Raw genomic sequence first — 57,671 nt, 5'->3', positions numbered from 1 at the left:
CCGCTGGGGCCGAGTTCGGCGGCGGCGGTGCGGAGCAGTTGGACCAGGCCGGCTTTGGTTGCGGCGTACACCGACTGGCCCGGTTCGACCGTGGTCGCGCGGATGGAGCTGAAGCCCATGATGCTGCCGCGGCCGCGCGCCGCCATCGGGCCGCCGAAGGCGCGGATCAGGTCGAAGGATGCGCGCAGGTTGAGCGCGACGACCCGGTCGAACTCCTCGCCGGTGTAGTCGAGGATGCGCTTGCGGACGTTGGTGGCGGCGGTGAAGACGAGGATGTCTACTTCGCCGAGGTCCTGGGCGGCTTTCATGACTGCTTGCTCGTCGAGAACATCCAGCCGGTACGCCGTAAGCCCGCTGCCGAGTGCTGTTGTCTCCGAGGCGGCGGTCAGGTCGCGGTCGGCGGCTGTTACGCGTGCTCCTTGGGCGGCGAGGGCGATGGCGGATTCGCGGCCGATGCCGCTGCCGGCGCCCACGACGACCGCGTGCTTGCCGTCCAGCCGGAACAAGTTCGCGTAGTCGGTCATCGGGGAACCTCCTCAGAGTTTCGCGCTCAGGGCTTACGGCTTTGGGGGTGAGGGTTTGGGGCGGATGATCGCCATCCGGGTGGTGGTGAGTTCCTCGATGGCGAAGCGGGGGCCTTCGCGGCCGGTACCGGAGTCCTTGACTCCGCCGTACGGCATCACGTCGGAGCGGAAGCCGGGGACCTCGTTGACCACCACTCCCCCGACGTCGAGCTGATCGATCGCGGCGAAGGCGGTCTCGAGCGAGCTGGTGAAAACGCTGGCGTGCAGGCCGTAGCGCGACGCGTTGACGGTGTCGAAGGCGGTGGCGATGTCAGGCACGGAGCGGATGGCGATGACCGGACCGAAGATCTCCTCGTCCCAGACCAGCTGTCCGTGCGGAAGATCAAGCAGAACGGTCGGCTGGATGATCGCGCCGCCAGAGGCGGCGGCCGGTGCCACGGGGGCGGGCGCGGCGGAGGTGGGCGTGGGGGGCGCCTCGAGTTGGGGGTGGACGAGGGTGGCGCCAGCCGTGATGGCGTCGGCTATCCAGGTGCGGACTCGGGTGGTGGAGGGGGTGTCGATTAGGGCTGAGACTCGGGTGGCTGAGTCGCGGGGGTCGCCTACTACGACCTGATCCAGGCGCGAGGTGAGTTCGGCGAGGAAGGCGGCTCGGACGGACTCGACGACGATGACTCGCTGGACGCTGATGCAGGCTTGGCCGGAGGCGTAGTAGCCGCCTCGTACTACCGCATCGGCGGCCGCGCCCAAGTCCGCGTCTGCTGCCACGACGAGGGCTGAATTGGAGCCCAGTTCGAGCAGTACCTTGGTCGGCGCGGCGTCTCGGGCAATCTGATGGCCCACCGAAGCTGAGCCGGTGAAGGAGACTGCGCCGATTCGCCGATCGGTGGTGAGGGTCGCGCCTACCTCCACACCGCCGGTCACTAGCTGCACAGCCGAAGCGGGCGCGCCGGCGGCGACCAGCACCTCTCGTACCAGGTGAACCAGCCACAAAGTGGCGAGCGGGGTTTGAGGTGCGGGCTTGATGATGACCGGGCAGCCGGCGGCAAGCGCGGGAGCGAGCTTGTGGGAGGCGAGCAAGAGTGGGTAGTTGAAGCCGGTGATGCCGACGACGACGCCGATCGGTTTGCGGACCCAGAAGCCTTGCAGGCCGTCGCCGCTCGGGAGCAGGTCGAGCGGGACGGTTTCGCCGTGGAGGCGGGCTACCTCTTCGGCTGACGTCTCCAGGGTGAGCAGGGTTCGCTCGACCTCGACCCGGCAGTCGACAACCGGTTTGCCTGTCTCCAGTACGAGGAGGTCGACGAAGGCGTCGCGCTGAGAGGCAAGGGCGGAGAGCGCTCCCTGCAACACCTTGCGCCTGACGTGGGAGGGCAGACGGCCTACTTCAGCGCGGACAGAGAGCGCGTTCTCGAGGGCTTGACGGGCCAGGTCCACGGTACCGACCGGGGCCCGAGCCACCAGCGTTCCGTCGTACGGGAAATGCACGGGGGCGGTGGACGGCGCGGGGATCCAGCCGGAGCCGATCGGCAGACCTTCGGGAAAGTTCATTCCGCGGCTCCTTTCAGGAGGTCTGAAGTGGTGGCGCCGGCCAGGGCTCGCGGGAGGGTCGGGATCGCGGAGACGAGGCGGCGGGTGTACGGGTGCGTGGGCGTTGCGTAGACCTGGCCGGTGGGGCCGGTCTCGACGATCTCGCCGGCGTGCATGACCGCTACCCGATCGCAGACGTGTTTCACCACCGACAGGTCATGGGAGACGAAGACGAGGGTGAGGTTGAGTTCGTCGACGAGGTCCGAGATGAGATTCAGTACCTGGGCGCGGACCGACACGTCCAGGGCGCTGACGGGTTCGTCGGCGACGAGGATGCGTGGGCGGGGGGCCAGGGCGCGGGCGATCGAGATGCGTTGGCGTTGTCCGCCGGAGAACTGGTGCGGGTAGCGGTCGCCGGCGTCCGCTGACAGGCCGACTGCTTCCAGCAACGAGCGAACGCGCTCTCCCGATGCTGGATGGCCTTGTACTACGAGGGGTTCGGCGATGATGTCGCGGACTCGCATGCGCGGGTCGAGGGAGCTCATCGGGTCTTGGAAGACCAGCTGGAGGCTCGACCGGAGAAACTTGAGCCGACGCTCCGGGAGCCTGGTGATATCGGTGCCCTCGACAACCACTTGGCCGGACGTGGCGCGGTCGAGGGCGGCGATGATGCGGAGCAATGTGGACTTGCCGCAGCCGGACTCGCCCACTATGCCGAACCGTTCGCCGGGTTGTACTTCGAGGCTGACGCCACGAAGCGCGTGGACGGTCGGGGTTGCCTTGAGCAACGAGGTGCGGGCACGAGGGTAGTCACGCACGACATCGACCACACGGATAGCAGGTTCAGGCATGGGCACGCTCCAAGGACGGAGCGGGGTGATGGCAGGCGAAGCCGTGTGCGTCGGTACCGGTCCACGGCGGAACCTCGGCGCAGGTGTCGGTGGCAAAGGCGCAGCGGGTTCGGAAGACGCAGCCGGACGGGAACTGGCCGGCCGCCGGGACGTTGCCGGGGATGGTCGGCAAGCGGGCTTCGGCGGATTCCAGGTCGGACGCCGCCAGCAAGCCTTGGGTGTAGCGGTGGCGTGGGTTGGTGAAGACTTCGGCCACTGGGCCGGACTCGACGACTCGGCCGCCGTACATGACCAGGACTCGTTGGCAGACGGTGGCGACGACGGCCAGGTCGTGGGTGATGAACAGCAGAGCAGAGGAGCGGGCGGCGACGCCCTTCATGATCAGGTCCAGGATCATCGCTTGGACCGTGACGTCGAGAGCGGTGGTGGGCTCGTCGCAGATCAGCAGCGCGGGGTCGTTGGCCAGGGCAAGCGCTACGACTACTCGTTGCCGTTGGCCACCGGACAGCTGATGAGGGTACGAGCGGAAGGTACCGGGCAGGCCGACGCGGTCCAGGAGTTCGGTGGCAGCCAGGCGGCCGGCTCGACGACCGGAGACGGTGTGATGGATGAGCATCGCCTCGGCGACCTGATCGCCCACCCGCATGGTCGGGTTGAGCGCGGTCATCGGTTCCTGGAAGACCATTGCCAATGAGCTGCCCCGTACGCGCGACATCTGCCGCTCGTCGGCACCCAGCAGGTCGTGCGAGACGCCTGCCAACCGTACCGATCCAGCAGCGTGCACGTCCTCCGGCAGCAATCCGATGATGCTCAAGGCCGTCAGTGACTTGCCCGACCCCGACTCGCCGATCAGCCCGACCCGCTCCCCCGGCCCGACCGTCAGATCCACCTCGGCGACCAGCGTCGTGTCCCGTACCGTCACGGTCAGTCCCCGCACCGAAAGCACGTCGGCCCGAGCCTCATCGCGCAGTACATCCCCGGAAGTCATCGCCGGTCCTCCAGCTTCGGATCGAACCGGTCTCGCAGCCCGTCCCCGAGCAGGTTGAACCCCAGTACGGCCAGAGCGATCGCCACCCCCGGGAACACCGCCAGCCGCGGCGCGCTGAACAAGAACTCCTGGCTCTCCTGCAACATCCGCCCCCACGAAGGAGTCGGCGGCGGCGTCCCATACCCAAGGAACGACAGCGCAGCCTCAGCGAGTACTGCGATCGCAAACGACACCGAAGCCTGCACGGTGATCAGGCTCGTCACGTTAGGCAACACGTGCCGCAGAGCCACCGGAAACGGCCGCCGCCCAGCAGCCCGAGCCGCCAGCACGTACTCCGTCCGCATCACCTGCAACGCCCCACTCCGGATGACGCGGGCGAACGAAGGCACCGTAGCGATGCCGATGGCAATCATCGCTGTCAACGTACTGGCCCCGAAGACCGCCCCGAACATGATCGCCAGCAACAACGCCGGAAACGCCAGCAACAAGTCGTTCCCCCGCATCACCACTTCCGACACCCACCGCGGACTCATCGCAGCAAACACACCGACCGGTACGCCGATGACGGCCGCGACCCCAACCGCGACCAACCCGACAAACAGCGTCGTCCGCGACCCGACCATCAGCTGGCTCAGCACATCCCGCCCGAACTTGTCCGTCCCGAACCAATGCGCCCAAGACGGCGAGGCCAGCCGCCCCGACGGGTCGACCAGCGTCGCGTCGTACGGAGTCCACGCAAAGGACAGCAAGGCGATGACCGCGATCAGTCCGACGATCACCAGGCCGACCACGAGACTCGGGTTCCACCGTCTCATCGCGCCACCCGCAACCGGGGATCCAACGCGACGTACAGGAGATCGACGAGGAAGTTGACCACCAGGACGGCGACGACGAGCACCATCACCACGTCCTGGACGAGCAGCAGGTCGCGATTGGACACCCCGTCGAGCAGCAGGCTGCCGACCCCCGGAATGACGAAGACCCGTTCCACCACGACCGCCCCGATCAGCAACGTCGCCAACTGCAACCCGAGCACCGTCACCACCGGCACAGCCGCATTGCGCAACCCATGCCGCCACAAAGCAGGAAACGGCCGCAAGCCCTTCGCCCGCGCCGTCCTCAGATAGTCCTCACGCAAGACATCGAGCACAGCGCTGCGCACATACCGAGTCAGCACAGCACCCTGTACCAGCCCGAGCGACAGCGCCGGCAGGATCAGCTGCTTGAGAAACATCCCCGGATCGGAAGCCGGCGGCGTCCACCCGTTGGCGGGCAGCCAGCCGAGCTTCACCGCGAACACCATGATCAGCAGGATCCCCGCGAGAAACGCCGGGATCGCGACTCCCAGTTGAGAGAGAGCAGAGAGCGCCAACCCAGAGAGCCGGCGGTGGCGGGCAGCCATCACCGTTCCCGCCGGAGCGGCGAGCACCAGCGCGATCACCATGCTGACCACGACCAGCCAGAGCGTCACCTGGAAGCGGTCGGCGATTTGTGGGCCGATGGCAACCTTCGACACGTACGACGTGCCGAAGTCGCCATGCAGGAGCCCACCGAGCCAGTCGAAGTACTGAGTCGCCAAAGAACGGTCCAGCCCGAACTGCTGACGCAATGCAGCGACGGCCTCGTCCGAAGCGTTGACGCCCAGAGCGACCCGGGCCGGGTCGCCCGGGAGTACCGCCATGAAGCCGAAGACGAGCACCGAGGCGACCGCGAGGCTGAGCACCAGCACCGCGGCGCGCTCGGCCAGGCGGAGGATCATCGGGGCATCAGGATCGGGCGAGCCGGGTCAGGTCGAAGGACTCGGTGATCGCGTTGGTGGGCAGGCCAATCAGGTTCTTGTCGGCGACCATCAGGTTCGGCAGCAGGAACAGCCAGTCGGCCGCCGCCTGCTCGGAGATCCGTCGCGCTGCCTTCTTCATGTTGTCGACCTGCGCGGCGTCGTCGCCGGAGTCCGCCGCGGCCAGCAGCGAGACCAGCGTCGGGTCGTCGTACCGGGTGTAGTACTTCGCGTTGAAGACGGCACCCAGGTCGCGCGGCTCGACGTGCGCGATGATCGACATGTCGTAGTCGGCGTTCTTGAACACCGTGGTCAGCCAGGCCGCCGGGAACTCGAGCTGGTCGATCGTCACCTTCAGCCCGACCTGCTCCAGCTGACTCTTCACCACCTGGCCGCAAGACGTTGCATAAGGCAACGTGGGCAGCCGGAGGCGAAGCGTGGTGCCTGCGACTGGCTTCAGAGCGGCGGTCGCCTTCGCCTTGTCGTACGGCGCGACGCCGGTCAGGTCCTCGTACCACGGGTCGGTCGGCGGGACCATGCTGCCGATCAGCTTGCCGCGACCCGCGAAACACGTGTCCAGCAAGGCCTTGTGGTCGATCGCCTGCCGGATCGCCTGCCGGACCCGGACGTCCTTGAAGACCGGCCGCGAGTTGTTGAACGACAACACGACCTCGCCGTTGGTCGTCCCCTCGATCACCTGGTACTTGCTGTTGCTGGTGAACTGGGTGAGGGCCTCGGGCGCCTGCACCGTGCTGATCAGGTTGATCGTCCCGGTGAGCAGCGCGTTGTTGAGCGCCGTCGGGTCCTTGAAGTACTTCAGCGTGACCTGGTTGAAGAACGGCTTGGCACCCCAGTACGCGTCGTTGCGCTGCAGCACGATCGAGTCGCCGCGCTTCCAGCTGCCGAACTTGTACGGTCCGGTGCCGATCGGTTCGCTGGCCAGCTTCGCGACGCCGGTCTGGGAGAACATCGCGCCGACCCTGGTCGTCATCCGGAACAGCCAGCCGTTGCTCGGGGCGGACAGCGTCACCTGCAACTGCGTCGGCGACACCGCCTTGACCGAGGACACAACATCCATCACCGACTTCAGCGACGTGGTCCACGCCGTCTTCACCCGGTTGATGCTGAACACCGCGTCGGCCGCGGTGAAGGCAGCGCCGTTGGTGAACTTGGCGTTGTCGACGAGCTCGAAGGTGTAGGTCTTGCGGTCCGGTGAGACGGTCCACGACTTGGCCAGGTCCGGCACGATCTTGCCGGCTTCGTCCTGCTTGACGAGTCCGTTGTAGACGTTGCCGAGCAGCGCCTGCGGAATCGCCGCGCCGTCCGTGGTGGTGAAGTCGAGGCTGGCCGGCTCGGCGACCAGGCCGACCGTGAGCGACTGGTCCCCGCCAGGCGACGAGCCTGCGGAAGTACCGGAGCCCGCGGAGCAGGCCGCGGCTGAGGCGGCCAGCAGGGCGGCGCCGAGCAGCGCGATCGCCCGGGTGGAATACGACTTCACGCGAACTCCTCTGACCGTCATGCGCGCATTTTGCCTGGCCACGGGGTGACGGGCGTCGGCGGATCGCCGGTGAGCAGCGGACCCGTAACTGGTCAGACCAGTGGACTAGGTATGAATAGGCCACTAGGTTTGTCGCTACCGAACCGACTGTCAAGCGATCGAGGTGACCGATGCCGAATTTCCAGCCGGTGCAGACGGTCCGCGCGTACCAGCGCATCGTCGAGCAGATCGAGGACGCGCTGGCCGACGGCTCACTCGCGCCCGGTCAGCGGCTGCCCAGCGAGCGCGAGCTCGTCAGCCAGTTCGCCGTCAGCCGGTCGACCGTGCGCGAGGCGCTCCGGGTGCTGGAGAGCAACGGCGTCGTCCGCTCCCGGCCGGGCGACCCGAACGGCCCGGAGATCCTGCCGTTCTCGCAGGGCCCGCTGCGCAAGCAGATGACCCGGCTGGCCCGGGTCGACGAGTTGACGCTGAGCGAGCTGATCGCCTTCCGGATGATCATGGACGGCGCGGCGATCCAGCTCGCCTCCCGGCTGCGCACCGACGAGCAACTCGTCGAGATGGAGCAGACCCTGGTCGCGATGCGGGCAGCGATCGACGTCGACTTCGCCGCGTTCAGCGAGGCCGACGTCGCCTTCCACGAGGCAGTCGCGCGGGTCAGCCGCAACTCCCTGCTCCAGACCTGCAACGAGGTCGTACGCGGCGTAGTACTGAGCCTGATCTCGGACAAGATCGCCCATGCCACCAACAGCCGCGCCCTGATGCTCGAATCCCTCCGCCACCACACCGAGGTAGTCGAAGCCATCCGCCACGGCAACGGCCATGCCGCCGCCCGCCTGACCCGCCAAAACCTCTACGCCTACTACGCCACCTACGTCCCAGTCCCCGACCGAGACCCCCTCCGAGCTCTGATCGACGACTGACTAGCGCCTTGTTCGGCGGCTGACGCCCTGCAGGTTGCCAGCGGCCGAAGAAACACTGTTCGACCGCCTTCGGGACCGGTCGCGCGCCTGCGCCACGCGGACCGTGAAGGCGGCGGGGGCGGAGAGGTCCGACCAGGTGGCTCGGACGACCTCGTAGCCGAGATCGCGGAGGGCATCTTCGCGAGCCTTCTCCAGTACCAACGGCGCCGAACCCTTGCCGGCGTACTTCAGCGCACCGTCGAACTCCACGATCACTGCCCACTCCTCGAACAGAAAGTCGACTCGTCCCACCAGGCGACCTGACAGGTCTCGGATTTCGGCCTGCAGGCGGGGCTTCGGCAGTCCCAGGTCTGCCATCAACACCCGAAGGCGAGACTCACCCGCGGATTCGGAGCGTCCGTCACCGAACGGCACCGCTCGGGTCGCGGTGCCGATGCCCGTCCGACCGCCGAAGAGGCGGAGCGCCTCCGACAATTGAGCAGAGGTCGCGAGTTTTCGTCGCAGAGCTTCGTCGACGACCGAGACAGCCACCGGGTACGACGTACCGCGGATCGCCTCGACGACCGACCGCGGAGCCGGTGTCAGCCAGACCCCCTCGACCTCGACCGGATCCAGGACCGGCGGCCGCGGCGCGTGCTGGCCCATCCATTTGGTCGAGCGGCCGAGCCTCGCGAGATTGGTGAGGTGTACGCGGCTCAGGTCGAGATCCCCGATCTGGACACCATGCACCAAGAGAGCTGACTGATGACTCAGAACTGCCCTGCCGTCAGCCTGATGGTAAGCAGCTTTCGCAGTACGAACATGCCGCCAGATCCTTTGATCCCAGGGCGCCAGCAAGTCGTAGTCACCACCGGCCTCCGCGTACACCCCGCGGAACAGCCTGACCCAGCGGCCGTCCTTGATCCGCAGGTGGATGTCGTCGTCCGAGTACCCGGCCGCCAGCACATCCGCGCGATCGAACCAGCCACCACGCCTCGCCGCAACCGTCGCAAGTTTCAAGTTCATGCCCCAAAACATGCACCCAAACCCCGCGCCGCCACCCCCAAACCTCCACCCCTGTGGACAACCTGGCCTGCTGACGCCCACCCCACGCTGGGCGAACGCTGTTTCTTCGGTGGCTGGCGGCCTGTAGAACGTCAGCCGCCGAAGAACCCGTCAGCGGCTTCAGTCGGCGTGTTCCAGGACGCGGATTCGGGGGACTTTCAGTTCTTTGCGGGCGTTGGTGGGCCAGTCGGAGCAGAGGAAGCGGGCGACTGTTTCGGGCCAGGCGACTACTACCACCTCTTGGCTGTTGGTGGACTTGACGAGGGTTTTCAGGGCCAGCAGGATCTCGCCGTGGGTGATGGAGACGTTGACCCGGCAGTTGTTGTGAGCCCGGAGTCTTCGAGAGCTGTGTTCGATCACCGAGGCCAGGTCGAACTGGGGATCGGCCAGGGCGGTTGCGGTCGTGGTGCGGCCTGGACTGGTACCAGCGGACAGGCCAGCGACGTCCGCGAAGCTGGAGCCCAGCAACGCCATCGGACCGCCGAGGCCCTCAGTGGGGTGACTGGAGACGAGGACGTGATAGTCCACCGTCTCCTCGAGCCTTGCATGCAGGGCGGCGACCCTTCGTGCGTCGCCCTCGCTCATCTCACGTTCGATGAGCACCACCACGTCGTACGTCATTCGTGGCTCCCTTCGCCACTTCCTTTGTAACCCCGTACGCCAGGATCCGCAGGCACGATCGCCGGATTGGCGACAGAAAAGTCACACAACTCTCATACGGACCAGTCCTGGCCGAGCCGCCGACGGGTGTCCTGGACGAGCCTCATGAAGTCCGGATCGAGCGCGGTCAGTGCCGGCCCGAAACCGTCCAGCTCCAGCATCCGGACGATGTTGCGGTCGATCGTCTCCCAGCGCCAGTCCCCGTCCGCCTCACGCACCAGTCGCGCCAGCACTCCCAGACAGCGCCGGACGACCTCCGACGACCCGGAAGCCCCAGACATCGACGGCCGCAGCAGCTCCAGGTAGAGCGCATCGGCGACCTCGGCGTACCCGGGCGGCGTCAGCTCCCGGCCGTACCGGATGGCGTCCTCCACTTCCTTCGCCAGCAAGCCGGCGAGGAGCGGACGCGCCTCCGGTACAGCCAGCCAGAGCGGGTCGGCCAAGGGGCCGAGGCTCAGTGGCATCCGGGCGTCGGTCAAGCCACCCCTCCGACCTGCGGATTCAGGTACTGGTCGCAGATACCGGCCATGTCGAACACACAGAACCCTTCCATCATCTGCTGCTTCGGGCTCGCCCCGGGCGTCGGGCCCCTGAAGATGTCGATGGCTATCGGTACCACGGACAGGAAGCCCATTCCCCGCAGGAACCCTCTGGTCGTCGCGCCCTTGTTCTTGTAGACCGGATTCCGGCCGACCGGATTCTCCGGCTTGTAGTACTGAGCGTCGGTGACCTTGGTGTAGGCCATCTTCTCGGAGGCCTTCTTCAACGGCTGCTCGAACTGGTCCTTGCGCCCCGGCTGCGAGTTCGTCGTCCTGGTCACGACGCCGCGGCTGTCGGGCTGGTTCAGCGCGCCCCACAGCTCCTTGGCCTCGTCGATCGCGATCTTGCGTTCTTCCCCGCTCAGCACCGAGCCGCCCTTGCCACGGGCGATGTCGTCCTCGTCGATCAGGTCGACCAGGCCGGCGAAGTCCTGCGCGACCGACACGTCGTGGTAGATGCCGTGCGTCGCCCGGCCGGTGAGCAGCTCGTTGCGCAACGCGTCCGCGCTCTTGCCGCTGCCGATCCAGTTCTTGTCGGTCACCTCGGCGTAGATGTGGTTGAGGTGGTTCTGCAGCTTCTGGTTGGTGACACTGGGCTTCTGCGCCTTCGGCTTCTGCTGGATGTCGGGGACCTGGATGACAGTGGCCGGCGTCGGCGGAGGCGGCGGCGGTCCCGCGTGACCGCAGATGCAGAAGCTGCGACCACTCGGATCCGAGTAGGTGACCGGGTTGTTGTTGGCGTACGCGTACCCCTGCATCTGCTGGGGATCGGCCAGATCCATCACCGGGTCGACCGTGATGAACCGCCCGGTCGACGCCTCGTACTCCCGAGCGCCCAGATGGGTCAGGTCGGCATCTTCCGTACCACCGACGAAACCCTTGCTCCCCGGGAAGTCGACCTCGCTCCCCCGCGTCTCACCGAACGGCGTCTGCCAGCGCCGGACGACTGCCTGCGAGTCGGCGCCGATCGCGATCGTCCCGGTGCCCTGGTGGTCGGAAGCCGTCCAGGTCAGGCCGGTCCCCGTGCGGACGGCGATCGATTCGCCGGCGTGGCCGTAGTACCTGGTTGCGCGCAGTTGTCCGGTCGACTCGTCGAGCCGCAACTCCTCGCCGTTCAGGTAGAGCGTGCGTGCTCCGGGGTCGCGGCGGATCAGCCGGTTGCCGTCCGGGTCGTACAGGAAGGTGCTGCTCTTGCCTGCCTGGGTTGCCTTGGCCAGGTGGCCCTCGACGTCCCACTCGAGCGTCTGGCTGCTACCAGCGACCTTCCGCGCGACAGTGTTGCCGGCGACGTCGTACCCGTAGTCATCAACCCGATTGACGCCCGGGCCAGTGGTGGTGACGGCGTCCAGTCCATGCGGCCGATCACCACCGGCGGCCGGGTAGGCGTACGTCTGGGTGGTGTCACCCGTTGCAGCGTGGGAGGTCTTGGTCTTGCGGTTGCCGATCGCGTCGTAGCTGAACGACTGCCAGTACGGCGCCGGCCCGGCGAGCGCAGCCGTCCCAGGGTCGCTGCTGCAGCCACTTCCAGGGGTCCAAGCCTCAGTGAGTCGCCGGAGGTAGTCGTACCGGAAGCACTGCACGTCGGCCGGCTTGTCCATCGCGGTGTCCGAGATGGAGGTGATGTTGCCCGCCGGGTCACGCTCGTAGTTCACATCGGCCTGCATCGGCTGAGTGACCTCGGCGTCGACGATGGTGCGGTTGAGCCGGCGGCTGCTGTCGTCGTAGTAGTTCGACAGCCAGGCCCGCTTGGTCCCTTCTCCCAGCTGCATCCGCTGCAGTTCGCCGTACCGGGTGTACTCGGTGTTCTGCGCGTACTCGACCGTCGAGCCGCCCATCCCGCCGTACGTGCGCAGCGGATGACCGAGGTCGTCGTACGTGTGGTTCAGCGTCTCCGCGGGCAGATCACCAGCAGCCGGGTACGTCGAACTCGCCAGCGACCCATCAGCGTTGTACTTGCTCGTACTGGCATAGGACCCGGCCAGCAACCCCTCGGCCTCCGGGATCGTTATCGTGGTCGTCGAGGGCTGATCCAGCGCGGTGTAGGCATCGACGGAGACGGAGTACGCCTGCCCGTTGTCGTACCGCGTCGCCGTCGCGAGCTGCCCCTTGCCATACAGCGCCGTGTCATAGGTCCACCGAGACAGCACCGTGCCGTCCGCGCTCCCCGACCGGACCGCCAGCCGGCGACCGAGCAGGTCGTAGCTGGTGAACAACTTGTTGCCCTTGGCATCAGTCAGCTGGGTGAGCTGACCGGCCGCGTCGTAGACCATCGTCGACGCGCCCTTGTCCGGGTCGTCCGTCCAGACCTGGTTGCCCTGCAGGTCGTACTTGTACCGCCACGTGTTGCCGGCCGAGTCCTGGACCGTGCTGAGCTTGCCCGTCCGCGTGTAGCCGTACTTCGTCGTGTCGTAGGTGTCGGCCGTCTTGTGCTGCCGGAACTCGACCGTCTGCCCACGGGCGTCGAAGATCGAGGTGGTCGGGGTGTCCCCCTGCGGCGGCGTCACGCTGACGCCATCGCCCTCGTACTTCGTCGTGGTCCGCCACTTCTCCTGCACACCAGCCTGGTAGATCCGGGCCACCGTGCGACCGGCTCCGTCGTACTCCGTGACCGAGAGCCCGGGCACATCCGCGTCACTCGACGTCCACAGGTCCGCGTCGACCGCACCGTCGTTGTAGTAAGGCTGGGTCTGCTTCCAGATCCGCCCCTGCGAGTCGTACCGGGTGTCCGTGATCAGGCGACCACCACCCACCGCCGGAGCCTGGGTCTGCCGCAGGCGCAGCAGCCCGTCGTAGAGCTGGTTGGTGCTGACGAAGCGGCCGTTCGGGCCGAGCGTCGTCTCGGTGACGACGGTGGGCGCGTCGTTGCGGTACTGGTAGCTGTAGGTCTGGCTGGCCGGGAGGTTCGAGCGCGGCCGGTTCGCCGGCCAAATCGCGGTCACCCGGCCGAGCGCGTCCACACTCGTCTCCGTCTTGCGCTGGTTCGCGTTCACCGTGGCCACGCCCAGGCCCCAGGCGGGGTCCAGCGTGGTCGTCGTCGCGAATCCGGCCGGGTCGGTGGTCACCGTCTTGGTCGTCGGGCCGCCGGTCGCCGGGGTGTAGACGGTCGTGGTCACCCGATCGAGGGCGTCGGACTTCGCCGTCTGCCGGCCGTACACGTCGTACTTGGTTGTCGTAGTCGTGTACGACGCCGGTCCGGTGGCCGGCCGGTCCACGAGCCGCTCGACCTTGGTCGCATTTCCAACCGTCGGTACTGCGCCACGCGCGTGGTCGTCATAGCTGGTGTAGACGTCGGAGACGGCGTTGTCCGGGAACACCGGCGTCTTGTCGCAGGCGACCGAGACCGTCTCGGCCCGCGACGGCAGGTCCATCAGCCAGAGGTCGCGGTTGCGGACGTACGTCGTACGGACGCACTTGTCGTCGTCGGCCTTGGTGACGTCGCCCAGGTCGTTGACCTCGATCGGGACCCCGAGCTCGTCGTACTTCGTCTCCGTCCTGGTCGTCAGCCAGCCGCGGTCGTGGTCGAGCGCCGTCATCGTGCGGGACGACGCCGAGTCGACGATGTACGCCTTGAAGTCGCCCCGGATGGCCGTCGGACCCTGCCAGGCCGGCTCGTTGATCGTCTTGCTGACCACTTGGCCGGTGTCGCCGAGGTAGCTGATCGTCTCGAGCAGGAAGCCCTGCAGCCAGTCCTCGTCGTGGTGCGCGCCGTTCTCGGAGTCCTTGACGTCCACAGCGCGAGTGCCGCCGGCAAGGTGGTCGCCGTTCATGCCGCGGTAGAACCGCTGCTCGGTGACGACCTGCGGTCCGGACGGGTCGTCGGCCGTGCCCTTGCGGATCTTGACCCGACCGAAGCCGCGGAACTCGTTCCAGGTCTTCTTGTCGGCCGGTACGAACTCCGAGTCGTCGTAATGCCAGGCAGCGCCGTCGAGGTACTCGTAGCTGGTGATCTGCATCGGGTTGGAGCTGATCCGGTCCGACTCGGTCACCGACGCCACGACGTACTTGTTGAAGTAGTCGGTCCGCTCGGCGTGGTTCTTCTTCGTCCACCGGACCGGGAAGCACCGCAGGGTGTTCGTCTCCGCGTTGGTGGGCGGCGCCAGGCAGTCCGGTGCCGCGTAGTTGATCGAGGTGACGCCGCCGGTCTCGGAGACGATGCCGGTGATCCGGTAGCGGATGATCGGAGCGAGGTCGTCGGCCTGGTAGACGCGGTTGGCCAGCTTCGCGCCCTCGAAGGTGACGGGCGGCAGCTCGACCGGGGTCGCGCCGGCGAGTCCGGTGTGCTTGATGGACTTCAGCCAGAGCGCCGCCTTGCCGCCGTCACCGGGGTCGGGGAACTGTTGGTCGAGGGTCCAGCGATCCACCTCACCCCACGACGATCCACGCCAGACAGACGTGGTGATCGTCGACAGCCGCTGGGTGGTCCAGAAGGTCGGCCAGTAGTGGTCCTTGCAGGTGGCAGTGTCGCAACGGTCCTCGAGCGCGACGTCCGGGAAGTTCTCCGGCTTGTCCAGCGTGCAGGTACTCCCCGGAACACACCGGTACGCCGTTGCGAAGTCGACCCGCCCGGTCGGCTGCGACGAGGCGGTGGCGTGCAGGCCGTACTCGATGTTCTTCAGCCAGCCGCCACGGATGTACTCGACGCCCGGGTCCTTGAGGTTCTGGCCGTACTTGTTGGTCTCAGTCTCGTAGTTGTAGAGCAGCACGTTGCCGTGCGGGTCGACGACCTTGTCGAGGTTCCAGCGCCAGGCCTGCTTGCAGGACGATGTGTCGAAGGTCGCCTGGTGGCAGGGCTCGTCGGTGTCGTCGCCGTAGACGGGGACCGTCCAGGTCGCCTTGGAGTCGGACCGGGAGCCGAAGTAGTACTGCGTCCCGTCGGTTCCGGTGATCCGCCAGTACTCGCCGTCGGCATCGTTGTTCGAAGCGCCGTTCAGCCGCTCGATCCGGGCGCCGTCGTCGCGCTTGTTGCGCCAGCCGTCCTTGCCCAGGATCAGGGTGCCGCCACCGCCGCCGTACGACGCGGTCGCGTTGTCCGAGCGCCAGCACAGGTCGGGGGTGTTCTGCCCCTTGGTACTGCCTTCCTTGTCGTCGGCGCAACCACCGTACGAACGCTCGACGAAGCCGGGGTCGAGCGACCAGCCGTCGCCGACCCAGGAGGCCTGGTTGTTGGTCGCGCTCGTCCGTCCGTCGACCGCCGACGAGGCGTAGCTCAGCGCGAGGTTCGGCTCCAGGCCGCCCGGCGCGGGCGGTACCCGCAACGGGTAGTTCCAGCTGAAGTCACCGGTCTGCGCAGCGACGTCCCAGGTTGCCGACGGAGCCAGCGGCGTCGCGCCCGACGTGCTGCCACCCTCCTTGGCGCTCCCCGCCGCGGGCTGATCGCCGTGCAACTGACGGCTGGTCGCTTCGTCCACCGGCCGCGGCGCCATCGACTGCTTGCCGGCCGGTACGGACGGGACATTGGTCAGCGGCACGGTCGGGCCGGTGGCTGCCGCGGCGATCGACGGACCGGCTGCCTGGGTCACCCCGACCGCCACCAGGATCGAGGCCATCGTCAGCGCGACCGATTTCTGGGCGCGCGACAGTCTGATACGGCGCATGTTTTTTCCTTCCGGCGGGACGCTGGTCAGGCGAAGATCGGGGCGGTGGCGGGCAGCGTGCTGAGGACGAAACCGAGTGGGCGTTCGAGGGTGAAGCCCTCACAGTTCTGCTGCAGCGAGACGAACTTCTCGCCGTTGATCGCGCACCGGTAGATCGGCTGGCTGGTCAGCCCGGCCGGTGCGGCCGGCCAGATGTTGCCGGTGGCACCCAACACGGTCTTGCCCTCGCAGTCGGCCTGGTCGGACAGGAAGTTGTCGACCCCGTCGCGGCAGGCCATCAGCGGTTGCGTTCCGGCAGTGGTTGCCTTGGCCAACCAACCCTGTGGACCCTCGTTGCGATAGCCCGGGTTGGCGTCGAACGTGGTGCTCAAGTGGTCGGAGGACGTCGGGCTGTTGTACCTGGCCAGCCGTCCGTAGGCGAGCGTGTAGCCAAGTACCTCGGTCTGCGTCCCGAGCCCCTCGCAATCCGACTGGAGCGAGTCGATGCCCGAGCTGCAGTGGTACAGAGGCAGCGTGGACAGGTTGGTCGGCTTGACCGTGTACACCCGGCCGAAGTCCAGCACCTTGGTGTTCTCCCCCGCCGCCACCGGCGCTCCGAGCGACCGCTCGAAGTGGTAGCCGGCCCGGACGGGAGCATCCGTGCTGCCGGTGTAGCGATCCCCGGCCGCGTTCAGGAACCGGGCGATCTGACCGCCCGGCGGCTGCGGATACACCGCCCGCAAGGCGATCTCGTCATCGGCGACGATTCCCTGCTCGGTCCGTACTTCGTCGATCAGGCCGGTGAAGTAGTCGCCCGGCGCTCCGTTGACCTTGGCCCGTCCGATCGTCAGACCACCCCAGGCGTTCTGCACGGTGACATCGTTCTTCGTACCGGCCAGCTCCCCGTTGACGTACAGCCTCAGCTGGTGTGCCGCGAAGTCATGCACGGCGACGAGGTGGGTCCATTGGTTCAGCACCGCCGGCTTCGCAGCCACCGCGTACTTCGATGCCGCCCCGTCCGCATCCTGATCCGGCGTACCGAAGACCCAGCGCGCCTGCCCCGGCCGGTACTGCAGGACGAACCCACTCATCCGGTCGCCGTCCTGAGCCACGACCGTGGCGACCTTGTCGGCCCGCGTCAGCTTGGCCCAGGCGGAGACGGTGTAGCTCTCCCGAGGCGGAGCGTTCCAGTACTGCGCGGTCGCAGCGCTCGCGCCGTCGAGTTGCAGCGCCTGCCCACCGACCTGGCCGACCGGGTAGGTAGCTATACCGCTGACCGTCGTGGGGTTGGCACGGAACGACCAGTCCCGGGCGGTGCCGTCGTCGAACCGCCAGAAGCCCATCATCGCGGCCTCCGGCGCATCGTGCACCTTGCGCATCTCCCCGTCCGACAAGGCCCGGTTGTACAGCTGGACCTCGTCGATGCCACGCGGGAAGTAGTCGACCGGTCCGCCGTTCCACTTGCCGCGCCCGATGGTCGTCGCCCCCGTCGAAGCAAGCGGCGTGACCCCGACCTGAGCCGCGGACAGCACTCCGTTGACGTACAGCTTGAGCTGCTTGAGCCCCGCGTCGTAGACGAGCCCCACCTGGGTCCACAGCCCGTTCGAGGTTTCCTGTGCCGACGTCAGCAGCAGGTTGGCGGGGTTGTCCTGGTCTGCCGACGGGACGATCACCGCCCACCGGTTGAACTGGCTGTTGTACTGCAGCAGGAAGCTGCTGACCCGGTTCCCGTCCTGGGCGACGATCGTCCGATTGCCCTGTCCAGGCAGGGTCAGGTAGACCCAGGCGGAGACGGAGAAGCTCTGCGCGGTGTTGAGCACCGGCGCCGCGGTCTCGGCGTACCCGCTGGTCCCGTCGAGCCAGCCGCTCGCGCCGGTACGACCGCCGGTCCAGCCGGTGCCGCCCTTCATGGTCGCCGTCTTTCCGTTGCCCGAGGCATCAGCGATGCTCGTACCAGTGCCTTCGTCGAACTTCCAGTACGCCGCCGGGTCCTTCGGCATGGCCGGCGTACCGCCGCCGACCAGCGGGTACGACGCGTACAACGTCTCGATCCGCGACTTGTCCAGCCCACCGGTGTAGACCCGGACGTCGTCGATCTGCCCCGGCCAGTACTCCGCGGCTGCGCCGTCCACCCGGCCGCGACCGAGTTGCAGTCCCCCGGTCGCCTTCCATGCCGTGTTGATGGTGCCGTCGCCCTGCCGGGTCGCGTTGACGTACAGCCAGATCTGCTGAGCCTTCGCGTCGTAGACGCCGACCAGATGCACCCAGCTGTTGAGATCGGACTGCACCGCCGAGACGGCCGCCTTCGTCACCGTACCGTCGGCCTCCGGCATCTCGAACGTCCAGGCGCCGAACAGGTTGTTGTCGACGTCCGTGACATGGCCGAGCCGGAACTTGTTGGTCGCGCCACCGTCGAGACTGACCGCGGTGAGCCGGCACTGGAACTCGGCGCCGGGATCGCAGATCTTGCGCAGCTTGACGAACGCCGAGACGGTGAAGCTCTTGGAGGTGTCGACGTCCACACCGGTCGTGGTGGCCGTGTCGTCCACTCCGTCGAAGTCGAGCGCGTTGCCCAGGTGCCCGACGACGTGGGTCGCTCCGGCCAGTGTTCCGCCGCGGGCGCCGACCGAGTCGGCCGCCGCAGTGCCGCTCGGCTCGTCCAGACGCCAGTTGTGCGCCAAGGTCAGGTCGCGACCGGCCATCGCGCGGATCTCGTCGGCGAACAGCACCCGGCTGTAGACGTTGACGTCGTCGATGGCACCCGGGAAGAAGTCGACCTTGTCCCCGTTGCCCCAGGTGGCGCGGCCGATCTGGATCGGTCCGGCCGCGTAGTCCCAGGTGTGCTTGTAGGCCTGCGTGCCGGTGAGCACGCCGTTGACGTAGATCGAGATCAGCCCGGCCGACGCGTCGTAGACGCCGGCCAGATGGGTCCACGCCCCCAACTGCGGGGCGGGTCCGGTAGCTCTGGTCTCGGTGCAGTTCCAGCTGGCGTCGCAACTGCGCATCGCGACCACCCACTTCTTGTCCCAGGCCAGGTGCAGGTTGAAGGCGCTGATCCGGCCTGCGTCCTGCGAGACCACCGCGGCACCGTGGGCGTCGGAGTCGAGCCGCACCCAGGCGGTGGCCGAGAAGCTCTGCTTCAGGTCGAGAGCCGCCGGCGCGGAGACGTGCGCGGTGGTGCCGTTCAGCTTCAGCGACAGATCGCTCGGCGCGGGGTTGGCCGTCTGGCCACCCGTCCAGGCGACGCCGTCGCCGAGGGTGCCGTTCAGCGCCGGGGTCCGGCCGGAGGTGTCGTTCGCGTTGCCGTCCAGCTTCCAGCTGCCGGCCGTGACGTTGCTCCGGGCAACGATGCCCTGGAGCTCGGACTCGGACAGCTCGCGGTTGTAGGCGCGCAGGTCGTCGATCGAACCCACCCAGGGACCGGCCTGCACGCCACCCCATTTACCGCGGCCGACGACGAGTGGTCCGGTCGCGTTGAAGCCGGCGTTCTGGGCGACGGAACCGGCCAGCTTGCCGTCGACGTACAGCTTGATCTGATGGGCCTGCGCGTCGTAGACACCGGCCACGTGGGTCCAGGCGTTCAGCTTCGCCGGCACGTTGGACAGGACCTGGGCATCGGCTGCGCGCGGAGTACCGGTGTCGGCCGAGGGGACGAGGAACTCCCACTTCCCGACGCCGTTCACGGTGCGATAGCTGAGGAAGAACGCGCTGTTCACGCTGCCCTCGGCCGATACGACCGACAGCGCCTGGCCCTCCGGCGGCGCCTGGGTCGCCCTCACCCAGGTACCGACCGTGTAGCTCTGATCGGTCCGCATGACCGGTCCGTTGGTCGCGGCGAAGCTGTTGATATCGCCGTCCAGCTGTACCGCGCCGCCCACGGCACCGCCACTCGTCGGGCCGGTCAGCGTCGCGTGACCGTTGAGCACCAGGTCGGAGCCGCCGTCCACATCGTTGCGGGCGGTGGTACCGGGCACGTCGTCGAACTTCCACTGGCCGGTACGGACGTTGTCCCGGCCGACCGAGGCGCGGACGTCGGCGTCGGTCAGCGCGCGGTCGAAGACCTGCACCTCGTCGATCGAGCCCTTGAACCAGTCGCCGAAGTTGCCGTTCCACTTGTCCCGGCCGATCGTCAGCGGACCGCTCGCGTGCCAGGCGTAGTTGGCCGGCACCGGCGCCTCACTGACCTTGGCGCCGTTCAGGTACAGCTTCACCTTGTTGTTCGGCTTGTCGTACACACCGGTGACCTGGGTCCAGACGCCGAGCTGGAGCGGCGGTCCCTGGGTCCACACCGCGTTCGGGTTGTCCTTGTCCTCGCTGGTCAGCTGGAAGGTCGTCTTCTCACCCTCCGCGCGGTAGTTCAGGTAGAACGAGCTGACCCGATCGCCTTCCTGGGTGGCGATCGCCGCCACCCCGTCGGTGACCGGCAGCGACTCCGGCTTGACCCAGGCGGACACCGAGAAGCCCTGGTCGGTCCGGATCGCGCTCGGCGCGGAGACCGAGTCGTCGAGCCCGTCCAGCCGGATCGCGTTGCCGAGCGCGCCGGTACCGTACGTCGGTCCGCCGGACAGCGTCCCGTCGTGGTCCCCGAGGAATGCCGTGTCGTCCGCGTTGCCGTCGAACGGGTACTGCGAGTACGCGCCGTTGCCCGCCCGGACGTAGATGTGGTGGGTCGTGACCGGGCTCTTGTTGCCGGCCCGGTCGACGCTCTGCACGAAGATGTCCTGCGGGCCATCGACGTCCGGGGTGAACGTCGCGGTCGCCGGTCCACCGAGGGCGCCGGTCGCATCGACCGGGTTGTTCGGCGGGTTGACCGTGCCCCACATGTAGTGGTCGACGTCTGCCGTGCCCGCGTCGGGCAGCGGCTGCGACGTGCGCTCGAAGGTCAGCGTGTCCGGTACGCCGACGCCGCCGTGCCAGCGGTTGTCCTGGCGATAGAGTCCGGCGCTCACCTTCGGACCCGAGGTCGGTGCTGTCTTGTCGACGATGAACGGGCCCGGACCGTGCACGAAAGCGCTGGATGCCAGGCGCTGCCCGTTGTCCTCGTTGGTGTCCCAGCCGCGGACGTACCACTCCATCGTCTTGCCGTCGGTCAGGTTGACCGTGGTGTCATGCGTCGCACCGTTGGCCTGCAGGCTCCCGTACCGCGTCTCGAGCGCGCCGTTCGTGTAGATGTCCCACTGCGGCAGCACGCTGTTGCCGTCCGGGTCGGACAGTCCGGCGATCAGCCGGATCGTGTTGCCGGCGAAGTACTGCTTGCCCGCGCACCACTTGCAGGGGCTCGGCAGCGCGGGGTCGGTACGGACCGAACCGGGCGTGTTCGGGGACGCGTTGAACCGGATCCGCAGCTTCGTGGAGGCCGGGTCGTACTTGCGCCAGAACGACGCGTCGCCCTCGTTGCCGGCCTGGATGTAGTACGTCGACAGACCACCGGGGTTGATCTGGTTCGTCGGCACCCCGAAGGAGAACGGCTTCCAGCCACCACAGCCGCCGTTGTCGTTCGCCCGCGGCGCGCTCGCCCCTGCGATCTCGGGACCCTGCGGCATGTTGTTCCAGGTCGTACCGCCGCCGACCGCGCCGCTGACGTGCAGCGTGTGCCAACTGTCGGTGCAGTTGCCGCTGTGCACCACGGCCGTGTCGAGCCAGACGCCCATGATCGCCTTGCCCTGCAGGATTCCGCCCGCACCGGTGTCGAACTGGAAGTACGAGCGGGCCGTGCCGATGCCGTTGCAGCCGGTGAAGTTGCACAGGCCGACCTGGGCCACCGTGTTGCCGCCCGGGCTGGTGTTCGGGAACGCGCTGCCCGCCTTGCCGGAGACCACCGAGGTCCAGAAGTTCTTGTCGTAGGTGGCCCAGTTGGGGTCGACCGTGATCGGGAACTTCGCCGTCGGGTCGCTCATCAGCAACTGGTCGGGGGTGAGGGTGAGCTTCTTGGTCGTGACCTCGACGGTGGCCAGCGACCGTTTCGTGCCCGCGTCCCACATCGCCGACGGCGGTGCGGTGAACGCGATCTGGCCTTTGGTGTCCTTGGCCTCCAACCCACCGGTCTTGGTGGTCCGCACGGTCAGACCGGTCGTTTTCAGGCCGAGCTCGACGCGGGTCAGCTTCTTGGCGGCTGTCGCGTTCTTGACGACGAGGTGCTGGGTGTAGCCGGAGGCTTCCGCGGTCATCACCAGGTCGACGCCCGGGAGGACCTCCTTGTACGTCGCGGTCGCGCCCGCGAGGTCTGGCGTCGGCAGGGTGGTCGGCCAGGTCAGGGCGAGTCGCTTGCCGTCCTTGCCGAACTCCACCAGCGGGGCCGTCTTGCCGCCACCGGAGAAGCTGACGTCCACGGTCGCGGCCTTGGGACCGACCGAGCCGTCGGTACGGCGTACCAGGTCGGTCTCGACGCCGACCCAGGAGTCGCCGCGCTTGACCCGCACGGGGACTGGGGAGAGCTCGAGGTTCATCGCGCCGGTCGGGTCCGCGAAGACGGTCTGCTTCTCGGTCCGGAGGTTGGTGACCTCGACCTTGGACCCCTGCCTGCGAGCGGCCGACCGGGCACCCTGCACGTCGGGTGCACCGGCGACCGCCTTCGCATGCTGTCCGCCGGGTCCGCCGGCGACCGTCTTTGGCCGCGGCGCCGTGGCGGCGTCGGCGGCCTGGACGGTTGGTGCCATCGGCAACAGCGCTGCCAGCATCGCCACGGTGATCGCTCCGGCGACGCGCTTGCCCAGATATCCCTGCAACGGACCCACGGCCCACCCCTCCAGTCACGGCGGGCTGTCACCCCGACAGCCATCGCCGGAGAGGACGTTAGATGGGCAATCACCGCGGCGCATCACATTCGACCGACGCTGAAAGGGGGACCGTTGGCAATCGATATCCAAGACCTCATCGCATCAAGTCGGGTCCTCCGCCCGACGTCATTGCATCAGGTCGGGCACCTCCTCGGCCCGGATCCGGCCGCGGTCCTGGCCGACCGTCATCGCCGTTCTCGCCCGTACGCCGCCCTGCGGGTCCGCCGGCCGCCGGTGATGCCAGTCGGTCAGCGCCTGGTACGCGGCCGCGACGGCCAGCAACCGCTCCTCGCCGAACGGCTTGCCACCCAGAATCGTGCCGATCGGGACGCCGGCCGTGCTGAACCCGATCGGCAGCGCCAGCTCCGGGAGGCCGATCGAGTCGAACGGGTTGGGACTGGTCTGCACCACGACATCGCACTGCTCGAACAGATCGTCGAGCACCCGCCGCAGCAGAAGCACCTTCGCGCGCTGGCCGACCAGGTACTCGTCGGCGCCGAGCAACGCGCCCTGCAGCCAGCCCGTCACGGAGACGCCGAAGCCACGCAAATCGGCCCGCAGCATGGGGAGGAACGGCTCGCTGCGTTCGGGGAGCCGGACGTTGTTGAAGGCCGCGTTGGTGAGGACGTCCCACTCGTCGGGCAGGGTGACATCGACGACTTGGAGGTCCTGGACGTCGGCCAAGGTGTCGAGGGCGGCTCGACGGGCTGCTGCCACCTCGGTGGTGCCGGTGCTGAAGCCGGGGATGACGCCGACTCTGGTCTTCCAACGGACGCGGACTTTGCGGTTTCGGAGTACGGGGGTGGCCGCGGTGATCAGGTCGGGGACCGGCGGAAGGCCTTGGGTGCGGGGGTCGTTCGGGTCCTCGCCGGCCATCGCGGTCAGCATGATCGCGGCGTCCTTGGCGTCGCGGGCGAGCGGGCCGGGGTGGTCGCGGGTGTAGCTGAGCGGGACGATGCCGTGCAGGGAGACGCGGCCCATCGTGGGTTTGAGGCCGGTCAGGTTCTGCGCGTTCGACGGCGCGATGATCGAACCGCCGGTCTGCGTGCCGACGCTCGAGGTCGCCATCCGCGAGGCGACGGCGGTGGCTGATCCGGAGGACGATCCGCCAGGGTCGGTACTGGGATTCTGCGGCGTCCACGCGTTGACCGTGGTGATCCTGCCGTCTGGTGTGGTCGCGCGGGTGGTGGCGAGCGGGCCCATCTGGGTCTTGCCGATGACGATGCCACCGGCTGCTTGGAGCTTGCGGACGGCGGTGGCGTCGAAGGGCGGGACGAACTTCTCGAAGAGGTACGAATTGGCCGTGGTCGGGATGCCGCGGGTGTAGTAGTTGTCCTTGATCGCTAGTGGGATGCCGTGGAGTGCGCCTTTGCCGCGACCAAGCTTCTTGGCGCGGGCGAGCGCTTCGTCGGCGAGAACGAGGTTGAACGCTTGGTAGATCCCGTCGTACGAGCCGATCCGGGCGAGGTAGGCCTCGAGCAGCTTCTCGGGCTTGAGCCGGCCGGTGCGGATGAGGGTGGCGGCCTCGGCGATCGTCAGCTCGGTGACGTCCAGCTGTGCCTCGGGGCGGACGTTGTCGGTGGTGTCGGCCGGTGGTGGCGTGGTGGTCGGACCGGCGTACGCGATCTCTGGGAGCGCGACGGTGCCGACGGTCGCGACGGCGGCCAGTGCGCTGGCTCGGTGGAGGAAGGACCGGCGGTCGACGCGGGTGTCCTGCGGGGCGTCTTCCATCACGACTGCCGCTTGATGTCGATGGACGGGTAGAGCGAGGGCGGTGAGAGTTGCTGGGCCAGTGCGGCCCGGTCCTCGTCACCATCCAGGCCCGGTACGGCGAATTGGTACGCGGCGAGCGGGACGACAGTCGTCCGGACGAAGCTGCGGAGGCCGGCCAGCGCCGTGTCGCGGCCGGGACTGCCCGTCTCGGGATCCGGCTGAGTGCCGGGTGGGAGCTGATCGAGATCGATACCGAGGGAGGCAAGACGCGCGCGGATCATCACGTCCAGCTCCGCATCGGTGGGTTGGCTCAACGTCACCGGAGTACTCCTCAAGTCTGCGGCGGAAACCTGCAAACTCGTTATGTCACGACATGTGAGTCGCCACATTTCACCGATGTCGCAACCGTGTTAACCCTCCCGAATGGGCGAGCCGGACCGCCCTCGCGCCCGTGAGGTGGGTGCGGAGGCGGCCGGATTCGCGGACTACTGGGTGCGGACGGCGGCCCCGATCGACGGGCTAGTGGGTGTGGAGGGCGGCCCTGCTGTCCGGGGCGAGGGTGGCGAGGAGGTGGGGTGCGTCGATGAGGTTGAGGTTGGAGGGGTCTAGCAGGTGGGGGTGCAGGGCGTAGACCTCAGCGCCTGATTTGGGGTCGATGTCGCCGTTGACGACCGCGGCGAAGTCGGCGCGGTTGGCGGCGTCGAGGTCCCAGTGGCGGTCGGGCTCCAGGCGCGCGGTCAGCCGGCGGGCGAAGCCGGCGACGTCCTCGGTCTCGCCGCGAAGGTAGCCGACGATCGAGTTGTCGGCGCAGCGGACGACCACCTCGTTGGTACGGGCGGCGGCATGCCAGCAGGACAGCTCCCACAGGCTGACCCGGTCACCGGCGCCGTGGACCTCCTCCATCGCCGCGGCCATCAACGCGATGTGACCGCCGTACCGCGCGATGTTGTGCCCGTACCCGGCCGCGCTGAGGTTGACGTCGTACCAGCGGAGCTCCTTCGTGCGCAGGTCGATGCCGAACGGCAGCAGGATCTTCGCCGGCCCGGCCAGGTCGAACCGTTCCTCCACCGCCGCCGGATCGAACAACCCCGACGGCTGCCGCATCACCCCGACGAAACCGCGCTCCAGATGCTCGAAGGCGACATCGTTGTAGCTGAACACCACCGGCAACACGTACCGACCGCCGACCCGCTGCACCGCGACCAGATCCAGGTCGACGAACTCGGTCGCCCCCAGCGGCAGCGGCGCCGACGTGAGATCACCGGAGTGCACCAACGCGTCCTGATCGAACCGGTACCGCGTGTAGTCACACAGCCCGACGAACCCCCAGTCCTCGTCGAACACCGCCACCGAAAGATCCAGATCGACTCGCCGCCCCTCGGGCTCGACCCAGTGCAGGAAGAGCCGCAGCAGGTCGTCCTCCGGGATCGGCTGCGAACTCCCCCGGGTCATCCGCAGCAACGACGAGGACGTACTCCGCTCCGACCCCGGCGCCGCGAGCCGGGACAACTCCTCGTCGAGGAACGCCCGTCGCACCCGAGGCAAAGCCGTTGCCCGACGCAACAACTCCCCCACCAGTACTGCGCTCAGCGCCGCCGCCAGCTCGGCCGGCAACGGCTCCCGCTCGTCGACGGCGGTCCAGATCCGCGTCGTCCCGCCCCGCGGAAAGAACAGCCGCAGATCACCCGGCGGCGTACGAACCTGCCCGAGCGCGGCCGTCAGCACGACAGGCGACACATCCGACACCGCGGTCGCGACCGCCTCCACCAACGTCGCCTGCGAATCCACCGGCACCGCCCGAGCCAACTGAACCAACCGCCGCAACAACTCCCCCGGCCGCCCCCGCAACAACTCCAACGCCACCTCAACTCGCCCGCCCGCAAACGCCCCCTCAACCCGACTAGCAAACGTACTCATCGTGAGCGACGCCACAGCCCCCGAGGGCACGGCCTCCCGCACCTCCCCGGACGACCCGGAAGCCACCCCCTCCCGGGTCTCGGCGGAGGGGCGCGACGTTTGGCTCCGGTCGCTCTCCACCCGTACCAGGGGATGGCGAGCCGCCTCGCCCAGTACCGCCCGCCCGGCGGGGCTCTTCGCGTCGAGCTTCGTCTTGCGTAGTACTGCGAATGCCATCGCTGCGACCGGGTAGCGGGTGGCGAACTCGAACGGGTGCAGGTTTTCCGCGATCCGCTTCCAGGCGCGCTCGTGCCGCAGCAGGTCTTCGACGAGCAACTCGACCGGCAACCGATCGAGCCGCGCCAGCACCGTACGCCGAATTGCCCGCGGCAACGATTGCCGTCGCACGGGCGGCGTCCGCAACCCTGGGTCGGCACCCATCAACACGTACAGCAACCGCAGGGCATCCGTCGCCGTCTGCACCAACTCGTCGACCAGCGAAGGAAACCGCGGCATCAACTCCGCCAGCACGACCGCCCGGGTCTCGCGCACCGGGATCACGTCGGGCAACCACCCCGGATCCGCCTCGGCCAGCAACACGGCAAGATCCGCCCGGTCGCCGGCGGACAACGGCGCGCGTCGAGCAAGCAATTCAGCCGCCGTACTCCGGCCGGCATCCGCCGGCGCAAGCGACAACAACCGCAGCCGACTCGCAGCCCCGGACACCGACCCGGCCCCGGAGGCCGCCGCAGACCGGGACCCGGGCACCGACGCGGACCCGGAGGCCGCCCCACGCCCGGACGTCGACCCGGACCCGGAGCCCGACCCCGAACTGGAGGCCGGAGGTGCTTCGGACGCAGGCTCCAGGAATGGGTCGTCGAGGTTGATGCGTCGCAGGCAGAGGGGGCAGGCGCTGAAGTCGGCGCCGTCCCAGCAGGACCGGCAGACCAGATGCGCGCACGGCGACACCGGGTGGACCGTCCTCGCCTCACCGCACAACACGCACGGTTGCTCCGGCTCCTGCAGCAGCCGGGCGAAGACGCGATCGATGTAGAAGGTCTCGGTGTTGCCCGGCACGCTCTCGGGGAAGCCGCGGAAGAGCGGCACCTGGGAGGCATTCGCGCCCGACTCCTCGTCGAGCAGCTCGAGCACTGCCTTGCCCAGGCCGGCCAGCGCCAGCGGACTCAAGCCGGCGCAGTAGCGATAGAGGTCGGCGGACAGCAGCAGCCCACGCTGGATGAGGTCGGCCTGCAACGCGGTCAGCCCGGCCTGGGTGCTCAGCGGGTGGCGGAGCCACTGCCAGGCGGATCGGCGTACCGGCGGGGTGAGGCGGGTGGCGTCGACCAGCCGTTGCCGGCGCAGCAACACTGCCGCCAAAGGATCAGGCACGGCGAGCCTCCCCGAGGCGCCCGAACGGCGGGCGAAAGCGTCACGGACATGAGCGCCAGGGGCGGAGAGCGAACGCGCTACAGGCCTGGTGAAGGAGAAGGAAGCACGTCCAAGAGCCGCCCCTGGCAATCAGAACGCTACCGGGCCCCACCGACAGTTCTTGCCCGCCGCCTCGGCCGGTTCCGCGGCTCCGTCCGGGAAAAGGTCACCGGACAGAAAAGAGGTCCGGCACCAGGGTCGGGGCCGCCCCGCCCAGACCCCGGTACCAGACACCACCAGGATAGAACGCCCGGACAAGGAGTGCTGCACCGGCTGCCACTTTTGACACTGATCTGCCCCTTCAAACCCTTGAATTCTGCACACCAGTGCCACCGCTGGTACTGACCAGTGACCGCGTGCTCGCTCACAGCAGCCATCCGCCACCGCGCGGGAAAACCCTAGGCCTCACGGGATGAAGGTGTCGGGCTACGGATAGTGGTTATGTTCGATGGTGTGGCGGATCCGGCGGTGGCGAGGGCTCGATGGCGGGACGTGTTCGGCCATGCCGAGTTCCGGGCGCTGTTCCTGGCCGGCGTGCTGTCGGTCATCGGCGACCAGCTCGCCCGCGTCGCGCTGTCCGTCCTCGTCTTCGACCGGACCGCGTCGGCCGGACTGACAGCTCTCACCTACGCCCTCACGTACGTACCGGATCTGCTCTTCGGTCCGCTGCTGGCCGGGTTCGCCGACCGCTATCCTCGGCGCCGCGTGATGATCATCACGGACCTTGCACGGGCAGTACTCGTCGCCCTGATGGCGATCAACGCCCTGCCGCTACTGGTAGTCATCCTCCTGCTGGTCGCGTTGCAGGCGTTCGGCTCGCCGTTCAACGCGGCACGGGCCGCAACCCTCCCGGTGGTACTGCCAGACGACCACTACGTCCTGGGCAAGGCCGCCAACGACATGGTCGTCCAGTTCAGCCAGGTGCTCGGCTTCGGAACAGGCGGTCTCGCAGTGGTCGCGGTAGGGACCTCCGGAGGTCTGCTGCTGGACTCGGCGACCTTCCTGCTCTCCGCCGCGTTCATCGCTTTCGGCGTACGCGCACGACCAGCACCCACGCAGACCTCCGAGGACGGCCCGCGGCGCAGCTATCTGAAGGACCTGGCCGCCGGAGCGTCACTGGTCGCCCGTACGCCGAGTCTGCGGTCCCTGGTCGCGTTGGCCACTGTTGCCGGGTTCTACGTCACCGTGGAGGGCCTAGCCGTCCCGTACGCCGCTGAGATCGGTGGCGGAGCAAAGTCCGCTGGGCTGCTGCTGGCCGCCCAGCCCGCCGGCGCCGTCGTCGGGATGTGGCTGATCACCCTCTGGACCCCTGAACGCCGGATGCGATTCCTGGGGCCGCTGGCGATCGCCGCCTGCGTTCCGTTGGTGTTCTGCGCGCTACAGCCAGGTTTGCTCGTCACCATGCTGCTCTGGGGACTCTCCGGCGCCGCCTCGGCCTACCACCTGCCGGCCAGCGCGAGCTTCGTACAGGCCGTGCCGGACCACCAGCGGGGCCAGGCGTTCGGGGTGGCGAGCACCGCCCTGAAGAGCAGTCAGGGCCTCGGCATTCTGCTCGCCGGCGTATTGGCGGAGCAGTTCAGCCCGTCACTCGCATTGGCTCTGATGGGCTCTGCCGGGGCATTGGCGGCGGTCGCGGCGGGCACCGCGTGGCGGCGTGCCCGCCCTATTCCGGCCGACTCCGTAAAATCGCGGTAAATCGAATCCTGAAACCCCGGCCGGGAAATCAGCCCGGCCAACCGTAAAGGGTCGGTAAAGTTTACTTTTGGTCACCAGTCGTTACCGCCACAGGTGGCCGGAACGAACCAGTCGTTGCCGCCGTCGAACCAGTCGTTACCGCCACCGGCGAACCAGTCGTTACCGCCCGTGAACCAGTCGTTTCCCCCGTGGAACCAGTCGTTGCCGCCGGTGAACCAGTCGTTGCCGGTACCGGTCGTACGCGCTGCCTTGCTCATGATTTCTCGACCCTTCGAAGAGGTGGTTCCGTAGAATGAATCCGGATTCAGGGGTGACCTGCCGTGAACAGGCCGTTACGATGAACGCATAACCGTTCAGGTCGAACTGTGAGGCTCATGATGATTCTGATCGGTCGGAGCAGCTGGGTGCCACCCCGGCAATGGAAGCTCTGGTCGTTGCCGCCCGCCGCGCTGGGATATGTGCTGGCGATTGATCTGATCGCGGTCACGATTACCACACTGGCCGTGCGCGCGACACTGACCGGACCTCAGGCCGGCGTTACTTCGTCAGAATGGGCCGCCTTCGCCGTCCTCGCGGCCGCCTCGACGCTGCACCTGGAGTCCGCCCGCGGGATCGAGCGGCGCCGGGAGATGGCCGCCAACACGTCCCCGCACACGAACCTGAAGTGCCTGTGGGTGTTCGCCAGCCTGCTGTTGCTGCCGCTGTCACTGGTCGTCCCGCTGATCGTCTTGTCGTACCTGTACTCGTGGTTCCGGGTGTATGGCCGCACCGTGGCCCACCGCAAGATCTTCTCCACGTCCACCTACGTCCTGGCCAGCGCCGCCGCTGCTGCCGTACTACGGGCAGGTGGGCTGATCGCCGAGCCTCGTGTCCCGACCAGTTTCTGGACCCTGCTAGTCGTGATCGCCGCCGCGGCGACCTGGTGGCTGGTCAACTACGCGCTGGTGATCGGCGCGATCCTGCTCGCCTCCCCGGAGGCGACCGCCCGCGAAGCGCTGGGCGAGCTGTCCGACCAGCTGGTCGTCTGTGCCGGGCTCGGCCTCGGTGTGGCGATCGCCGCGATGCAGTCGTCATACCCATGGGTCGTCCCCGTGCTGATGGTGACAGTGCTCGCCTTGCACCGCGACCTGCTGCTCCCGCAGTACCAGCGCGCGGCCGGTACGGACGTCAAGACCGGCCTCGCCAACCCGTCGTACTGGGCGAGTGCGGTGCCGGTGGAGCTCGCCCGGGCCGAGACCCTGCGCAGCACGGTCGGGCTGCTCATGCTCGACCTGGACAAGTTCAAGGAGATCAACGACACCTACGGGCACCCGGCAGGCGACCAGGCGCTCAAGGCGGTCGGTGAGTGCGTCCGGGCGGAGGTGCGCCAGGGTGACCTGGTGGCGCGCGTCGGTGGCGACGAGCTGGCCGTACTGCTGCCCGGTGCGTCCGAGACCGAGGTGCTGGAGGTCGCGGAGCGGATCAGGGACCGGCTGGCCAGCCTGACCGTGTCGGTCAGCACGACCGGCACCCAGAAGACGGTGATCACCGGCGTACCGGCATCGTTCGGTGCCGCGGTCTACCCGGAGGTGGCGTTGACGATGGACCAGTTGATCCTGGCCGCCGACAATGCGCTGCTCACCGCGAAGCGGGCCGGCCGCAACACGATCGTCACCGCGCGACCACTCCCGCCTGCCGTCGGCGAGCGCTCCGACCAGCCGGTCGGCGACTGAACGTCGTACCGCCTCACGCAGCGACATGGGTCCGCCCTCCTCAAGGCGCTGGTGCTCCTACCAATGCCCCGAGGAGGGATGGGTCTAACCGGGCGTCATCGGATCCTGATCAAAGCCTTACCGAGCAGTGACCGCGTCTCGATCGCCGTATGCGCCTCGCCGAGCTGGTCGAGGGCGAAGGTCCGGTCGATGACGGGGATCAGGTCGCCCTGGCTGACCCGGTGCAGGACGTCGGCGCCGGTGATGGTGGTCTCCAGGTTGTCGATCCGGAGATCCTGGATGCCCTTGACGGTGATGCCCCGGCGCTCGGCTTCGGCCGGGTCGTACCGTGCGAAGCCGCCGCTTGGGGCACCGTGCGCGGAGAACCAGTCACCGTCCTTCACGGTGCTGAACGCGGCCGCGCCGAGCTCTCCCCCGGCACCCTCGAAGGCGACGTCGACACCTTCGTTGTTCGTTGCCTCCAGCACCAACTTCTGCCAGCCGTCGACGCTGTAGTCGACCACCACGTCGGCGCCCTGAGCCTTGACGAGGTCTAGCTTGGCCCGGCCTCGTGCTGCTCCGACGACGTGCGCGCCGGCTTTGTGCGCGAGCTGCACGAGCAGCACACCCATGCCGCCGGCTGCTGCGGTGATCAGGACCTCTTTCCCTTGCAGGTCAGGGGAAAGCTGTTCGAGGAGCAATGTGGTGAAGCCGTCGCCTGCCGCTGCCACGGCCGTCTCGAGGCTGAGGTCGGCCGGTACTTCGACGAGCTCCGCGACCGCGGCGACGCCGAACTCGGCGTGGGCGCCGAAGTCGACGGTGCGGCCGATCACCCGGCGTCCGACCCACTGCTCGTCGACGTCCGGCCCGACCTCGCGGACCGTGCCACCGAACGAGTTCCCAGGAACATACGGCGGCTTCACATCGAAGAACCCACCGTGCTCCCCCTTCCGGATCGCGGTCTCGACGAAGATCAGATCAGTCAGCTCGATCTCGACCAGCACCTGCCCAGCACCGGCAACCGGCTCCGGCCAATCCCGTACTTCGATGACGTCCGCCCCACCGAACTCCGTCACAACCGCTGCCCGCATCTCCCCGACTCCATCCCGTCGCTGTCTCCTGCCTTGCTGTCGCCTCTGAGCCTGCAACCTCAACATCAGTTCAGGTCAAGCTCACCACCCTGTGGATGAACGAACCCGAGATGTCGGTGGAGCTGGGTAGGGTTCGTGAGGTGTTAGAGGTCACGTTCAAACCCGCCGACCCGCCCCGCGCGGGCCGCTTGGTCCTGTACGGCGACCTCACCTCCGCGGCCCTGACCGCCCAGGAGAAAGTCGAACTGGTAGCACTCCGCGGAACTCAAATCCGCCGCACCCAGGTCCCCGCACTGACCATCGGAGTAGCGGAAGGTCTGGCCTTCCTACAACAACGCAACGACGAAGCTTTCCGCGGCATCAGCTCAGGCAACATCGGCTCCGCGCACGTCAGCTCGGCGCCCATCGACTCCGGCGGCATGGGCTCCAACAGCACCCGGTCGGGCCACATTGGCTCGGACGCCGCCCCAACCGCGGGCATCGAGTCCGGGAGCATCGGGTCCGGGAGCATCGGGCCGGGCATCGACTTCGGAGGCATCGGGTCGGGTCGCGTTCGGGTGGGTGAGAAGTCGGCGAGCCTGCGGGCGTGGGCGGCTGCTGCGTTGGCTGGGGTGGGGTTGATCGGGCGGGGGCGGTTGGTGCCGGATGTCAGTCCTGGTGGATTCGGGGCTTGGCGGGTGGCGCCGTTGGATCCGGCGGATCATGGGTGGTTGCGGAATCTGGCGGCGGCGATGCCGGCGACTGGGCACGCGTTGGCGGTCGAGGGGTCTCGGCCGCTCCGGTTGGTGGATCCTGAGGAACTGGTTCGGGCCTTCTGGGATGCGCTGGCCGACACGCTGGTCCGGACGCCCGCGGCAGCGGTCGCAGTACGGGCTGGTGCTGCTGCCTTCGCCGACCTCGCCCCGATCGAGTTGACCGGATCGACGGCCTGGCTCGAGGAGACGGCTAGGAGCGAAGAAGCCGGAGCCCGACTCGTACTCCGAATCGAACCCCCCACAACCACCGAGCCAACTACAAACATCAACCCACCCACAGCTGGCGAGCCAGCTCCGGCTGCCGAGCCAGCTACTGGTGTCGGGCCAGCTACTGGTGTCGGGCCGACCAGGGCCGACCTGCCTGCTGGCGACGACGCGTCGCTCGCGGGTGATGTGTCGCTACCGGCTGACGGGTCGCTACCGGGTGACGTGCCGACCAGGGCTGACCTGCCTGTTGGCAACCACGCGCCGCCTGCGGGCGACGTACCGGCTGGAGATGACGAGTCCGCCGGGCATGACGGGGCGCCCGGAGGTGAGTTCAAGGCTGTGCTGCAGTTGCGTAGTGGGGTGGATCCGAGTTTGCTGGTGGACGTCGCCGACGTGTGGAATGCGCCTCCGGCGGTGCTGGCTGCTTTGGGGGAACGGGCTGAGACGGATCTTTTGCTGGCTTTGCGTCGGGGTGCTCGGGTCTGGCCGCCGCTCGGGGCCGCGTTGCGGGACGCGGCGCCTTCGGAAGTACCGGTTGATGATGAGGCGCTGGACGAGTTGGCCGGCGACAGCGACGCGCTCGACGGTGCTGGGATCGAGGTGTTGTGGCCGGCTGAGTTGTTCGCGGGTGAGCTGGCGCTGCGCGGCGCAGTACAGGCGACACCGACGCCAGGTGCCGTGACCGGCCCGGACTTCAGCTTGACCGATCTGCTGGAGTTCAAATGGCGGCCGACGCTGGACGGACAGGACCTGACGGAAGCAGAGATCGCCGCGCTGGCCGAGGCGAAGCGGCCGATGATCCGGATGCGGGGGCGGTGGGTGCGGATCGATCAGGAGCTGGTTCGCAAGCTGCGCCAAGGTGGCTCGCGCAAGCTCTCCGGCGCCGAGGCACTGGGTGCCGCGTTGACGGGTTCGCTGGAGATCGACGGCGAGCTGGTCGCCTTCGACGCGGACGGTTCGCTGCTGACGATGGTCGAGCGATTGCGAACCGCCGAGCAACCCGAGCCGATGGCCGAACCGGTCGGCTTGCGGGCGACCTTGCGCGACTACCAGCGACGGGGCGTTGCGTGGATGGCGCAACTGGCTGAGCTCGGGTTCGGCGGCTGCCTGGCGGACGACATGGGCTTGGGCAAGACGATCCAGGTGATCGCGCTCCATCTCCAACTGTCGCAACGCGGACGCGGCCCGACGCTCGTCGTCTGCCCGTCGACGCTGCTCGGCACGTGGGAGCGGGAGCTGACCAAGTTCGCGCCCGACGTCCCGGTACGCCGGTACCACGGAGCCGGCCGGTCCTTGTCCGACCTGTCGCCCGACGAGGTGGTGCTCACGACGTACGGCGTGGTGCGCCAGGACCATCACGTCCTGGGTGAGATCTTCTGGGGACTCGCCGTCGCGGATGAGGCCCAGCATGCGAAGAACCCCTTGTCCCGCACGGCTCGCGCCTTGCGAACGTTGCCCGCAGCAACCAGATTGGCCTTGACCGGCACACCGGTGGAGAACCGGCTGTCGGAACTCTGGTCGATCCTCGACTGGGCCGCGCCGGGGTTGCTCGGGACGCTGGACCGGTTCCGGCATGACGTCGCGGTACCGGTCGAGCGGTATCACGACGAGGAGGCGACGGCCCGCCTGGCGCGGGTGACGCGACCGTTCCTGTTGCGGCGGAAGAAGAGCGATCCCGGGATCGCGCCCGAGCTGCCGCAGAAGACCGAGCACGATGTCGTAGTACCGCTGACCGCCGAGCAAGCAACCCTCTATCAAGCCGTCGCCAAGGAAACCCTGGCCAAGATCGAGGAAGCCGAAGGCATCGCGCGCCGCGGCCTGGTCCTGAGCCTGCTCACGCAACTGAAGCAGGTCTGCAACCACCCCGCGCAATTCCTCCACGAGCCCGGCCCGCTACCGCGCCGATCCGGCAAGCTCGCAGCACTCGACGAGCTGCTCGACGTCATCCTCGCCGAGGGTGAGTCCGTCCTGATCTTCAGCCAGTACGTCGAAATGTGCCGCCTGATCGAGTCGCACCTGGCCGCGCGCCAGGTGCGTACTCTGTTCCTCCACGGCGGCATCGGCGTCCGCAAGCGCGAGCAACTCGTCGAGCAGTTCCAGGCCGGCGAGGCACAAGTCTTCCTCCTGTCCTTGAAGGCCGGCGGCGTAGGCCTGACCCTCACGAAGGCCACCCATGTCGTCCACTACGACCGCTGGTGGAACCCAGCCGTAGAAGACCAAGCAACAGACCGCGCCTACCGCATCGGCCAGGACAAGCCGGTCCAAGTCCACCGCCTGGTCACCGAAAACACCCTCGAAGACCGCATCTCCACAGTCATCGCCACCAAACGCCAACTGGCCGACGCCGTAGTCGGCTCCGGCGAAGCCTGGCTCAGCGAACTCTCCGACCACGAGCTGACCGAACTGGTCGAACTCTCCACCACTCCCGCAAAGTCCGGCGCCGCCAGCGCCTACAACCCTTCAACAGTTGGACGGGCGCCTGCGCCTTCCTCCTCCGCGGTGGAGCCTGGGGATGTGGGGGTGGCTGATGAGTGATCGGACGCCTTGGCAGGGGTGGCGGGATCGGGATCGGGAGAATGCTGGGTTGCCGGCGGCCAAGGGGGCGGGGGCCCGGCGGCCGTTCGGGGGTACTTGGTGGGGGAAGGCCTGGCTGGCGGCGTTGGAGCGGCAGGCTCAGCTTGATCCGAATCGGTTGGGGCGCGGCCGGTCGTACGCACGCCGCGGGAGCGTGCTGGAGATGGTGGTTGATCCGGGCGTGGTGCGGGCGTCGGTACAGGGCAGTCGGGTTACGCCGTACGTCGTGACGGTGAAGATCCGGGCGTTCGACGATGCCGAGTGGGATGCGGTGCTGGACGTCGTGTCGGCACAGATCGGGCGGGTCGCCGCGTTGCTCGACGGGGAGTTGCCCCCGGAGCTGGTGGATGACGCCCAGGCGGCGGGGCTCGAGCTGTTGCCGGACGCCGGCGAAGTACGGACGGATTGCAACTGTCCGGATTTTGCCGTTCCGTGCAAGCATTCCGCGGCCGTCTGCTACCTGATCGCCGATGCGCTGGACGAGGACCCGTTCGAGGTGCTGCTACTGCGCGGCAAGCAGAAGGACGAGTTGCTCTCGGCCCTGAGAGCTCGCCGCTCGACACCGACCGGCGAGCCACCTGCGATCAAACCCAAACCAGTCGGCATCGTCGCCAAGACGGCCTTCGCCAGAACGCCCGGCCCCATCCCGATCCCAGTACGCCCGTTGAACCAGCCAGGCGCGCCGACCGCAGTACAGGTTCTCGAACCTCCACGCCAATCCGGTGTCGACGGCAAGGACCTGGTTGCCCTCGCCACGGACGCGGCACGACGCGCCTGGGAGTTGGCCGCAGGCGACGGCGATGGCGGACTCAGCCTCACCCGCGACCAGGACCTCGCCCGAAGAGCATCAGGTCTCCTCGGTACGCCGGCCCTGGCCGACCTGGCACATCGAGCCGGACTCACGGCCCGCCAGCTGACAAGTTGGGCAGTAGCGTGGCGCGAAGGCGGCGCAGGCGGCCTCGCCGTGGCAACCGCCCCACCGACCACCGATGATCCGGACCCGGCTGCGATGGCCGAGGGGTTGACTGTGCTTGACGGTGTGGTCGAGGGCAACTGGATCACGGCTGAGCGCGCGCAACTCCGGCTCGCGCCCGACGGGCTCTGGTATCTGTTCACCAAGCAGTTCAACGACTGGATGCTGAGCGCCCCACCGTCCCCGGACCCAGCGGAGCTACTCGGTCGCGCGTGAGGCGACGAAGGCCTCGGCGATCCGGCCGATCAATTCGTACGGGATCGGCTTGGTCAGCGGGAACTTCAGCATGCCCTTGCCTGCCAGATAAGGCTCGATCTCCGCCGCGAGCGAGTCGGAGACGGCCGGGAGCGGGTACAGCGAGATGTGGTTCTTCCAGCCGCTGAAGTACAGCAGGGGCTTGCACCCAGCGCGGCAATCGCCAAGCCTAGAGAAGGGGACGAAGCTCCTCCACCAGGCGGGCTGCGATCTTCGCGTGCCCGTCGACGGAAGGGTGGACGCCGTCCGTGCAGTCGGCCTCGGTGATCCAGCCGTCGGTACCGACGTACCGGATGCTGGGATCGTCGGCCGCCTTCACCGCCGCCTCGATCTCGCTCGCGTGCTTGCCGTTGAAGGGGCTGAGGGCAACGATCTGACTGCTCCCGTACGCCGATCGCACCACCCGCAGGTACTCCCCGTACTGCGCGGCGCTCAGCGTCTCGTCATTGACCCCCAGGTTGAGCACCACCAGATCCGGCTCCTCGACCCGCTCGGCCGCCGACCCGGCGAAGTTCCACCCGAACGACTCAAGCCCCGACGGCACCTCGCCGTTCCCTGTCCGGACGACCCCCTGCCGCCCGAACCCGACCTGGTACGCCGACGCGCCGAGCGCCCGCGCGGTCAGATACGCGAAGGACTTGCTCCCGTCCGCGCCGTCGGACTCGGGGTGAGCGCTGAGCGCCCGCACGCCTTGCGTGATCGAGTCGCCGTAGAACTCGAGTCGCGGCCCACCCGGTCGCCCGGCCAAGCGCAACCGGGTGTCGGCGTCGAGGACGAGCCCGGCGAAGACGACGGCGCACTCGAACGGCGGGTTCCAGCGGTTCGCGTGTTCGTTGACGTCCTTGACGACGATCTCGACCTTGTGGACGCCGACGTCGGTGGTCAGTTCGATGACTGGTTGCTGTACGGCGTACAGGGTGGGTTCGCCGTCGTCGATCGTGACCCACAGGTGCGGCGCGGTGGTCAGCCCGCCGACGTCGAACAACGCCTGCACGGCCGTCCCGTTGAAGGTGAAGGAGATCCGCGACCCCGAGTTCACCGTGATCGCCAACCCCGGCTGATGCCCCCACTGCCCCTCCAGCACCACCCGAGGATCCCCCGGCGCCACCACTTCACCCGCGACAAACACCACGCCACCACTCCCAACTCCAGACACGCCCCTCACCCCCATTCTCCCCACCCCCTCCCCCAAGCCCACCCCGCCCCCGGCCCCACGCCCCCTTCCCACGCCCCTTCCCACCGCACCTTGAGCACCCACCAGTCACCGAATCGCCGCCCCAACGACTGCCGTGTGCCCAAAGTCGCCCCACCCACCGCCGCCACACCCCCAATACGACCACCTTGAGCACCGGCTGGGCATCGGGGCTGCGATGCGGTGACTGGTGGGTGCTCAAGGTCGAGGGGTGGGTGGCGGAGGGTCGCGCTGTGGCGGGGCCAGTCTCCCGCGCCGGTCAGGGGCGCGGGAGGCTGGAGCGATACCGGGTCAGAAGCCGGAGTTGCCGGGGCCTCGGATCAGGGTGAAGCCGAAGGCGTTGTTGAGGCCGCCTGAAGCGGCGCCGGAGACGGTGACGTAGTTGAAGGTGGCGGAGCCGGCTACCTGGAGGTCTATGCCGTAGGTGCCGGTGTTCTGAACCTTGACGTGGTCGAAGGTGAGGTTGGTGACGTTCTTCTGCCAGCTCATCAGGATGCCCTGGTACGTGCTGTCGATGATGTCGACGTCCTTGATCAGCACGGGTGCGGTGATCTCGCGAGCCTCGGCGTAGATCCACAGGCCACCCTGGCTGCTGTTCCAGTCGGTGTTGAAGCCGCCGGCCCGGGTGATCGTGTTGCGCTGGACGGATGTCGTACCGGAGAACGGCTGGGCCGAATGCCACGTGCTGATCGTGATCCCGGACGCCGTGTAGACCGTGTCGGAGAACAGATTGTCCTCGATCCGGTTGCCGTTGCCGCCGTAGATCGCGGCCGTGTTGGCGAGCGTCGGCAGCGTCGCGGTGTTGAACGTGAACGCGCAGTTCGCCACCGAACTGTTGAACGACCACATCGCCAGCGCGTCGTCACCGGTGTTGCGGAACACGCTCTGATCGACCCGGCTGTTGCTGACCGCGCTGCCGTCGCCGCTGAAGGTGTTGAGGTTGACGCCATCGGCGAACATGTCGCGGATCCGCACGCCGGCGACGTACAGACCATTGGTCCCGCTGTTGGCCCACAGCCCGACCTTCGAGTGCTCGAGCCAGACGTTGTGGATCAGCGAACCGCTGCCGAAGTTGCCTTCCAGAGCGGCGTCCGTGGTGACCGAGCCGTCCGGATCGCGATAGCGCACATCCCCGGCGAAGTAGAAGTCGGCGAGCTGCACGTTGCCACCCGTCGCGAAGAACCCGCCCCGGCCCGCGTTGCCGCGGATCGTCGAGTACCACATCCCCGCCCCGCGGATCGTCACGTTGTCGACGTTCACCCGCGCGGTCAGATCGAAGACACCATCGGGAATCCACACCGTTTTGCCGGCAGCCTTCGCCGCGCTGATCGCCGAGTTGAACGCCGCCGTGTCGTCACCAGAACCGGACACGGCGCCATATGCGGTCACATCAACCGAGTTGGCAGGAACCGAGTAGGCCGCAGCAACGACCTCGGTGTCGATCAGGTCGACGGTGATCGGCGTGGAGGTGTCGTTCTGCAGCTTGATCACCGTGCCGGCCGGGTACGACGGCAGCGTCGACCGGACCTCGTCGTAGAACCGGTGACCGTTGCCGAGCCCGGGATCATTGGGGAACGGGTAGTTGCCGTAGACCCAGCTGTACGCCGACGTCAGCGTCAAGTCCTTGACTTTCGTCCCACCGACATAGACACCGAGCGGCGCCGTGATCCCCGTACCAGCCGCATTGTCCGGAATCGAGTAGCGCACGACGATCGAGTTGGCCGGCTTGGTCAGCGTGAACTGCGTGTACTTGCCCGCGTTGTCCAGCCGTACCGCCCGCCGCCCGGACGACTCCGACGCAACCGTGCGATAGGTACGGTCGGGCCCGATCACCACGCCATTGGTACTGCTGTTCTCAGCCTCGTACTCCGTATAGGGCACCGTCGCGCCCCGAGCCGCCAGGTCCGTCGATCCGGCGACGGCGAGATCGTCCAGCGCGACATTGCCGCTGTCACCAGCGTCGTACTGGTACCCGATCAGGTTGAGCCCGGCGCGGAGTGGAAGCGTCTGGGCGACCGTGGCCCAACCGGTTGCGGCAGGCAACGACACCTGCCCGGTCTTCACCCCGTTGGCGTACACGCTGAGCGTCTTGGTGGAGCCGGTCGTGTTGCTGTACCGAAGAGTGGTGGACGCATTGCCAGCGGCGGTGACGTTGACCGTGCGGATCAGGCGGGCACCCACTGCGGTAAAGCCGGTGATGTAGCCGGACCCGGCATACCCGGAGATCGACGTACCTACGCTGGTACCGCCGGACAAGAAGGCGTTCTCCAGCGCGGGACCACCGGACGGCGGTGGCGGGTCGGTCGGGGCAGCGACCGTGATGTTGTCGAGGTTCACGTTGCCGGTGTCGGCGGTGTCGAACCTGTAGGCGATGGAGTTGGTGCCCGCGACTACTGGGACCGTCTCGGTCGCCGTGCCCCAGGTGTCCCAGTTAGCCGTCGCCGGGAGGCTCATCTGCTTCACCTTGACCGCGTTGGCGTAGAGCGACAGCGTCATCGCGACGCCGGTGCCGTTGGCGTACCTGAGCGACACAGTACTGTCGCCTGCCTTCGATGAGCTCACACTGAAGGTCGTGGCGGCATTGCCTTTGTTGGCGTCGGTGTAGCCGCCAACGAACCCACTGCCCGTGTAGCCGGGGTGGTCCGTCGCAACAACGGCTCCCCCGGACAGTGTCGCGCTCTCGGCTTCCAGTGCTCCCGCAGGCGCCCCGGGCACGTCAGTCACGGTCAGCTTGTCCAGGTTGACGTTGCCGGAGTCCGCCGAATCGAAGCGATAGCTGAGCTGGTTGGAGCCCGCCGGGAGCGGCAGCGTCGTGTGCAGGTCCGACCAGCTGTCCCAGTTGGCCGACGCAGGCAGAGTGAGTTGCTGGACCTTGGTACCGGCGCGGTAGAGCGACAGCGTCTTCGCAGAGCCGGTCCCGTTCGCGTACCTGAGCGAAAGGTCGTAGCTAGCGGCCGTAGGAACGTTGACTGCGGCAGTGACCGCAGCAGTCCCCTTGTTCCCGTCGGTGAACCCACCGACGAAGCCGGAGCCGCTGTAGCCGGCATGGTCGGTCTGGGCGACCGCACCCCCGGCCAGGGTCGCGTTCTCCGCCTCTACCGTCACACTGAAGCCGGCGGCCGACGCCGGGATCGACAAGTAGGAGGTGGCGAGTAGAGCTGCCAAGAGCGTGACGAACCTCTTTTTGGGCATGACTGTGGAGCCCTTCTGTCAGGGTCGAGCGGGGGCGGAACTACCTATCCCTTGACTGCGCCACTGAGTGCGTTGGACTTGAGGAACAGTCGCTGGAACACTCCGAACAGCGCCACCGGAATCACCGTCGAGATCGCGAGTGCCGCCAGGAACACATCGAGTTCGACGAACTTCTGCAGCGCGGGAAGCCGGACGGACAGGGGTTGCAGATCGGGGTCGGGCAGGACCAGCAACGGCCAGAGGAAGTCCTTCCAGGCCGCGATGATCGCGAACACCGAGACGACGCCCAGGATCGGGCGCGACATCGGCAGGACGACGGACCAGAACATCCGGTACGGTCCGGCGCCGTCGACCCGGGCGGCCTCGAAGACCTCCCGGGGCAGGTTGTCGAAGAACCGTTGCACGATCAGGATGTTGAACGCGTTCGCGCCGGCCGGCAGCCAGACCGCCCAGAACGTGTTGATCAACGAGGTCTTCAGCAACGGCGGATCGACGATCGTGAGATACAGCGGGACGAGCAGCACGACTGACGGGACGAAGAGCGTCGCGAGCACGATGCCGGTGAGCGCCTTGCCATAGCGGGGTCGCAGTACGGACAGGGCGTAGCCGGCCGTGGTCGCCACCAGCAACTGGACGAACCAGGAGCCGGCCGCGAGGACCACAGTGTTGAGGAAGTACTTGTCGATCTCCACCCGCGACCAGGCGGTGGACAGGTTGGCCCAGTCGATCCCGTGCGGCCACAAGGCGAGTGGCGCGCGCAGGGTGTCCTGGGTTGGAGTGACTGCCGCCTTGGCCAGCCAGAGCATCGGCCCTAGGCCGACGGCGACCAGCGCGGCTAGCAGCAAGACGTGCACTGATCGAGCGGTACGCCGTACGCCGGGGCGGCGCCAGTCCGACGACGAGAGGATGCCCCGGCTCATGAGCGGCTCCAGGATCTGGTCAGGCGGAAGTAGACGGCGGACAGGATGCCCAGGGCAACGGCCAGCATGATGCTGAGGGCGGTCGCGGCGCCGTACTCGCCACCGAGACTGTTGGCGAACGCGTAGTCGTAGATGAGCAGCAGGATGGTGATCGTGGAGTTCGCCGGGCCGCCACCGGTGAACAGGAACGGCTCCAGGAAGACCTGCGACGTCCCGACGATCTGCAGGATGAAGGTGATCAGCAGGACGCCTCTGAGCTGCGGCAGCGTCACATGCCAGATCTTGCGCCAGATCGACGCTGTGTCGATCTCGGCTGCTTCGTAGAGGTCAGTGGCGACCCCTGTCAGTGCAGCGAGGTAGATGATGACCGTGCCGCCGGCAGCGGCCCAGGTCGCCTCGATGACCAGTGCAGGCATCGCACTGCCCGAGTCCTGCAGCCAGGAGACCGGGCCGAGGCCTACTACGCCGAGGATGGTGTTGAAAACGCCGTTGGGGCTGGCGTCGTAGAAGAACTTCCACAGCAGCACTGCGACTACTGGTGGGATCACCACCGGCAAGTAGGCCAGTGCGCTGTAGAGACCTTTGAAGCGGCGTACCTCGCTCATCATGACTGCGGCGATGAGCGGGACCGGGTAACCGAACAGTAGGGCGAGCAGAGCGAAGTACAGGGTGTTCTTGACTGCTGTCCAGAGCAGGGGGTCGGCCAGGACGTCCTTGAAGTTCTGCAGGCCGACGAAGGTCGCAGGGGTGACCAGGTTGGTCTCCTGGAAGCTCATCACCACAGCCCGGAGGATCGGGATCCAGGAGAAGACACCGAAGACCAGTAGCAGCGGTAGCAGGAAGACCAGCGTGCTCAGGCCACTACCGCGACCTCTTCTCATCAGGGGCTACTTCCGGTCGAGGAGGGTCTGCGCCTCGGCGTTGGCGTTCTTGAGCAGCTTCGCGATGTCGGCGTCCTTGTTGGTCAGCACCGACTGCACGACCGGGTCGAGCAGCTTGTAGACCTCCTGGGTCGACCGGACCGGTTCGGTGAGCAGTGGCTGGTCGAACATCTTGTCCGTGTACGGCTTCATCTGCTCGAGCGGGACGTTGACGTACTCCTTCACCCAGCCCAGCGACTCGTCGTACGTCGCCTTGTCGAACACCGGTAGCTGCGGAGCACCCACTGGCTGCTTGGAGGCGGCAACGGTCTTCGCATCGAGTACTGCGGCGTCCTTGTCGGCCAGCTTCTTCATGTAGAAGTAGTCGATCCACTTCACGGCAGCGGCCTTCACCCCGTCGTTGGCCTTGGCACTGACCGTCGCCAGCGTCCCACCGCCCAGCACTCCGGCCTGGTCGTTGCTGGCCAGCGGAATGGTCGTCACGCCGTAGTCGGCCGGCTTGAGTGCGTTCTGCGTGACCAGTGAGCCGTAGTTGCCGCCACCGGACACATACATCCCAATCTGACCGGATGCGAAGGCCTGGTTGATGCCACCCCAGTCGTAGAGGAAGTTGGAGCCCATGCTGTTGTCCGTCCAGCGCATGTCCTTCAGCAGCTGCAGTACGGAAGTCATCTCAGGTGTGTCGAGCTGTGCCGTCGCAGTGTCGCCGTCGAGCTTCTCCGTGCGGCCGCCGAACGCGTAGTCGAGGGTGGTGAGGATCCAGCCACCTGTGTTGTCGGTGGTCAGTTCGGCGTACCCGGCCTTGCCTGTCTTGTCTGCGATCTGCTTAGCGTCCGCACGGACCTCATCCCAGGTCGCCGGCGGCTTGTCGGGGTCCAGCCCGGCCTGCTTGAACAGGGACCGGTTGTAGTGCAGTGCCTGCCCGTACGCCGCGATCGGGACGGCCCACATCTTGCCGTCCTCGGCCTTGCCCGCCTTGGCGACGTTCTCGCTGAACTTGCTCGCGTAGGGGAGAGCTGAGACGAGGCCGCTGATGTCGGCGATCTGCTTGCGCTGGATCAGGCCGCGGCCGTCGGTGAAGGGGACGGTGAAGACATCGGGCAGCGTGCCACCAGCAAGCTGCGCGGTGAAGGTCGTCGCGGTCCAGTTGTACTCCTGCGGGACGACGTCGATCTTCGGGTTGTCCTTCTCGAACTGCGCGACCCTCGCGTCGAAGGCGGCGATCGCGCCCTTGTCGAGGCCGGGGTCGCGGGCGACCTTCAGCGTGACCGGGCCGTCGGGCGCCGCCTTGGTGTCGGAGCCGGATCCTGAGCAGGCGGTGAGGCTCGCGGCCAGGGCGACCACGAGAGCGATGGGAGTGAGCTTCATTGCGTGGTTCTCCTACTTCGTGGTCAGCCAGACGGCTGCGTCGGTGGGGAGGCGATCGCCAACGAGGGCGGCGCTGGCGAGCAGGACTTCGCCGTCCAGCTGGAGCGGCTCGTCGCCTAGGTTGACCAGGCAGCGGAAGTGCTCTCCCCGGCTGAAGGCGATGACGTCGTCGGTGTTGGTTTCGTGCCAGGCGAATTCGTTGGGGAGGTCGCGGCGGAGGTGCAGCGCCGCGCGATACAGGGCGAGCATCGAGTCGGGGTCGCGTTCCTGGACCTCGACGGAGTGGCTGCCCCAGTCGGCGGGCTGCGGCAGCCAGGGCGTGAAGCCTTGCGAGTTGAAGCCGAAGCTCGGGCCGGTAGTTGTCCAGGGCAACGGTACGCGGCAGCCGTCGCGGCCGGGATCGGCGCCTTCGGAGCGGTGGAAGATCGGATCCTGCAGCGCGGCGAGCGGGAGGTCCTCGACCTCGGGCAGGCCGAGCTCGTCGCCTTGATAGACATAGAGCGACCCAGGCAATGCGGCCGTCAGCAGCGCCGCCGCTCGCGCCCGCCGTTGCCCCAGCACCAGATCGGTCGGTACGCCGAACCGCTTGGCCTGGAACGAGAACGAGCTGTCCTCCCGTCCGTACCGGGTGGCCGGCCTGGTGACGTCATGGTTGGACAGGACCCAGGTGGCCGGCGCGTCGACGGGCCGGTGAGCGGCGAGGGTGGACTCGATCGACGCGCGGAGCTCGGATGCTTTCCACGGCCGGCCCATCAGGTCGAAGTTGAACGCGGTGTGCATCTCGTCCGGCCGGAGGTAGCGGGCGAACCGCTCGGGGTCGGCGAGCCAGATCTCCCCGACGAGCACTCGCGGTTCGGCCTACTCGTCGGCGATGGCACGCCAGGAGCGGTAGATGTCGTGGAGTTCGTCGCGATCGACGTACGGATGCTCGGCGGTCTCGCCGTACTCGGGGAAGCTGGGGTCCTTGACCGGCATGGTGGCCGAGTCGATCCGGATCCCGGCGACGCCCCGGTCGAACCAGAACCTGAGGATCTCCTCGTGTTCGCGGCGGACGTCGGGGTGGTTCCAGTTGAGGTCGGGCTGTTCGGGGGTGAAGAGGTGGAGGTACCACTCCCCCGGCGTACCGTCCGGGTTCTTCGTCCTGGTCCAGGTGTCGCCCGAGAAGCTGGAGACCCAGTCGGTCGGCTGCTCCTCGCCGTCCTTGAACCAGAAGCGTTCTCTTGCCGGTGAGCCCGGACCGTCGGCCAGAGCTTCTTCGAACCACAAATGCTCGCTCGAGATGTGGTTCGGGACGATGTCGATGATCGTGCGGATGCCCAGTTCGGCGGCCTCCGCGATGAGTTGCTCGGCCTCCTCGACGGTGCCGAAGGCCGGGTCGATCACCCGGTAGTCGGCCACGTCGTACCCGCCGTCGGCGAGCGGGGACAGGTACCACGGGGTGAACCAGATGGCGTCGATCCCGAGGCTGCTCAGGTACGGCAGTCGCGAGCGGACGCCGGCCAGGTCGCCGGTGCCGTCGCCGTTCCCGTCGGCGAAGCTGCGCGGGTAGATCTGGTAGATCGCCGCGTCCCGCCACCACTGCTGAGTACTCACCTCTTTGCTCACCTGAACTCCGTTCGATCGTGGTAGGTTTAGCGCTCCACCTTGGTGGGACCGTAAGGCCGCTTCCGGGCAGGTGTCAATGGGCGAGTTGCACTCGTATCCTGGCCGCGACGATCGAGAGGAGCCCCTGTGCGGGTCACGCTGAAGGACATCGCCGACGAGGCCGGGGTCAGCATGATGACGGTCTCGAACGTGGTGAACGGCAAGCGCGCCCGGGTCTCGCCGGAGACGATCGAGCGGATCCAGCGGATCGTCGCGGAGCGCGGTTACGTGCCGAGCGCGTCGGCCCGGAGCTTGGCCGCGAAGTCGTCCCGGCTGATCGGTTTGCTGGTGCCGGCGGCCGACGAGGACAGCTTGATGATCAGCCCGCACAACGTGGCGATCGTCGGGCAGATCGAGCGGGAGCTGCGCAAGGGCGGGTACCACCTGTTGCTCCGCGGGATCGCGGCGCCGGCGGAGGTTGCCGAGGCGTTGCAGTCGTGGAGTCTGGATGGGGCGGTGCTACTCGGGTTCCTGGACGAGGAGATCGACCGGCTCACTGCTCGCGCGGTGGGGAAGGTGTCGTTGCTGGCGATCGACAGCTATTCGGCGAATCCGTTGACTACCGGCGTACGGTCCGATGACTACACCGGTGCGCTGCTGGCTGCCCGGCATCTGCTGGAGTTGGGGCATCGGGAGATCGTGTTCGCCGGGCCGTCGTTCTCCGATGTCGGTGTGGTGCATGAGCGGTTCGCCGGGTTCCAGGCTGCCTTTGCGGAGGCTGGGTTGTCGTGGCAGGAGCGGTTGGTCTCGGCGAACACGACCCATGCCAGCGGTCGCGAGCTCGGGCGGCGGCTGAAGTCCTTGCATCCTTCGGCCACGGCCGTCTTCGCGACCGCCGACATCTTGGCGATCGGGATCATGGAGGGGTTGGCAGAGAGCGGGTTCTCGGTGCCTTCCGATGTTTCCGTGCTCGGGTTCGATGACCTTGACCTGAGCGCTTACGTCACGCCCAAGCTGACCACGATCGCGCAGGACATCCCGCGGAAGGCGGCGATCGCAGTACAGCTGCTGCTGGGCACGATCGAGGGCAAGGAACATCCCGTCGACCCGATCACGCTGGAGGTCCGGCTGATCGAACGCGGGTCGACGGCGTCACCACCCCTCCTTACGGGCCCTGGCCTCGAAGAGCAGGATGCCGGCTGACAGCGCGACGTTGAGCGAGTCGGCCTGCCCGAGCATCGGGATGCTCACCTTTTCGAAGCCCTGCTCATGCCAGGCCTGGTGGAGCCCCTCACCTTCCGAGCCGACCACGAAGGCAGTTCTCCCCTGGTACTGCGGTGTTTTGTAGCTGTCCGTCGCTGCGGGGTCGGCGAGGTGGACCTCGAACGCGCGCTTTTTCAGCCAACTCGCTGCCTCGGTGATGCTCGTGAACTCGAGCACTGGTGTCGTGAGCACCATGCCGCGGCTGGCCGCGTACACGGCGGGATGATTCGGGCGCGCCCGGCGACTGGTGAGGACCAGACAGTCGGCGCGCGCGGCATCGACCGTACGGATCAGAGTGCCGAGGTTGCCGGCGTACTCGACGCCATCGGCGACCAGCACCAGCGAGGACTCACTGAGCCGGACATCCTCGGCCCGCCACTCGGGGAGCCGGGCAATGGAGATGAGTCCGTCAGACCGGCTCCTCCGGCTGACTCTCGCCAGCATCTTCGGTGAGATCCGGTAGACCTCGTGTGCTCTCGCGGCGATCTCGGCTGCTGTCTGTGGCTGGTCGCAGACTTCAGCGCAGTAGTAGAAGGTATCGATCACGGTCGGGGTGCTGAGCAGCCTGCTGTGCTCCCAGCTCCCCTCGACCAGGATCCGGCCGGGGACGGAATCCTTGCGAACGGCGAGCAGGGCGCGGCCACGCGGGTGCTGCGCTCCGATCGGCAAGGCGTCGGGAAATGACGGTGCCATGGGGTGACTCCGGTGAATGAGAACAGCAGACCGCACCCGGGGACGCCTTCGTGGGCATCCGCGCCGGTCGGTGTGCTGGGGGTCGGCTAGAGCGTTTGAGGACGCACTAGCCGAGCAGTCTCATCATGCTTCGGATGGTAGGGAACACGGCGCCCGGCGTCATCCGCATTTCGGCCGCACCTTTTCTGCCACCCGAAAAGGCCCGGCACATTGTCGGTGCGCGGCTCTAGGGTGAGCCCATGTCCAACGGACCCGCAGTCGAGGCGATCGATCTGGTGAAGCAGTTCGGCACGAACCGTGCCGTCGACGGGGTGAGTTTCGTCGTCCCCGAAGGAACAGTGCTGGGCCTGCTCGGCCCAAACGGCGCAGGCAAAACGACAACAGTGCGGATGCTGACGACGCTCAGCGTGCCCACCAGCGGAACCGGCCGGGTGGCCGGCTACGACGTGCTCAAGCAACCCGCGGACGTGCGGCGCAGCATGGGCCTGACCGGCCAGTCCGCGACGATCGACGAGCTGCTGACCGGCCGGGAGAACATCCGGCTGATCGGCAGGCTCTACGGGTTGCCGACCAAGTACCTGCGCAAACTGTCCGACGAGCTGCTCGAGCGGTTCCTGCTGACCGAGGCGGCCGACCGGGTGGCGAAGACCTACTCGGGCGGGATGCGGCGACGGCTGGATCTCGCGGTCAGCCTGGTGGCCGCGCCACCTGTGCTGTTCCTGGACGAGCCGACGACCGGGCTCGACCCACGCAGCCGCGCGGACCTGTGGGAGGTGCTGCGCGGCCTGGTCCGCGACGGCACCACTTTGCTGCTGACGACGCAGTATCTGGAGGAGGCCGACCACCTGGCCGACGAGATCGTCGTGATCGACAAGGGCAAGGTGATCGCAGCCGGCACTCCGACCCAGCTCAAGGACGAGGCCGGCCGAGCCAGTGTGGTCGTCACGGTTGCGGCGGCGGCCGACCTGCCCCGCGCCGCCGAGCTCCTGCGACAACACGCGCCCGAGGTGCACGTCGAAGAGGTGAGCCGGCGACTGACGGCGCCGGCTGCCGGCCTGGCCGACATGACCCGGATCGCGGGCGTCTTCGCCGACAGCGGGATCGACGTCGACGACCTCGGCCTGAAACGACCGAGCCTCGACGACGTCTTCCTGCACCTGACCGGTCACCGCGCCGAGTCGACCGACACCACCGAGACGCTGACCGAGCAGGAGGCCGTCCGATGACCGCCGTGATGACCAGGCCGCCGATCCACCAGCGCACCTTGCTGCAACAGTCGCTGACCGTGGTCTGGCGCAATCTGCTGCACATCCGGCGGATGCCGGAGATGCTGCTGGACGTGACGATCCAGCCGGTGATGTTCGTGCTGCTGTTCGCCTACGTCTTCGGCGGCTCGATCGACGTGCCCGGTACGTCGTACCGGGAGTTCCTGCTGCCGGGCATCATGGCGCAGACCATCATCTTCTCCTCCGCCATCGTGGCCATCGGCCTCACCAGCGACCTGGAGAAGGGGATCGTCGACCGGCTGAAGTCGCTGCCGATCTCCCGCTCGTCCGTGCTCGTCGGGCGCAGCCTGTCGAGCCTGATCCATTCCGGCATCGGCATCGTGGTGATGAGCGTGACCGGCCTGCTGATCGGCTGGCGGATCCGCGACGGACTGGTCAACGGCGTGCTCGGCTACCTGCTTCTGCTGCTCTTCGGCTTCTCGATGATCTGGCTGGGCATCTGGGTCGGGTCGCTGATGCGCTCCGTGGAGGCGGTGAACGGCTTCATGTTCACCGTGATGTTCCCGCTCACCTTCGTCGCCAACACCTTCGCACCGACCCAGGACATGCCTCGCTGGCTCCAGCTGATCGCCGAGTGGAACCCGGCGTCGGCGCTGACCGCGGCGTGCCGCCAACTGTGGGGCAACGGCCTCGCGCCCTCACCGGACGCTCAGTGGCCGCTCCAGCACCCAGTGCTCGCGTCCATCGCCTGGTCGGTCCTCTTCACGGCCATCTTCGCGCCACTCGCCTTGGTGGCCTTCCGCCGCCGCTCGCGGGACTGAGGTCCCGGGCACCCGGGAGTTTGTCCACAGGGCACGGGGGCGCCGATTTCGATCCGTCGGCCGGCGTCGATAAAGTCGCTGCTCTGGCTGTCTTCGGGGGCGGCCGCGGGAGGAGAAGCGTGGACGCGACATTGCTGGATGCGGAGGCCGAAGCGGCTGTCCTGCGCGTCTATCGGCAGGTCTTCGCCGTGCTCGCCCGCGAGGCCGGCGCGATGATCGTCGACCCGGAGCTGCTGGACGCCGACCAGGCGATCCTGGACGCGTTCGCGGAGGCGGGCAGCGACGGGCTGACCGTCGAGCAGGCCGCGCTCGCCTGTCGCGGCTGGCCGCATGAGGTGATCGTGCGGCGTTTCGAAGTACTGCGGCAGTACGGCGCGATCACCAAGCTGGTGGACCGGCCCAACGAGTTGCGCCACCGGGCAGCCTTCGCGCCGTACGTGATGCTGATGTTCCTCAAGCGGATGTCGGTGCAGGGCGGGCAGGCCGAGCTGCACCAGTTGCTGACGCTCGAGGCACACAGCGTGAGCGATCCGCGGGCCGTCGAGGAGCAGGGGCAAGCGTCGATCCAGCGGCTGACCAAGGTGTTCCGGCTGCTGGGCAACGAGCTGTCCATCCTGGTGTCGACCAGCACGACCGCGCAGCTGCGGGAGAACGCGCAGCTCGCCTGGGGCAACGAGCGGCTGATCGAGCAGGCCGAGAAGGTGCACCGGATCGTGCTCGAGCGGTGGCCGGGTCTGCATCAGGTCTGCACGCAGCTGCGGATGTCGCTGGCTGCTTATGCGGATGCTGTTCAGCTCGCGGCCGGTCGATTGGTCGAGCGAGCCGGTACTACGCGGGCGCTCGGGTTGCTGCCGATCGAGACCTGGCTGACGTTTACGCGCAGCAGCGATACCGAAGTACTGGCCGGTGTGCTGGACGGTTTGCTGTTCGACGCGGCCGCGCCGGACTTCTCACCGGAAGGCATGCTGGAGGCCGTCGAGTCCGGCCGCCGAACCGGTACTGCGCGAATGGCACCGCCGCGCCCGTCCGCGGAGACGGACGCACCCGAGTCCGCCGCCGCGACCGACCGCGAGGACTTGCGGGCCGAAGCCGAGCGCATCCTGGCCGGCCGTTCCTCCGTCAGCATCGTCGACGTGGTCGACGACGCCGGCGACTGGGTCACCGCCCGCCGCGTGCTGGCCGAGCTGACCGCTGCCCACCTCCACGACGAGCTCGACTACGAGCTCGTCTGGGGCGACGGCATGCGCATCGACCCGTCCGCCGGCACCCCATGGGCCACTGAGGGAACCTTCCGGAGGGTGACCCGATGACCTCCTCGGAAGTAGTCGAAAGCGGCCGTTCCTACACCGCCCTCTGGTGGGCCAAAGTCCAATCGGCCGGCCCACTGCAAGTCTCCCCAGACACCCCCGCCGTCCCAGGCCTCACCCGCGCGGCCGAACCCGACGGCTCCTCGATCTGGATGCTTCCCACCCTCCCCGACGGCGCCGGCCACGCCGTCCTGGAGGAGCTGGGCATGCCCCCGGTCGCCGTCGAAATGCCCAACGAAACCGCCCGAGTCCTAGCCATCTGCATGACCTGCTGCTGGCAAGACCGAAGCACCTCCCCCTGGCCTGGCGTGGTAGGCACCCTCGCCCAGGTGAAGGCGGTCTATGCCAGCCTCCGAGGCCGCCCCGAACAATCCAGCGACCTCACCTTGATCATCGGCAGCCTCCGCCGCCTACACGCCACCAGCTGGCTGCTCTGGAACGAAAAAGCCGGCGAAGTCCGCCTAGGCCCCCGAGTAACCACCTGGACCCCCGCAGCCCAAACCACCCTAAGAGAACTCTGCCGCGTCCTCCCCGACCCACCCCCCGCAGTACTAGCCGCCCCCAAGCAGCCTGAAGTCACCCCGGACCCACTCCCCACCGACGCGGCGCCAACCAAGTCCGCCACCGACTCGCCAGCCCTCACCACCACCTCCGCCGGGCCTGCCGAACCCGAGCCCATCCCAGCCCCGCCCGGCCCCGACCTACCCGCGCCAAAGGACCCCACCACCAGCACCACCTCGACCACCACCACCTCCGCCGGGCCTGCCGAACCCGACCCCAACCCAGCCGCGCCCGGCCCCGACCTACCCGCCCCAGAGCTCGCCCCCACCACCTCCACGGCCGCCGCCACCACCACCTCCGCCGGGCCTGCCGAACCCGAGCCCAGCCCAGCCGTGCCCGGCTTAGGCCTACCCGAGCCGGAGGAGGACTGATGAGCGAGCAGCATGCGCTCTTCGATCAGTTGTTGCAGGATCTGAGTGATCGGAGCAGGGACGAAGTACTGGCGGCCTTCTCAGCCGTGCAGTACGCCGCGCACCCGGTTGCCGAAGTACAGCTGGCCGGCCTCCGCGACGTCACCCTGCGCCGGCAGGTGCAGAAGATGCTGAAGTTGATCGGTCGGACGCTGGTGCACGTCGACGGCACCCACTGGACCGCCGGATACGCGGACGACATCGCCGAGACGCTGACCGCACAAGGCTGGCAGCCACTCTCAGTCGTGGACCGCGCAGTACTGGTACTTGTCCTCGTCCACTCGGTAGCGATCCCCCGCAGCGAAGGCATCCTCACCGGCGACAGCTGGAAGTCCGCCCGCCCGACGACCGTCGACGAACTCCGCACCACCAAGATCAGCAGTGAGGAGCGCCGCCTCGCCCTCCAGCGACTCCGCGCCGCCGGCTTGATCCAACTGTCCGGCGACCACTCCGGCGGCCCGAGCTACATCCCCGGCCCGCAACTCCAGCGCCTCACCCCGGCCGCACGGCGCCGCCTGCAGGATCAGCTGATCCTCGCGGCCGCCCCGTCGAGCCCGATCGCGGAGGCCATCCGCGCTCGCAAAGGCATCACCGAAGAAGAAGGAGCGGCATGAGCACCCCCACCCCCGCTGAGGACGGGCCGTACGACATCCTCGGCTCGAAGGTGCTGCTCGGCGTCCAGGTCGTCGACCTGTCCCGGCTGTCGACCCACCCGATCCCGATGGTCGGCCAGGGCCTCGTCACCGTCGCCGGCCAGGGCCCGGTGGACTCCAACGGCGCCGGCAAGTCCTCCTGGATCGCCGCCCTCTCGCTTCTCCACGCCGACGACCAATGGCGTCTCACCAGCGGCGCTCCCGGTGCGGCCGAGCTGCTCTTCACCGCCGAAGCGGCCGGCCAGGAAGGTACCTGGTCCAACGTCGACCGCGGCTACATCGTCGGCGTCTTCTCCGACCCGGACCTGACCGAGCTGGCCGAGATCGAAGCGGCTGCCATCACCGTCTGGATCAGGATCAACCGCAAGGCGTCGTACCTGGACCTGCGCTGGAAGAACGGCCTGCACGTTCCGTACGGCGTCACCGAGGCCGAGCGCGCAGCCGGCGCCGACGCGCTCTGGGCCGCGCTCCCCCACTCCAACGGCCGCACCGACTTCCACGCCAACAAGCTCTCCACAGTCCTGTACGGCGGTCAGGTCCGTTGCGTCTCCTTCCTCTCGACCTCGGTCCGCTCATCGCCCACGGCCAACCTCCTCGCCGAACCGCTGAACGAGCTCGGCCCGGCCCGCATCTTCAACGCGATCGCCACGCTCACCGGTCTCGACCACGAGCTGGAGCAGGAGCAGGCCCACCGCTCCGCCGAGCACACCCAACGCGAGGCGACCAAGCAGGCAGCCGCTGATCTCCAGCGCTGGGAACAGGAAATGGCCACCGTCGAGGCGGGCATCCTGCAACGCGCCGCCGCCCGCGAAGCCCTCGCCTCCGCCCGCGAATCCTGGCGAGCCCGCTGCGCCCGGCACCTCGTCGACGGCGACGCGCGCAACAGCGAGATCCTGCAAGAACTGGGCGTACTGGACGAGCGCGTCGCGGAGCAGGAGGCGCGACGCGAGACCGTCGACACCGAGATTGAAGCGTTCGGCAGCGAGGAGAACCTGCTCCGCGACGTCCAACTGACCCGGCAAGAGCGCGACAAACTCGACGCCCGCGACCGTGAACTCGACCTTGCCCAACGCTCGGTCCGCGAGCAACTCGAGCGCCTCGGTCAAGAGCACCGCCGACTGCTCGATGCCGGACGTTCGGCCGACGGACGCGACCTGGCGGCTGCCGCCGCGGAACAAGAAGAAGCCCGCGCAGTCCTCGAAGAGCACATCGGACGCGATCACGCGGCCCGCTCGTACGTGGACCAGGCGACCGCCGACCTCCGCGAGGCCGAGAGCGGCCAAACCGTCTCGGCTCCGCAGCAGCAGGTACTGGCGAACGCCGGCATCGAGTGCGGCGCCCTCACCGACATCACCGAGCTCGCGACCGCCGACCGTGCCGAGTGGGAGCCGCGGCTGGCGCCGTACCGGGAAGCTGTTGTCGTCGACGCCTCGGACGTCGCGATCGCAACGTCGGCCCTCAGCGATGCCGGCTATCCGGGCTTCCTGCTCGTACTCGCCAACCGGCCCGATGCAGCCGCTTTCAAGGGCGGACCGTCGTCGGCGGACAAGCGGTTCAAGCTGGATGGGTTCTTCGCAGCTCTCGCCGCGCGCTCGGCGAAGGAGATCATCGACGAGCCGGCCGGCGTGGTTGCCGTCGGGCAGTTCGAGGAAGCGATCACCGGTCGCACGGCTCGCATCGAGGCGGCCCGCCGTCGACTCGAAGCAGCCGTCGAGGCTCGATCAGCCGCGTCGGCCGCGCTTGAGCAAGCTCGCGCGCGAGTGGACCAGGCGGAGCGACGTACTGCGGCCGCCCGCGCGCTCGGGACTGCTGCGGACGTACAGGAGCAGATCCTCGCGCTTCGTGAGGCGAACGACCAGCACGAGACCGATCGCGAGACGCTCGCACCCGCATTGCAGTCAGCCAAGGAGTCGGCCGAGGCCGCCGCCGGGCAGCAACTCGTCCGCGACGAGCGACTGAAGAACCTTGAAGCCACTCGCCGGGACCACGACCGCATCCTCGACGAGCTCGCCGGGCGACGGCTCGTGCTTCTCGAGGAGCAGACCGGACTCGACCTGGTCAGCCGGACGACTGCCTGGGGCGGCAGTGCTTCAGAGGCCGCCGACTTCCTGGTCGCCCTGCCGGATGACGCTGCCCAGCGCCGTACGACGGCCGACTGGAACCACCAGGCCTGCACCCAACTCGACGACGTCGTACGCCGCTGCTTCCCGAACGCTCGCTCGCGGGAAGAGATCCCGTCAGAGCTGTGGGAGATCCTCAACGGCGCCGACGGCTGGTCGAACGGGACTCTAGGCGCGCGCGTTGCCCTGGTACCGGCCCTGCAGCGGACGCTGGCAAGCCACCTCGCGCAGCACGAGACCTTCGACAGCCTGCAGCAACAGCAGATCGCCAGCCAGCGCGCTGAGCGCAATGCCGCTCTGGAGCGTGCCCGCGAGGGGCTTGGCGAGGCCGAGAGCACAGCGCGTGCCCACCGCTCGTCGCTCGCGGACGGCATCAAGGCGCGGTTGCGCCTGGTGTCGGCGGAGTTCGACCGACTGGACCAGCAGTACGGCGGGTACGGCGCGAAGCTCGAGTACCCGGAGCCCGACCCGCCCGCCGAGCCGGACAAGCCGTGGCGCTGGACGGTCACGCCGAAGTGGCGTCGCTCCGAAGGCGGGCCGTTCTCGGCGTTCAACGTCAAGGGCAACACCGCCCAGATGGACGAGAAGGCAGTCAAGCTGGTCTGCGCTGCGGCCCTGGCCGGCGGCAGCGACCGCCCCCTTCTCCTGATCCTCGACGAACTGGGCCGCAACCTCGGCTCCCAACACCGTCGAGAAGCGGTCGCCCTGTTCGAGCAGATCGGCCGCGACCGCAACATCACCGTCATCGGCGCCCTGCAGGACGACATGGAGCGCTACGCCCTGTCCTCATCCCGCCTCTACGTGAAGCTGCGCCGTTCCTCCGACACCATGGCCTACAACCAGGCCCCCGTCGTGAAGGGCAACGAGGAGTACTCCGCCCGCGTAGAACTCCTCCGCGATTGGCTCGAGTCCTACCGAGGCCCCCGCCCAACCCTGGACCTCACCGAACAAACCCTCGACACCCCTGACCTCCCCCACCCCAACTCAACCGCTCCAGCAGACCCCGCCGGAGCCGACGCCCCCACCGACGCTACTGCTGCGGCTCCGGCCAAGGCAGCACAGTCACCCCGTCGACGGAAGCCAGCTAAATCGGTCAAGGTATCGGCCGATGCTGAGCCGGGTGACGACACCGAAGCAACCGGGGTCGCGGACTGAACGGGTTCAGCGTGTGGCCGGCCGGCGTTCAGCGTCGACGGAAGCACCGGTTTTGGGCGGGACGTTGCGGAAAAGGGACCCCGGTGGTTGGGGGTGAGCTGGGGCTCGTTCACACTGGAGGGGTGTCGTGTCAGGTGATGGGTGTTCAGCCCTGGGCTTGCTGTTCACACGGAGTAGGCGGAGCTCTGGTCAAGCACTCGTCGTTCGGCGTACCGTCCGTTGCACGGGTCCAGCCGGCAGCTGATCGGAGGGCGTGAGATGGCATCTTGGCTACTGCGCGCCCAGTGGGCTCACCGAGACGAAACGGTCGAACACCGAGCGCTACGCGTCGGGCGCACCCTGACCGCGGTCGCTGTGGCGTTCCCGGAGGTTCATCTGTGGACGCAGGACGAGCGCTGGGGTTTCCATGTGCTCGAGGCGGACGCTTCCACGCCACTGCAGGAGATGGTCGAGGCGACCACGAAGGTCCTCTCGAACGGTTCGAGTACCACCCGCCTGCACCTGCAGAGCGCCGGTGAACTCCCCTGGCTGTTCGACCTCTCCATGGGCGGCACACTCACGACGGTCTCGGACCAGCTCACCCTGCACTGGAGTGACGAGGACGCCCTCGTCCAGTCAGAGCGCTTCGCCCAGGTACTCCGTGCGGTCGTCACGATCTGGGAACCCGAGTGGGCCAGCATCGCCGACACCGAACTGGCCGCGGCCGCCGGCGTCTTCCGCCGCGGCATCCCGATGATGGGCTGGCTCACCTACGTCCGCGGCCTGGTAGCCGGCGCCCACGGCATAGACATCGGCCTCACCCCGTTCGAACGAGGCACGCTCCTCCAGGCACCGGTCGCCCCCGCAGATCTGACCCCGATCCACATCTGCGCCGCCGCGGCCTTGGTCGGAATCTCCCCCAACGACCTCTAGAGCCGCGGTACCACCAGCGGCTCCGTCAAGGGCGTGCGAACGTGCTCACCAAAAGGGTCCGCAACGCGTTAAGGGCCACCCATTGCTGGGTGGCCCTTAACAGTGTGAATGTCCGGCGACGTCCTACTCTCCCACGACCTACCGGTCGCAGTACCATCGGCGCTGTCAGGCTTAACTTCCAGGTTCGGAATGGAGACTGGGTGTTTCCCTGACGCTATGGTCACCGTAACTCTATAGAAATATCAACCAACCACACTTCAGTCACTCTCACCCACCTGGGTGAGGGTTGCTGGGGGTTGACCGTATTTCGGGAACCGTATAGCGGACGCGTTATCTTCGCAGCAGTCTGTGTCACACACGAGGTGTGGTGTTGAGACAAGCCCTCGGCCTATTAGTACCAGTCAGCTCCACACCTTACGGCGCTTCCACTTCTGGCCTATCAACCCAGTGGTCTACTGGGG

General features: G+C 67.8%; 37 protein-coding genes, 2 rRNA genes and 1 pseudogene (1 of these 40 running past the window's edge). 13 read left to right on the top strand and 27 right to left on the bottom strand.

The window, feature by feature from the left end; translation table 11 throughout:
• The 7 genes in view from ACIA12_RS00200 to ACIA12_RS00170 are tightly spaced (at most 33 nt apart) and all read right to left on the bottom strand, a layout consistent with a single transcriptional unit that may run on beyond the window.
• Positions 1 to 524: the 5' portion of an SDR family NAD(P)-dependent oxidoreductase gene (locus tag ACIA12_RS00200; protein ID WP_396364554.1), read on the bottom strand. 247 nt of this gene lie to the left of the window's left edge; the window shows 524 of its 771 coding nt (coding positions 1-524); the start codon lies at positions 522 to 524; the stop codon falls past the left edge of the window.
• A 33-nt stretch (positions 525 to 557) separates the two neighbouring features.
• Positions 558 to 2,069 (bottom strand): aldehyde dehydrogenase family protein, encoded by a 1,512-nt coding sequence (locus ACIA12_RS00195; RefSeq protein WP_396364553.1) that lies wholly within the window; start codon positions 2,067 to 2,069, stop codon positions 558 to 560.
• Positions 2,066 to 2,899: an ATP-binding cassette domain-containing protein gene (locus ACIA12_RS00190; protein WP_396364552.1), complete on the bottom strand. Its 834-nt coding sequence runs from the start codon at positions 2,897 to 2,899 to the stop codon at positions 2,066 to 2,068. Before ACIA12_RS00190 ends, ACIA12_RS00195 begins: the two co-directional genes overlap by 4 nt.
• On the bottom strand, positions 2,892 to 3,887 hold the full coding sequence (locus ACIA12_RS00185) for an ABC transporter ATP-binding protein (RefSeq protein ID WP_396364551.1): 996 nt from the start codon (positions 3,885 to 3,887) through the stop codon (positions 2,892 to 2,894). Before ACIA12_RS00185 ends, ACIA12_RS00190 begins: the two co-directional genes overlap by 8 nt.
• Positions 3,884 to 4,702: an ABC transporter permease gene (locus tag ACIA12_RS00180; RefSeq protein ID WP_396364550.1), complete on the bottom strand. Its 819-nt coding sequence runs from the start codon at positions 4,700 to 4,702 to the stop codon at positions 3,884 to 3,886. The genes ACIA12_RS00185 and ACIA12_RS00180 overlap by 4 nt, the downstream gene beginning before the upstream one ends.
• Positions 4,699 to 5,646, bottom strand: coding sequence for an ABC transporter permease (locus ACIA12_RS00175; RefSeq protein WP_396364549.1), 948 nt, complete (start codon positions 5,644 to 5,646; stop codon positions 4,699 to 4,701). Before ACIA12_RS00175 ends, ACIA12_RS00180 begins: the two co-directional genes overlap by 4 nt.
• A gap of 7 nt (positions 5,647 to 5,653) precedes the next feature.
• Entirely contained in the window at positions 5,654 to 7,162 is a 1,509-nt protein-coding gene (locus ACIA12_RS00170; protein WP_396364548.1) for an ABC transporter substrate-binding protein, read from the bottom strand.
• 170 nt (positions 7,163 to 7,332) lie between these two features.
• On the opposite strand from ACIA12_RS00170, the gene ACIA12_RS00165 reads away from it, so the two are divergent.
• Entirely contained in the window at positions 7,333 to 8,082 is a 750-nt protein-coding gene (locus tag ACIA12_RS00165) for a FadR/GntR family transcriptional regulator (RefSeq protein ID WP_396364547.1), read from the top strand.
• Here the strand turns inward: ACIA12_RS00165 and ACIA12_RS00160 are convergent, their stop codons facing one another.
• From ACIA12_RS00160 to ACIA12_RS00125, 8 genes are all read right to left on the bottom strand, one after another.
• On the bottom strand, positions 8,083 to 9,087 hold the full coding sequence (locus tag ACIA12_RS00160) for a type IV toxin-antitoxin system AbiEi family antitoxin domain-containing protein (RefSeq protein ID WP_396364546.1): 1,005 nt from the start codon (positions 9,085 to 9,087) through the stop codon (positions 8,083 to 8,085).
• A 159-nt stretch (positions 9,088 to 9,246) separates the two neighbouring features.
• Entirely contained in the window at positions 9,247 to 9,747 is a 501-nt protein-coding gene (locus ACIA12_RS00155; protein WP_396364545.1) for a hypothetical protein, read from the bottom strand.
• A 92-nt stretch (positions 9,748 to 9,839) separates the two neighbouring features.
• Positions 9,840 to 10,265 carry a hypothetical protein gene (locus ACIA12_RS00150; RefSeq protein ID WP_396364544.1) on the bottom strand — a complete coding sequence of 142 codons (426 nt, stop codon included), beginning with the start codon at positions 10,263 to 10,265 and terminating at the stop codon, positions 9,840 to 9,842.
• Positions 10,262 to 15,919, bottom strand: coding sequence for an RHS repeat-associated core domain-containing protein (locus ACIA12_RS00145; RefSeq protein ID WP_396364543.1), 5,658 nt, complete (start codon positions 15,917 to 15,919; stop codon positions 10,262 to 10,264). The genes ACIA12_RS00150 and ACIA12_RS00145 overlap by 4 nt, the downstream gene beginning before the upstream one ends.
• Before the next feature lie 26 nt (positions 15,920 to 15,945).
• Positions 15,946 to 22,632, bottom strand: a complete 6,687-nt coding sequence (locus tag ACIA12_RS00140; protein WP_396364542.1) for a LamG domain-containing protein — start codon at positions 22,630 to 22,632, stop codon at positions 15,946 to 15,948.
• A 168-nt stretch (positions 22,633 to 22,800) separates the two neighbouring features.
• A complete protein-coding gene (locus ACIA12_RS00135) occupies positions 22,801 to 24,405 on the bottom strand; it encodes an amidase (protein WP_396364541.1) in 1,605 nt (534 codons plus the stop codon).
• The gene (locus ACIA12_RS00130) at positions 24,405 to 24,707 is read right to left on the bottom strand and encodes a hypothetical protein (RefSeq protein WP_396364540.1); all 303 of its coding nucleotides are present in this window, start codon (positions 24,705 to 24,707) and stop codon (positions 24,405 to 24,407) included. Before ACIA12_RS00130 ends, ACIA12_RS00135 begins: the two co-directional genes overlap by 1 nt.
• Positions 24,708 to 24,906: 199 nt before the next feature.
• A complete protein-coding gene (locus ACIA12_RS00125; RefSeq protein WP_396364539.1) occupies positions 24,907 to 27,672 on the bottom strand; it encodes an MXAN_6230/SCO0854 family RING domain-containing protein in 2,766 nt (921 codons plus the stop codon).
• Positions 27,673 to 28,152: 480 nt separating this feature from the next.
• Between ACIA12_RS00125 and ACIA12_RS00120 the strand changes: the two genes are divergently transcribed.
• Complete coding sequence (locus ACIA12_RS00120; RefSeq protein ID WP_396364538.1) at positions 28,153 to 29,406, top strand: MFS transporter; 1,254 nt, start codon at positions 28,153 to 28,155, stop codon at positions 29,404 to 29,406.
• Between the two features lie 71 nt (positions 29,407 to 29,477).
• Here the strand turns inward: ACIA12_RS00120 and ACIA12_RS00115 are convergent, their stop codons facing one another.
• Positions 29,478 to 29,663 (bottom strand): DEAD/DEAH box helicase, encoded by a 186-nt coding sequence (locus ACIA12_RS00115; RefSeq protein ID WP_396364537.1) that lies wholly within the window; start codon positions 29,661 to 29,663, stop codon positions 29,478 to 29,480.
• 117 nt (positions 29,664 to 29,780) lie between these two features.
• On the opposite strand from ACIA12_RS00115, the gene ACIA12_RS00110 reads away from it, so the two are divergent.
• Positions 29,781 to 31,118: a diguanylate cyclase gene (locus ACIA12_RS00110; RefSeq protein ID WP_396364536.1), complete on the top strand. Its 1,338-nt coding sequence runs from the start codon at positions 29,781 to 29,783 to the stop codon at positions 31,116 to 31,118.
• 95 nt (positions 31,119 to 31,213) lie between these two features.
• On the opposite strand, the gene ACIA12_RS00105 is transcribed toward ACIA12_RS00110, so the two are convergent.
• Complete coding sequence (locus tag ACIA12_RS00105; protein ID WP_396364535.1) at positions 31,214 to 32,188, bottom strand: zinc-binding dehydrogenase; 975 nt, start codon at positions 32,186 to 32,188, stop codon at positions 31,214 to 31,216.
• A 95-nt stretch (positions 32,189 to 32,283) separates the two neighbouring features.
• Between ACIA12_RS00105 and ACIA12_RS00100 the strand changes: the two genes are divergently transcribed.
• The gene (locus ACIA12_RS00100; protein WP_396364534.1) at positions 32,284 to 35,685 is read left to right on the top strand and encodes an SNF2-related protein; all 3,402 of its coding nucleotides are present in this window, start codon (positions 32,284 to 32,286) and stop codon (positions 35,683 to 35,685) included.
• The gene (locus ACIA12_RS00095) at positions 35,678 to 36,913 is read left to right on the top strand and encodes an SWIM zinc finger family protein (RefSeq protein WP_396364533.1); all 1,236 of its coding nucleotides are present in this window, start codon (positions 35,678 to 35,680) and stop codon (positions 36,911 to 36,913) included. Before ACIA12_RS00100 ends, ACIA12_RS00095 begins: the two co-directional genes overlap by 8 nt.
• 208 nt (positions 36,914 to 37,121) lie before the next feature.
• Here the strand turns inward: ACIA12_RS00095 and ACIA12_RS00090 are convergent, their stop codons facing one another.
• The 7 genes and pseudogenes from ACIA12_RS00090 to ACIA12_RS00060 form a co-directional block, all read right to left on the bottom strand.
• Positions 37,122 to 38,108, bottom strand: a complete 987-nt coding sequence (locus ACIA12_RS00090) for a GDSL-type esterase/lipase family protein (RefSeq protein WP_396364532.1) — start codon at positions 38,106 to 38,108, stop codon at positions 37,122 to 37,124.
• Between the two features lie 327 nt (positions 38,109 to 38,435).
• Positions 38,436 to 41,336 carry a CBM35 domain-containing protein gene (locus ACIA12_RS00085; protein WP_396364531.1) on the bottom strand — a complete coding sequence of 967 codons (2,901 nt, stop codon included), beginning with the start codon at positions 41,334 to 41,336 and terminating at the stop codon, positions 38,436 to 38,438.
• 44 nt (positions 41,337 to 41,380) lie between these two features.
• On the bottom strand, positions 41,381 to 42,256 hold the full coding sequence (locus ACIA12_RS00080; protein WP_396364530.1) for a carbohydrate ABC transporter permease: 876 nt from the start codon (positions 42,254 to 42,256) through the stop codon (positions 41,381 to 41,383).
• Positions 42,253 to 43,137 (bottom strand): carbohydrate ABC transporter permease, encoded by an 885-nt coding sequence (locus ACIA12_RS00075; RefSeq protein ID WP_396364529.1) that lies wholly within the window; start codon positions 43,135 to 43,137, stop codon positions 42,253 to 42,255. Before ACIA12_RS00075 ends, ACIA12_RS00080 begins: the two co-directional genes overlap by 4 nt.
• 6 nt (positions 43,138 to 43,143) lie before the next feature.
• Positions 43,144 to 44,505, bottom strand: a complete 1,362-nt coding sequence (locus tag ACIA12_RS00070; RefSeq protein ID WP_396364528.1) for an ABC transporter substrate-binding protein — start codon at positions 44,503 to 44,505, stop codon at positions 43,144 to 43,146.
• A 12-nt stretch (positions 44,506 to 44,517) separates the two neighbouring features.
• Entirely contained in the window at positions 44,518 to 44,754 is a 237-nt protein-coding gene (locus ACIA12_RS00065) for a DUF3459 domain-containing protein (protein ID WP_396366005.1), read from the bottom strand.
• A gap of 219 nt (positions 44,755 to 44,973) precedes the next feature.
• Positions 44,974 to 46,098: pseudogene (locus tag ACIA12_RS00060) on the bottom strand (alpha-amylase family glycosyl hydrolase); the annotation flags it as partial.
• Positions 46,099 to 46,236: 138 nt separating this feature from the next.
• On the opposite strand from ACIA12_RS00060, the gene ACIA12_RS00055 reads away from it, so the two are divergent.
• A complete protein-coding gene (locus tag ACIA12_RS00055) occupies positions 46,237 to 47,292 on the top strand; it encodes a LacI family DNA-binding transcriptional regulator (RefSeq protein ID WP_396364527.1) in 1,056 nt (351 codons plus the stop codon).
• Here ACIA12_RS00055 and ACIA12_RS00050 read toward each other — a convergent pair.
• Positions 47,242 to 48,045: a TrmH family RNA methyltransferase gene (locus ACIA12_RS00050; protein WP_396364526.1), complete on the bottom strand. Its 804-nt coding sequence runs from the start codon at positions 48,043 to 48,045 to the stop codon at positions 47,242 to 47,244. The genes ACIA12_RS00055 and ACIA12_RS00050 overlap by 51 nt on opposite strands.
• Positions 48,046 to 48,284: 239 nt before the next feature.
• Here ACIA12_RS00050 and ACIA12_RS00045 point away from each other — a divergent pair, with 239 nt between their 5' ends.
• From ACIA12_RS00045 to ACIA12_RS00015, 7 genes are all read left to right on the top strand, one after another.
• Entirely contained in the window at positions 48,285 to 49,271 is a 987-nt protein-coding gene (locus ACIA12_RS00045) for an ATP-binding cassette domain-containing protein (protein ID WP_396364525.1), read from the top strand.
• Positions 49,268 to 50,092 carry an ABC transporter permease gene (locus tag ACIA12_RS00040; protein ID WP_396364523.1) on the top strand — a complete coding sequence of 275 codons (825 nt, stop codon included), beginning with the start codon at positions 49,268 to 49,270 and terminating at the stop codon, positions 50,090 to 50,092. The genes ACIA12_RS00045 and ACIA12_RS00040 overlap by 4 nt, the downstream gene beginning before the upstream one ends.
• A gap of 119 nt (positions 50,093 to 50,211) precedes the next feature.
• Positions 50,212 to 51,402 carry a hypothetical protein gene (locus ACIA12_RS00035; RefSeq protein ID WP_396364522.1) on the top strand — a complete coding sequence of 397 codons (1,191 nt, stop codon included), beginning with the start codon at positions 50,212 to 50,214 and terminating at the stop codon, positions 51,400 to 51,402.
• The gene (locus tag ACIA12_RS00030) at positions 51,399 to 52,331 is read left to right on the top strand and encodes a hypothetical protein (RefSeq protein WP_396364521.1); all 933 of its coding nucleotides are present in this window, start codon (positions 51,399 to 51,401) and stop codon (positions 52,329 to 52,331) included. Before ACIA12_RS00035 ends, ACIA12_RS00030 begins: the two co-directional genes overlap by 4 nt.
• On the top strand, positions 52,331 to 52,984 hold the full coding sequence (locus tag ACIA12_RS00025; RefSeq protein ID WP_363831950.1) for a hypothetical protein: 654 nt from the start codon (positions 52,331 to 52,333) through the stop codon (positions 52,982 to 52,984). Before ACIA12_RS00030 ends, ACIA12_RS00025 begins: the two co-directional genes overlap by 1 nt.
• Positions 52,981 to 56,298, top strand: a complete 3,318-nt coding sequence (locus ACIA12_RS00020) for a chromosome segregation ATPase (protein ID WP_396364519.1) — start codon at positions 52,981 to 52,983, stop codon at positions 56,296 to 56,298. Before ACIA12_RS00025 ends, ACIA12_RS00020 begins: the two co-directional genes overlap by 4 nt.
• A 258-nt stretch (positions 56,299 to 56,556) precedes the next feature.
• Positions 56,557 to 57,210, top strand: coding sequence for a hypothetical protein (locus ACIA12_RS00015; protein ID WP_396364518.1), 654 nt, complete (start codon positions 56,557 to 56,559; stop codon positions 57,208 to 57,210).
• A gap of 110 nt (positions 57,211 to 57,320) precedes the next feature.
• Here the strand turns inward: ACIA12_RS00015 and rrf are convergent.
• Together rrf and ACIA12_RS00005 are read right to left on the bottom strand one after the other, a co-directional pair.
• Positions 57,321 to 57,438: ribosomal RNA gene (gene rrf, locus ACIA12_RS00010) — 5S ribosomal RNA — on the bottom strand.
• 143 nt (positions 57,439 to 57,581) lie between these two features.
• Positions 57,582 to 57,671, bottom strand: a 23S ribosomal RNA gene (locus ACIA12_RS00005); the annotation flags it as partial.

This window comes from Kribbella sp. NPDC051620, from assembly GCF_044453825.1.
Classification (GTDB): domain Bacteria; phylum Actinomycetota; class Actinomycetes; order Propionibacteriales; family Kribbellaceae; genus Kribbella.
Note: the sequence above shows the minus strand (reverse complement) of the source record. Positions and strands in the feature narration are given on the sequence as shown.

Coding starts and splice junctions, on each gene's coding strand:
- ACIA12_RS00195 (WP_396364553.1), bottom strand. CDS start 2,069: ATGAACTTTCCCGAAGGTCTGCCGATCGGCTCCGGCTGGATCCCCGCG.
- ACIA12_RS00190 (WP_396364552.1), bottom strand. CDS start 2,899: ATGCCTGAACCTGCTATCCGTGTGGTCGATGTCGTGCGTGACTACCCT.
- ACIA12_RS00185 (WP_396364551.1), bottom strand. CDS start 3,887: ATGACTTCCGGGGATGTACTGCGCGATGAGGCTCGGGCCGACGTGCTT.
- ACIA12_RS00180 (WP_396364550.1), bottom strand. CDS start 4,702: ATGAGACGGTGGAACCCGAGTCTCGTGGTCGGCCTGGTGATCGTCGGA.
- ACIA12_RS00175 (WP_396364549.1), bottom strand. CDS start 5,646: ATGATCCTCCGCCTGGCCGAGCGCGCCGCGGTGCTGGTGCTCAGCCTC.
- ACIA12_RS00165 (WP_396364547.1), top strand. CDS start 7,333: ATGCCGAATTTCCAGCCGGTGCAGACGGTCCGCGCGTACCAGCGCATC.
- ACIA12_RS00160 (WP_396364546.1), bottom strand. CDS start 9,087: ATGAACTTGAAACTTGCGACGGTTGCGGCGAGGCGTGGTGGCTGGTTC.
- ACIA12_RS00155 (WP_396364545.1), bottom strand. CDS start 9,747: ATGACGTACGACGTGGTGGTGCTCATCGAACGTGAGATGAGCGAGGGC.
- ACIA12_RS00145 (WP_396364543.1), bottom strand. CDS start 15,919: ATGCGCCGTATCAGACTGTCGCGCGCCCAGAAATCGGTCGCGCTGACG.
- ACIA12_RS00135 (WP_396364541.1), bottom strand. CDS start 24,405: ATGGAAGACGCCCCGCAGGACACCCGCGTCGACCGCCGGTCCTTCCTC.
- ACIA12_RS00120 (WP_396364538.1), top strand. CDS start 28,153: ATGTTCGATGGTGTGGCGGATCCGGCGGTGGCGAGGGCTCGATGGCGG.
- ACIA12_RS00115 (WP_396364537.1), bottom strand. CDS start 29,663: ATGAGCAAGGCAGCGCGTACGACCGGTACCGGCAACGACTGGTTCACC.
- ACIA12_RS00110 (WP_396364536.1), top strand. CDS start 29,781: ATGATGATTCTGATCGGTCGGAGCAGCTGGGTGCCACCCCGGCAATGG.
- ACIA12_RS00105 (WP_396364535.1), bottom strand. CDS start 32,188: ATGCGGGCAGCGGTTGTGACGGAGTTCGGTGGGGCGGACGTCATCGAA.
- ACIA12_RS00100 (WP_396364534.1), top strand. CDS start 32,284: ATGAACGAACCCGAGATGTCGGTGGAGCTGGGTAGGGTTCGTGAGGTG.
- ACIA12_RS00095 (WP_396364533.1), top strand. CDS start 35,678: ATGAGTGATCGGACGCCTTGGCAGGGGTGGCGGGATCGGGATCGGGAG.
- ACIA12_RS00085 (WP_396364531.1), bottom strand. CDS start 41,336: ATGCCCAAAAAGAGGTTCGTCACGCTCTTGGCAGCTCTACTCGCCACC.
- ACIA12_RS00080 (WP_396364530.1), bottom strand. CDS start 42,256: ATGAGCCGGGGCATCCTCTCGTCGTCGGACTGGCGCCGCCCCGGCGTA.
- ACIA12_RS00075 (WP_396364529.1), bottom strand. CDS start 43,137: ATGAGAAGAGGTCGCGGTAGTGGCCTGAGCACGCTGGTCTTCCTGCTA.
- ACIA12_RS00070 (WP_396364528.1), bottom strand. CDS start 44,505: ATGAAGCTCACTCCCATCGCTCTCGTGGTCGCCCTGGCCGCGAGCCTC.
- ACIA12_RS00065 (WP_396366005.1), bottom strand. CDS start 44,754: ATGCTCGCCCTGTATCGCGCGGCGCTGCACCTCCGCCGCGACCTCCCC.
- ACIA12_RS00050 (WP_396364526.1), bottom strand. CDS start 48,045: ATGGCACCGTCATTTCCCGACGCCTTGCCGATCGGAGCGCAGCACCCG.
- ACIA12_RS00045 (WP_396364525.1), top strand. CDS start 48,285: ATGTCCAACGGACCCGCAGTCGAGGCGATCGATCTGGTGAAGCAGTTC.
- ACIA12_RS00040 (WP_396364523.1), top strand. CDS start 49,268: ATGACCGCCGTGATGACCAGGCCGCCGATCCACCAGCGCACCTTGCTG.
- ACIA12_RS00030 (WP_396364521.1), top strand. CDS start 51,399: ATGACCTCCTCGGAAGTAGTCGAAAGCGGCCGTTCCTACACCGCCCTC.
- ACIA12_RS00025 (WP_363831950.1), top strand. CDS start 52,331: ATGAGCGAGCAGCATGCGCTCTTCGATCAGTTGTTGCAGGATCTGAGT.
- ACIA12_RS00020 (WP_396364519.1), top strand. CDS start 52,981: ATGAGCACCCCCACCCCCGCTGAGGACGGGCCGTACGACATCCTCGGC.
- ACIA12_RS00015 (WP_396364518.1), top strand. CDS start 56,557: ATGGCATCTTGGCTACTGCGCGCCCAGTGGGCTCACCGAGACGAAACG.